Genomic DNA, 55,789 nt, shown 5'->3' with positions numbered 1-55,789 from the left:
GCGCAGTGGCTGGCTGTCGCCACCGACGATCAGGGAGCATACATCGTCGCCTTTGCAGTCTCGATGCTGGTGACGTTCGTCGTCACCTTTGTCTTCTTCATCGCCCAGCTGATGAATGATCCCGCCGCCGCAGTGGCCAAAACCGGCAAATGGACGCTGATCGTGTTTGCGGTGCTGATTGTCCTGCTGGTCGCGTTGACGCTCTATAGCGACAGCAGTGCGGCAGTCGTCAGGAAAGACATGCCATTCATTGCAGGCCTTGGCTTGCCTGGGCTGGTGACCATCATCGTGCAGTGGCTGTTCGTGCGCTGGCGGGTGAGACGCGGTTTGATCAATGCACGGGTGAGCGCATGAAGACGGTGCTTTGCTACGGCGATTCGCTGACCTGGGGACACGACCCCGAGACCTTGGGTCGACATGAATACGAAGACCGGTGGCCGACCACACTGGCGACAGCGCTCGGGCCGGGCGTCCACGTCATTGCCGAAGGACTGGGCGGTCGCACCACGGCCTATGACGACTTCCTGTCGGCCGCGGACCGCAATGGCGCGCGGATATTGCCAACGCTCCTGAGCACGCATTCGCCGCTCGATCTGGTCATCATCATGCTTGGCTCGAACGACATGAAGCCGTCGATTCATGGCAGCGCGGTCATCGCGTCCTATGGCATGCGGCGCCTCGTTGAGATCGTGCGGGGGCACGTCTATCCGTTCGGCAGTGTCGGCCCCAGGATTATTCTGGTTGCGCCGCCGCATATCGTGGAAACCCGCAAGGCGGACTACGCCGAAATGTTGGGAACGGGCGCAATCGAGTCGCCCAAACTCGCCGGCTTCTATCAAACCGCCGCCGAGGAGATGGGCTGCGGCTTTTTTGATGCCGCGAGCGTCGCCAAATGTACACCGCTCGACGGCGTCCACCTCGACGCCGAAAATACGCGCAACATCGGCAAGGCGTTAGCGCCTGTCGTGCGCGGCATGCTGGAATTGTGATTCAAGGAGAAAAACCGTGGCTGAGAACTACGACGTCATCATCATCGGCTCCGGCCCGGGCGGCTATGTCACGGCGGTGCGTTCCGCCCAGCTCGGTTTCAAGACGGCGATCGTCGAGCGCGAGCATCTCGGCGGCATCTGCCTCAACTGGGGCTGCATACCGACCAAGGCGCTGCTGCGCTCGGCCGAGATCATGCACTATTCGGATCATTTGAAGGACTATGGCCTGAAGCTCGACGGCAAGGTCAGCGTCGACACCGCGGCCGTGGTCGACCGTTCGCGAAAAGTTTCGCTGCGGTTGAATGGCGGCGTCGCCTTTCTGATGAAGAAGAACAAGGTCGACGTCATCTGGGGCGAAGCCAAGCTGTCGAAGCCCGGTGAGGTTGTCGTCTCCAAGACGGCCAAGAAGCCGATGGAACCGCAGCCGCCGGTGCCGAAGGGCGTCAAGGGCGAGGGCACCTACACCGCCAAACACATCATTCTGGCGACCGGTGCCCGGCCGCGCGCGCTGCCTGGCATCGAACCGGACGGCAAGCTCATCTGGACCTATTTCGAGGCCATGGTTCCGCCGGAACTGCCGAAGTCGCTGCTGGTGATGGGATCCGGCGCCATCGGCATCGAATTCGCCTCCTTCTACCGCACCATGGGCGCCGACGTGACGGTGGTTGAATTATTGCCGGCGGTGATGCCGGTCGAAGATGCCGAAGTCTCGAAATTCGCGCAAAAGCAGTTCGAGAAGCAAGGCATGAAGATCATCCTCGAAGCCAAGGTGACCAAGGTCGAGAAGGGTGCCAACTCGGTCACCGCGCATATCGAGATGAAGGACGGCAAGGTCGAGAAGATCACGGCCGACCGCATGATCTCGGCTGTCGGCGTGCAGGGCAATATCGAGGGCCTCGGGCTTGAAGCACTCGGCGTAAAGACGGACCGTGGTTGCGTCGTCGTCGACGGCTACGGCAAGACGAACGTACCCGGCATCTACGCCATCGGCGATGTTGCCGGCCCGCCAATGCTGGCCCACAAGGCCGAGCACGAAGGCGTGGTGTGCATCGAAAAGATCGCCAGCTTTCCCGGCGTGCACGCCATCGACAAGCTCAAGATCCCCGGTTGCACCTATTGCAACCCGCAGGTCGCCTCAGTCGGTCTGACGGAAGCCAAGGCCAAGGCCGAGGGCAAGGATATTCGCGTCGGCCGCTTCCAGTTCGCCGCCAACGGCAAGGCGATCGCGCTTGGCGAGGACCAGGGCTTCATCAAGACCATCTTCGACAAGAAGACCGGTCAGTTGCTCGGCGCCCATATGGTCGGTGCCGAGGTGACCGAGCTGATCCAGGGCTTTGTCGTCGCGATGAACCTCGAGACGACCGAAGAAGAGCTGATGCACACCATCTTCCCGCATCCGACGCTGTCGGAGATGATGAAGGAAAGCGTGCTCGACGCCTATGGCCGCGCGTTGAACGCATGATAGATTCGCCGCGAGAGACTCAAACGCGAAAGCCTTGGGAGCTCGACGGCAGCGGTGTTCGTTTCCGGATGCATTTTTACGTGCGCAAGGAGAAGGCATATGCACTTGAACGGCGTGGGCTGGATCGCAGCCATCATCATCGGCGGCCTGGCAGGCTGGTTTGCCGAAATGGTCATGAAGAGCAACACCGGCATTTTCATGAACATTATCATGGGCATCGTTGGCGCGGTGGTGCTGAATGCCATCCTGCAGGCGCTCAATATCGGCGTGTTCGGCGTCGGCTGGACCGCCTATCTGATCACCGGATTTATCGGTGCCTGCCTGCTGATCTGGGTCGGTCGCCTGGTGCGCCGCTAGTCGATATCGTTGCCGGCTATGCGAAAACGGTTGTAGCGGCATGCGCCGCTGCAGCCTTTTTCTTTGGGCCGAAAAGTCCTAGATGACGTAAACGTGACGATCGCCGACGGGCGGTCGCAAGCAAAGCCAGGGTTCAGATGGTCACTGTCCTCGACACAATCGCCAACGCGCCGCGGCTGCGGCACCCGGAAAAGGCGCACAAGCCTGACCAGGAGGTGTTGCGCAAGCCGGACTGGATCCGCGTCAAGGCGCCGGTCTCGAAGGGCTATGCCGAGACACGCGAAATCGTGAAATCGCACAAGCTGGTGACCGTCTGCGAAGAGGCCGGCTGCCCCAACATCGGTGAGTGCTGGGAGAAGAAGCACGCCACCTTCATGATCATGGGCGAGATCTGCACGCGCGCCTGCGCCTTCTGCAATGTCGCCACCGGCATTCCGACCGCGCTCGATGCCGATGAACCCGCACGCGTCGCGCATGCCGTCAAGCAGATGGGGCTCAGCCACGTCGTCATCACCTCGGTTGATCGCGACGATCTCGCCGATGGCGGCGCGCAGCACTTCGCCGAAGTCATCCGTGCGATCCGCGCGGCAACGCCGTTGACAACGATTGAAATCCTGACGCCCGATTTCCTGCGCAAGGACGGCGCGCTGGAGATCGTCGTGGCGGCCAAGCCCGACGTCTTCAACCACAATCTCGAAACCGTGCCGTCGAACTATCTGAAGGTCCGGCCGGGCGCCCGTTACTTTCACTCGATCCGGCTGTTGCAGCGGGTCAAGGAACTCGACCCGTCGATCTTCACCAAGTCCGGCATCATGGTCGGCCTGGGCGAGGAGCGGAACGAAATCCTGCAGTTGATGGACGATCTGCGTTCGGCCAATGTCGACTTCATGACCATCGGCCAATATCTGCAGCCGTCGAAGAAGCACCATCCGGTGATCCGCTTCGTCACCCCCGAAGAATTCAAGTCCTTCGAGACGATCGGCCGGACCAAGGGTTTCCTGCTGGTGGCATCGAGCCCACTGACGCGCTCATCGCACCATGCCGGCGACGATTTCGCGCGGCTGCGCGCGGCGCGGGAAGCGCAACTCCAGAAGTCGCTCTAGCCGATTTTATGCCCAAATTCGAAGCCACCCGCCGCGTTGCCCACACGCCGCAGCAGATGTTTGCGCTGGTCGCTGACGTCGAGGCCTACCCGCAATTCCTGCCGCTTTGTGAAGCGCTGACGGTGCGCTCGCGCAAGGAGCGTGACGGACGCACCGTTCTGCTGGCCGATATGAGCATCGGCTACAAGGCCATCCGCGAGACCTTCACCACGCAGGTGCTGCTGAAGCCCGACGAGAACGCCATCGACGTCAAGTACATCGATGGCCCGTTCAAATATCTGAGCAATGTCTGGCGTTTCGAGCCCGATGGCCCCGGCTGCGCAGTCCGCTTCTTCATCGACTATGAGTTCAAGAGCCGCATTCTGGGCGCGCTGATGGGCACCATGTTCGACCGTGCCTTCCGCATGTTCGCCGAGGCTTTCGAAAAGCGCGCCGACGTCATCTATGGTGTCGCGCCGCGGGTCTAATTCTGGCTGAGCGCTTGCAGGCCCAGCTTCAGCGCGTGTCTCACCGTCTCGTGGCGGATGAATTCGCGGCCCTTGTGGCCGAACAGCTGGCGCTCGGCGACAACCGGCTGACCGGCCAGGGCAAGGCCGAACCAGACGAGACCGACCGGCTTGTCGGCCGAACCTCCGCCTGGACCGGCAATGCCGGTAACGGCAAGAGAAAGGCTTGCGCGTGAATGCGTCAGCGCGCCGGCCGCCATCTCCAGCACCGTTTCGCGCGACACAGCTCCATGCGCGTCGAGCGTTTCGGCGGAAACGCCGAGCATCTCCATCTTGGCTTCGTTGGAATAGGTGATGAAGCCGCGGTCGACCACGACGGAGGAGCCGGCAATGTCGGTGAGCGCGGCGATGATCAGGCCGCCGGTGCAGCTTTCCGCCGTCGCCAGCATGATGCCACGTTGCTGGCAGGCCAGCAGCAGGGCGTTTGCGAGTTCAGCGTTGCTCATTCCGGCACCTCGCCCGGAAACACCACGCTGGCCGTGGCGATCGCCGCAATGCCTTCCTCGCGGCCGACGAAGCCGAGCTTCTCGTTGGTTGTCGCCTTGATCGAGATGCGATCGGCGGAAATGCCCAGCATCTGCGACAGGGCTGATGTCATCGCCTCACGATGTGGGCCAACGCGCGGCGCCTCGCAGATCAGCGTGATATCGGCATTGGCTATGCGTCCGCCGCGCGCGCGCACCACCTTTGCCGCGTGTTCGACGAAGATCCGCGACGCAGCACCCTTCCACTGCGGATCGGACGGCGGAAAATGCGTGCCGATGTCGCCGGCGCCGCAGGTCGCCAGCAGCGCGTCGGTCAAAGCGTGCAGGCCGACATCGGCATCGGAATGGCCCGACAGTTTCTTGTCATGCGGAATGGCGACGCCACACAGGGTGACATGATCGCCAGGCTCGAAGGCGTGGACGTCGTAGCCGTTGCCGGTGCGGATGTCGGGGAAGTGTGTGCGTTCGCTGGAAAGCCGCTGGTGCGCCATGGCGATGTCCCGTGCCCAGGTGAGTTTGACATTGTCCGGCGAGCCGGGAACCAACTTGACCGGAATATGCGCCCATTCGGCGATGGCCGCGTCGTCGGTGAAATCCAGCCTGCCCAGCCGGTAAGCCTTGTCGTGCGCGGCAAGGATCGGCCCGTAGGGAAAACCTTGCGGCGTCTGCGCCGCGTGCAGCCCGCTGCGGGAAACGGTTTCCGCGACCACGCCGGCGGCCGACTCGCGCTTCAGCGTGTCGGCGACGGGCAGGGCGGGCAACGCTCCCTCGTTCTCGCCGATGGCGGCGATGGTGCGGTCGATCAACTCCGCGTCGACGAACGGGCGGACGGCATCGTGGATCAGAACCTGGCCCGGCGCGTGGTCTTTCAGCGCCAGCAGCCCGAGCCGGACGGACTCCTGCCTGGTCGGTCCGCCGATGACCGCGGTGACACGCTGAGCCTGCGTGCCCGCTGCTTGCCGAAACAATTCGTGGTCGTCGGCATGGATGGCGACGACGATCTGGCCGGTTCGCGGATGGGCAAGAAACATCTCCAGCGTATGCGCAATGACAGCGCGCCCGCCGATGTTCTGGTACTGCTTGGGCCCGTTGGCCTGCCCGGCACGAGCGCCGCGGCCGGCGGCGACGATCACCACCGCAACCCCACCCGTCGCGCTCGAGTTTTCACTTCCGTCAGTCATGGCGATTGGCTTAGCGCACGATCCCCAAAAGTGTAATTGGTTTTACGAAAAGATCGTGCGTCAAATATGAATTCCAAAAGTGTCTTGAAGGATGCGCCAGTGCCCTGGTCGCGGCAAAAGCCGAAGGCCGGCATTTTCCCAATTGCGCCTTAATGTGGCGTCATTCCGCGTTGCACATTGCGGCCGATATGGCTAGAGAATGTGCAACGAATGGACGTGCTTGGTTTTTGTGCATGGTTAACTCAGCCAAATTGGCCGCGCCTCTCGACGTCGGCGGCGTGGAAATCCGCAATCGCGTGTTCCTCGCGCCGATGTCGGGTATTACCGACGAGCCTTTCCGCAAGCGCGCCCATGCGCATGGCGCCGGCCTGGTCGTGTCCGAAATGGTGGCAAGCGGCGAACTCGCCAAGGGCAGGGCCGGCTTCGACCTGCGCATACGGCATTCCGGCCTGCCCGTCCATATGGTGCAGCTCGCCGGCCGCGAGGCAGCACATATGGCTGAAGGGGCGCGTATCGCCGCCGGCGAGGGTGCGGACATTATCGATATCAACATGGGCTGCCCGGCCAAGAAGGTCACCGGTGGGTATGCCGGCTCGGCATTGATGCTGGACCTCGACCATGCGCTGTCGCTGATCGAGGCCGTGGTCGGCGCGGTCAAGGTGCCGGTGACGGTCAAGATGCGGCTCGGCTGGGACGAGGGCGCGCACAACGCGCCAATCCTCGCGCGCCGTGCCGAACAGGCGGGCGTCAGCATGGTGACGGTGCATGGCCGCACCCGCTGCCAGTTCTATCAGGGCAAGGCCGACTGGAGCGCGATCGCACGCGTCAAGGACGCCGTCTCCATCCCGGTCGTTGCCAATGGCGATGTCTGCTCCCCGGCCGAGGCAGCCACCATTCTCGATCAATCCGGCGCCGACGCGGTGATGGTCGGCCGCGCGCACTATGGCGCGCCCTGGATCGCTGGTGGCATAGCCGCCGCGGCAGCAGGCGAAACGGCGGCCAACGTACCGTGCAATCCGACGGCACTGGCCGACTATGTCGTCGCCCACTACGAGGACATGCTGGCGCTCTATGGCGTCGGGAGCGGCTTGCGTCAGGCGCGCAAGCATCTGGGCTGGTATCTCGATCGCCATGCCGTTGGCGTTGCCGATGACGACCGAAAAGCCATCCTGACCGCGTTCGAGCCGGCCCGCGTCATTGCCTTGCTGCGAAATGTGTTCTCGCGCGATCCGCGATCCTTGAACCTGCGGAGTGCGGCATGAACGCCAACGTCACCCACGGCACCGATATGGCAGAGGCCGCCCATATCGTGCTCAACACAATCCGCCGTCCGGTGATCATGGTCGACACGGATGGGTTCATCACCTACGCCAATGCCGATGCCGAGGATTTCTTCCGCTCGAGCGCGAATATGCTCGCGCGCAACACCCTGTCCAGGCTGATCCCGTTCGGCAGCCCGCTGCTTACGCTGGTCGATCAGGTGCGCGAGCGCCGGGCTCCGGTCAACGAATATCGCGTCGATGTGTCATCGCCGCGCCTCGGCATCGAGAAGGTTGTCGATCTCTATGTCGCGCCGGTGCCGGAATTCCCGGGCTCCGTGGTGGTCATGTTCCAGGAGCGGTCGATGGCCGACAAGATCGACCGCCAGATGACGCATCGCGGCGCGGCGCGTTCGGTGACCGGGCTGGCGGCGATGCTTGCCCATGAGATCAAGAACCCTCTCTCAGGCATCCGCGGCGCCGCGCAGCTGCTCGAACTGTCCGCCTCCGATGAAGACCGCGCGCTGACCCGGCTGATCACCGACGAGACTGACCGCATCGTCTCGCTGGTCGATCGCATGGAGGTGTTTTCCGACGAGCGGCCCATCGATCGCTATCCCGTCAACATCCATGTCGTGCTTGACCATGTGAAGGCGATCGCCAAGAACGGTTTTGCGAAGAAAATCAGGATATTGGAGGACTATGATCCATCATTGCCTCCTGTCTTCGCCAATCGCGACCAGCTGATCCAAGTGTTCCTCAACCTGGTCAAGAACGCCGCCGAGGCGATCGGCAGCGATCCGCATGGCGAGATCGTGCTGTCGACCGCCTTCAGGCCGGGCATTCGCGTTTCGGTGCCGGGAACGCAGGACCGCGTATCGCTGCCGCTTGAGTTCTGCGTGCGCGACAACGGCTCCGGCGTCTCGGAGGACATCCTGCCGATCCTGTTCGATCCCTTCATCACCACCAAGCCGAACGGCTCGGGGCTGGGGCTGGCGCTCGTCGCCAAAATCGTCGGCGAGCATGGCGGCATCATCGAATGCGACTCGACCCCGCGCGGAACCACCTTCCGCATCCTGATGCCGGCCTGGAAGGAAACGCCGTTCGGCGCTGAAGAAGACGGTGAAGGAGACCGCAAATGACGGTTCGCGGCAATATTCTCGTCGCCGATGACGATGCGGCGATCCGCACGGTGCTCAATCAGGCTCTCTCGCGCGTCGGCCATGAGGTGCGCGTCACTTCCAACGCTTCGACCCTTTGGCGCTGGGTGGCAGCGGGCGAGGGCGACCTCGTTATCACCGACGTGGTGATGCCGGACGAGAACGCCTTCGACATGCTGCCGCGCATCAAGAAAGCCCGGCCGGAACTGCCGGTCATCGTCATGAGCGCCCAGAACACGTTCATGACGGCGATCCGCGCATCCGAGACCGGCGCCTATGAATATCTGCCAAAACCGTTCGACCTGACAGAGCTCCTCAACATCGTCAACCGGGCGCTGTCGGAGCCGCGGCGGCCGAAGATCGATGCGCGGCCGGAAGAGCAGCCCGACGCGATGCCGCTGGTCGGCCGCTCGGCGGCCATGCAGGACATCTACCGCATGCTAGCGCGGATGATGCAGACCGACCTGACGGTCATGATTTCTGGCGAATCGGGCACCGGCAAGGAACTGGTGGCGCGCGCGCTGCATGAATATGGCCGCCGTCGTGGCGGCCCGTTCGTCGCCATCAACATGGCGGCGATCCCGCGCGACCTGATCGAATCGGAACTGTTCGGCCACGAGAAGGGCGCCTTCACCGGCGCCCAGAACCGCTCCACCGGCCGCTTCGAGCAGGCCGAGGGCGGCACGCTGTTCCTCGACGAGATCGGCGACATGCCGATGGAGGCGCAGACGCGCCTGCTGCGTGTCCTGCAGCAGGGCGAATATACGACGGTCGGCGGCCGCACGCCGATCAAGACCGACGTGCGCATCGTCGCCGCCACCAACAAGGATCTGCGCACGCTGATCAACCAGGGACTGTTCCGCGAGGATCTGTTCTATCGCCTCAACGTCGTGCCGCTGAGACTGCCGGCATTGCGCGAGCGTTCCGAGGACGTGCCCGATCTGGTGCGTCACTTCTTCAAGCTCGGCGAGATGGAAGGGCTGCAGACCAAACGCATCTCGTCCGGCGGCATCGAACTGATGAAGCGCTATCCCTGGCCAGGCAATGTGCGCGAGCTGGAAAACCTCGTTCGCCGCCTCGCCGCGCTTTATTCGCAAGACGAGATTTCCGCCGAGATCATCGAGGCGGAGCTCAAGACCGGCGAGCGCCCCGTGGTCCCCGGCGGCGGCAACCTCATTCCAGACGACCTCTCGATTGGCCAGGCGGTCGAGCATTTCCTGCAGCGCTATTTCGCCTCGTTTGCCGGCGAATTGCCGCCCGCCGGGCTCTACCAGCGCATTCTCTCCGAAGTCGAATATCCGCTGGTCCTGGCCTCGATGACGGCAACCCGCGGCAACCAGATCAAGGCTGCGGAACTGCTGGGGCTGAACCGCAACACGCTGCGCAAGAAGATTCGCGAACTGGGCGTCAATGTCTACAAATCATCGCGGCCGGGCTGATCCGGCGTCGACTCTTTTCAGGGACTGAGCGCCTTTTCAGGGGACTGAGCGGCGAAAGATTGCTGCCGCTGTCACACTTGTTGCATAATCGCCACAATGCGTTGCATAGATCGAATGCAATCATTGGCTCCCAGACGGCGACATGGCTCCGCAGGCACCTGTACTCAACCAACCGCTTTTCAGCGAACCCGGCGCCCGCGACGGGCGCCGCCTGCTGGCGCTGCCCGGCGTCGTGGCAGTCGTCGGCGCGCTGGTCATGGCGGCCATTTCGTTCACCATCCTGGTCGGCGCGACGCCGATCGCGCCTGACGCCAGGACGACCTGGGCGCTGATCGCGCTCAACGCCGCCTTCGTGCTTTTCCTCAGCGCGCTGGTCGGGCGCGAGGTGCATCGCATCGTCATGGCGCGCCGGCATGGCAAGGCGGCCTCGCGGCTTCATGTGCGCATCGTCGCCATGTTCGCGCTGGTTGCCGCCATTCCCGCCATCATGGTGGCGATCATCGCCTCGATCACGCTCGATATCGGCCTCGATCGCTGGTTCGAGATCCGCACCAAGACGATCGTCAATTCCTCGCTGTCGATCGCCGATGCCTATGTCCAGGAAAACGCCCGCAATTTGCAGGGCACGACGCTGTCGATGGCCTATGATCTCGATGCGTCGCGCACGCTCTACGGCCTTGATCGCACAGGCTTTCTCGACCTCATGAACAAGGAAGCCGTGGGCCGGTCTCTGGCCCATGCGGCGCTGATCAAGCCCGACGGCTCGTTCGTCATGAGCGCGCAGACCGATGCCGATTTCTCCATGCCGGAACCGCCGGAAGGCTCGGTCAGCAGCGCCACCGACGGCAAACCGGTGCTGATCGAGCCGCGCACCCGCAACATCATGGGCGCCATCGTCAAGCTGCGTGAGATCGAAGGCCTCTACCTCTACACCATCCGCCTTGTCGATCCCGAAGTGATCAAGGCACGGCAGATCGTCAGGTCCAACACGGACGAGTACCGCAACCTCGAAGACAACAGGCGCACCTCGCAAGTTGCCTTCGCGCTGCCCTATCTATCGCTGACCCTGATCATCATCCTGTCGGCGATCTGGACCGGCATTGCCGTCGCCGACCGTCTCGTGCGGCCGATTCGCCAGCTCATCGGTGCCGCCGACGAGGTGGCGACCGGCAATCTCGATGTCGCGGTTCCGGTCAGGCCTTCCGACGGCGATGTCGCCTCGCTTGGCGACACCTTCAACAAGATGCTGCTGGAGCTGAAATCCCAGCGCAACGAGATCCTGTCGGCAAAGGACCTGATCGACGAGCGGCGGCGCTTTTCCGAAGCTGTGCTCGCCGGTGTCACCGCCGGCGTCATCGGCGTCGATCCCTATGGCATCGTCACCATCGTCAACCGTTCGGCCGAATCGATGCTGGCCATCTCCGCCAGTGCCGCGCTAGGACAGAACCTTTCCGCCATTCTGCCGCATGTCGGCCGCGTCTTCGAGATCGGCCGCCAGTCGGGCAAGCCTGTCTACCGCGAACAGGTGACATTCTTCCGCGCCGGCACCGAACGCACCTTCAACGTACAGATCACCATCGAGGCGGGCGACGACGGCTCGGAGGAGAAATCCTACGTCGTGACGGTCGACGACATCACCGATCTGGTTCAGGCCCAGCGTTCTTCGGCCTGGGCCGATGTGGCGCGCCGCATCGCCCACGAAATCAAGAATCCGCTGACGCCGATCCAGCTTTCGGCCGAGCGCATCAAGCGACGCTTCGGCAAGGTCATCACCGAGGACCGCGAGATCTTCGATCAGTGTACCGACACCATCATCCGGCAGGTCGAGGACATCGGCCGCATGGTCGACGAATTCTCCGCCTTCGCGCGGATGCCGAAGCCCGAGATGAAGGCCATCGACTTGCGCGAATCGCTGCGCGAGGCCTCATTCCTGGTCGAAGTCAGCCGCGCCGACATTGCTTTCGAACGCGTGTTCGGCAACGAGCCGCTCAAGGGCACGTTCGACAGCCGCCTGATGGCGCAGGCATTTGGCAATGTGATCAAGAACGCCGCCGAAGCGATCGACGGACTGGAACAGAAGGACGGTTCGCACGGCATAATCCGGATTCAAGCCGGGCGCCAGAATGGCGCGATTCGAATCGACGTCATCGACAATGGCAAAGGCCTGCCGCGGGAGAATCGCCAACGGCTGCTCGAGCCCTATATGACCACACGCGAGAAGGGCACCGGGCTTGGTCTCGCTATCGTCAAGAAGATCGTGGAGGACCATGGTGGCAGGCTGGAACTTCATGATGCCCCTGCGGATTTTCACAATGGGCGTGGTGCGATGATCAGCATCATTCTGCCGCCCGCGGCTGCGGCGCCATTGCGCGGTGAAGCCAAGGCGGAAAACGAAAGAGAAACTGAAAAGGTCGGTAATGGCGTCTGATATTCTCATCGTCGATGACGAGGAAGACATCCGTGAGCTCGTCGCGGGCATCCTGAGCGATGAAGGTCACGAAACCCGTACGGCATTCGATGCCGACAGCGCGCTCGCTGCTATAGCTGATCGCGCGCCGAGGCTGATTTTCCTCGACATCTGGCTGCAGGGCTCCCGCCTGGACGGCCTGGCGCTGCTCGACGAGATCAAGACCATGCATCCCACTCTGCCGGTGGTCATGATCTCCGGCCACGGCAACATCGAAACGGCCGTCTCGGCCATCCGTCGTGGCGCCTATGATTTCATCGAGAAGCCGTTCAAGGCCGACAGGCTGATCCTCATTGCCGAGCGTGCGCTGGAAACTTCGAAATTGCGGCGTGAGGTTTCCGACCTCAAGCAGCGCAGCGGCGAAACCTTCGACCTGATCGGCATGTCGTCGGCGATGAGCCAGCTGCGCCAGACCATCGAGCGCGTCGCGCCGACCAACAGCCGCGTCATGATCATCGGCCCGTCTGGATCCGGCAAGGAACTGGCGGCGCGCGCCATCCACACGCTCTCGGCGCGCAAGGGCGCGCCGTTCGTGACGCTGAGCGCTGCCAACATCACGCCCGAGCGCATGGAAATCGAGCTATTCGGCACCGAATCGAACGGCGTCGAGCGCAAGGTCGGTGCGCTGGAAGAGGCCCATCGCGGCATCCTCTACATCGACGAAGTGGCCGATATGCCGCGCGAGACGCAGAACAAGATCCTGCGCGTGCTGGTCGAACAGCAGTTCGAGCGGGTAGGGGGCACCAAGCGGGTCAAGGTCGACGTCCGCATCATCTCCTCGACCTCGCAAAACCTGGAAGCCATGATTGCCGACGGGCGTTTCCGCGAGGATCTCTATCATCGCCTGGCGGTGGTTCCGGTGATGGTGCCGGGGCTGGCTGAGCGGCGCGAGGATATTCCCTACCTCGTCGACAACTTCATGAAACAGATCGCCCGCCAGGCCGGCATCAAGCCGCGCCGCATCGGCGACGACGCGCTGGCCGTGCTGCAGGCGCACAACTGGCCGGGCAACGTCCGCCAGCTGCGCAACAATGTCGAGCGCCTGATGATCCTGGCGCGCGGCGACGACGTCGATGCGCCGATCACCGCCGACCTGCTGCCGTCCGAAATCGGCGATGTCATGCCGCGTACGCCGAACCAGTCCGACCAGCACATCATGGCGCTGCCGTTGCGCGAGGCGCGTGAACAGTTCGAGAAGGACTATCTGATCGCCCAGATCAACCGGTTTGGCGGCAACATCTCGAAAACCGCCGAGTTCATCGGCATGGAGCGCTCCGCTTTGCACCGCAAGCTGAAGTCGCTGGGCGTCTGACGTACACAAAGTCAGCCTGGCCGTGGCCTATGCAATTGTCGGTTACGGGTGCGGCGGAATCGCATAAGAAAGCCGGGACTTTTCTGAGGGATCACCTATGCCGCGCATTGCCTATGTGAACGGGCGCTACGTCGTCCACGCGGACGCTTCCGTGCATATCGAGGATCGCGGCTATCAATTTGCCGACGGTGTCTATGAGGTCTGCGAGGTGGCGCGAGGCTTCATCGTCGACATGCCGCGCCACTTGGCCCGGCTGAACCGCTCGCTGACCGAATTGTCGATCGCCTGGCCGGTCGCGCGTAACGTGCTGCCGCTCATCCTGCGCGAGGTGGTCAACCGCAACCAGGTCGTCAACGGTCTGGTCTATGTTCAGGTCACGCGTGGTGTCGCCAGCCGCGACTTTGTTTTCCCGTCGGCGGACACCAAGCCCTCCTTGGTGGTCACTGCCAGGAAGGCCGATCCGGCGGCTGGAGCAAAGCGGGCCGAGACCGGCATCGCGGTCATCACCGTGCCCGAGAACCGCTGGGACCGCGTCGACATCAAGTCCGTCGGGCTGCTGCCCAATGTACTGGCCAAGCAGAAAGCCAAGGAGGCCGGCGCCCAGGAGGCGTGGTTCGTCGACACCGACGGCAACGTCAAGGAAGGCGGCTCGTCGAACGCCTGGATCGTCACCAGGGACGGTGTCCTCGTCACCAGGCCGGCCGATCATGGCATCCTGCGCGGCATCACCCGCACGACCATGTTTGAGGTTGCAGCGAAGCTCGGCCTGAAGATCGAAGAGCGCGGTTTTTCCGTCGCCGAGGCCAAGGCGGCGCGCGAGGCGTTCATCAGCTCCGCGACGACAATTGCCATGCCTGTCGTGGCCATTGACGGCGATCCGGTGGCCAACGGGCACCCAGGCTCTGTGACACTTTCGTTGCGGCAGGCCTTTTTTGACATTGCGGAAAAAAGTCCAGCCTGATAACCGCACAGGTGGAATGAACATCAATATATCTCGTTCTGCTTGTCGTTACTGACGACAAGACGGTGTTTGCGCGCTTGACATGTGCCCGACAATTTGGCGCATTGGCCTGCAAACCGAAGGGGATCGGCGAAAGACAAGAACAATGGCGGAACGATCGCAAAACCTTCAGGACCTGTTCCTGAATTCAGTTCGCAAGAGCAAGAACCCGCTCACCATCTTCCTCATCAACGGCGTGAAGCTGACCGGCGTGGTAACTTCGTTCGACAATTTCTGTGTGCTGCTGCGCCGCGACGGTCACTCCCAGCTCGTCTACAAGCACGCCATTTCCACGATCATGCCGAGCCAGCCGGTTCAGATGTTCGATGGCGAGGAAAGCCAGGGCGCCTGATTGGCACGTGAGAAGGACGCGGACGCGACCGTTCGCGGAAAACCAGCGCATCATCCCGGGACGGAAGCCAAGGGTCCGACCCGGGCTGTCGTCATTGTGCCTGTGCTTACCCGCCAGCCGCGCGGCGACGACGATACAAACCGCCCGCGGCTGACGCGATCGGCCGACGCACGCCGCGACGAGGCCGTCGGCCTTGCCCGCGCCATCAACCTTGATCCGATCCATACGGCGGTGGTGACCGTCAACGATCCGCGTCCGGCAACCTTGCTCGGCAGCGGCAAGGTCGAGGAGTTCGCCGAAATCGTCAAAGAGGGCCATGCGGAACTGGTCATCGTTGATCATCCGCTGACGCCGGTGCAGCAGCGCAATCTCGAAAAGGAACTGAACGCCAAGGTGCTCGACCGTACCGGGCTGATCCTCGAGATCTTCGGCGAGCGCGCCCGCACCAAGGAAGGCACGCTGCAGGTCGAACTCGCCCATCTCAATTACCAGAAGGGCCGCCTTGTCCGCAGCTGGACCCACCTCGAGCGCCAGCGCGGCGGGGCCGGCTTCCTCGGCGGCCCCGGCGAAACCCAGATCGAATCCGACCGGCGGCAGTTGCAGGAAAAGATCATCAAGTTGAAGCACGAGCTGGAAACGGTTCGCCGCACCCGCGACCTGCACCGCGCCAAGCGCAAGAAGGTGCCGTTCCCGGTGGTGGCGATCGTCGGCTACACCAATGCCGGCAAATCGACCCTGTTCAACCGGCTGACCGGAGCAGACGTGCTGGCGCAGGACATGCTGTTTGCCACGCTCGACCCGACGCTGCGCCGCGTGCGCCTGCCGCATGGCACGCCGATCATCCTGTCGGACACGGTCGGTTTCATCTCCGACCTGCCGACGCATCTGATCGCCGCTTTTCGCGCGACTTTGGAAGAGGTGGTCGAAGCCGATCTCGTCCTCCATCTGCGCGACATTTCCGATCCCGACACGGCAGCGCAGGCCGAGGATGTCGAGCGCATCCTGGCCGACCTCGGTGTCGACGCCAGTGATACCAAGCGGGTGATCGAAGTCTGGAACAAGATCGATCTGCTGGACGAAGGCAACAGGAGCCGGCTGCTCGCCGACGCCGCCGACGGCAGCAAGGGACCGCCGATCGCCGTATCGGCGGTGACCGGCGAGGGTATCGATGCGCTGAAGGCGATCATCGAGACACGCATGGCGGGCGAGCTCGAAGACCTGACGGTGACGATCGAGCCGGCGCAGTTCGGCCTTGTCGACTGGCTTTATCGCAATGGCGATGTCGTTTCGCGCACCGACAATGACGATGGCAGCGCCACCATATCGCTCAAGGCGACGCAAAGCGCCCGCGAAGAGATCGAAAGCCGATTGCGCAGGAAGAACAACGGCTAACCCAAGGCAATTCCAGCAAAACTGTATAGCGGTTTTCCATCCGGAATTGCCGACGTTATTTCGCGGTTTTTGCTTCCTGCCAGAGCGCTTCCATCTCGGCCAGATCAGCCTTTTCCAGCGTGTTGCCGGACTTCTCCAGGGCCTGCTCGACATAGTGGAAGCGTGAGCGGAATTTTTCATTCGTGCCGCTCAACGCGGCTTCCGAATCGAGCTTGAGATGACGGCCGAGGTTGACGACAGCGAACAGCATGTCGCCGAACTCGTCCTTGATCGAGGCGGTATCGCCCTTGGCCAGCGCCTCGCGCAATTCGCCGATCTCCTCTTCGATCTTGTCGAGGATGGGGGCCGCCTCGCTCCAGTCGAAGCCGACACGCGCAGCCTTCTCCTGAAGTTTGAGCGCCCGCTTCAGCGCAGGTAGGGCGAGCGGAACGCTGTCCAGAAACCCTTTGCCATTGTCTTCGGGGTCGAGGCCGCGCGCGAGGCGGGCGCTTCGCTTCTCCACCTTCTCCTGCGCCTTGATCTTTTCCCACATGCCCTTGGCCATGCCGGCGCTGCGGGCTTTTTCGTCGCCGAAAACATGCGGGTGGCGACGGATCATTTTCGTCGTGATCGCCTGGACCACATCCGGAAAGGCGAATTCACCGGCTTCCTCGGCCATTTGCGCATGATAGACGACCTGCAGCAGGAGATCGCCCAGCTCGTCACGGAGATCATCGAGGTCGCCGCGCGCGATGGCATCCGCCACCTCATAGGCTTCCTCGATCGTATAGGGCGCGATGGTCGAGAAATCCTGCTCGATATCCCACGGACAACCGGTCTTCGGCGCACGCAGCGCTGCCATGATCTCGATCAGGCGCGAAATGTCTTTCGATGGCGTCATGCGGCGGATGCTATCCTGCGGCCCGACGCGCGGCCAATGTTGTCAGCCGGAGAGGGCGCCTTGTCCACAGCTGAGCCGCCTTAGTCGAGTACGGAGACGATCGCCTTGGCGAGGTCGTCCATCCCATCCTCTGGCAGTCCGGCGACGTTGATGCGGCTGTCGCCGACCATGTAGACGCCATGTTCGGCGCGCAGCCGTTCGACCTGCGCTTCCGTGAGGCCAAGCCGCGAGAACATGCCGCGATGGCTGGCGACGAAGTCGAAGCGGTCGGAGTTGGACTGCCGGCGCAGCGCCTCGGCGAACTGGACACGGAGCCTCAGCATGCGCAGGCGCATCTCCTCCAGCTCGGCTTCCCAGTCGGCACGCAAAGTAGCGTCTTCCAGCACGATGCGCACCGCGGCAGCGCCATGATCAGGCGGCATCGAATATATGGCGCGTGCCGCCGACAGCATCTGGCTCATCGCCACATCGGCCTGTGCGCCGTCCTTGGCCAGGACCATCGCCGCACCGACACGGTCGCGGTAGACGGCGAAATTCTTCGAGCAGCTCGAGGCAACAACCATTTCCGGAACTTTCGCCGCCAGCAGCCGCAGGCCAAGCGCATCGGCCTCGAGCCCATCGCCAAAGCCCTGATAGGCGATGTCGACGAAAGGCAGCAGGCCCCGCTCGACGACCAGATCGGTGACGGCCTCCCACTGCGCCGCGTCGAGGTTCGCGCCGGTCGGGTTGTGACAGCAGCCATGCAGCAGCACCACGTCGCCACTGTTGGCCGTCCGCAACGCCGCCAGCATGTCGTCGAAACGAACCGCACCCGAGGCCGCATCGAAATAAGGATATTCGCGGATCTGCAAGCCGGCGGCGCGCATCACCGGCATATGGTTCGGCCAGGTCGGGTCCGACAGCCAGATGGTTGCGTCCGAACGCGTCCGCTTGAGCAGCTCCGCGACCAGGCGCAACGCACCGGAGCCGCCAGGCGCCTGTGCCGCCCGGATGCGCGTCATGTCGGCGCCAGGGCCGAAAGCGAGCTTGGCCATCACCGCGTTGAAGCCGGTATCGCCGGCCAGTCCGAGATAGGTCTTGGTGTCCTGGCTGTTCAGCAGCCGCTTTTCAGCCTCGCGCACGGCGCGCATGACCGGCGTCTTGCCGTCACGATCCTTATAGACGCCGACGCCGAGGTCGACTTTGTTGGTACGTGGATCGGCGCGATAGAGGCCGATCAGGGCCAGGATCTTGTCGGCGGGAGCTGGCTGCAGGTCTTCGAACATCATTATGGTTCCGTTGGCGCGGCGGAGTGATACGCAAATCGGACGTGATGCACCAGCGGTTTTAGGTGTGCGAAACAGAAGGCGGCGCCCAAAGGTGTGGTCTTTCGATCGAAACGATAGCCGCTATTCTAATCGCAGCGTATGCGCCGCTCCGAAAGCGGCTTAGGGATGACTGCTTCATGCTCGTACGGCTGACGATGATCTGCAGCGGTGCCACGGCGGCAACCCGGAAGGGTGCGCTCCCGTTGGATGAGCCGTTGGAGCCGCGATCGCTGACTCTGGCGAAAGCGATGCGCGGAACGCTGTGCCGCGCCGACCGCGTGTGGACAGCGCCGGCACTTCGCGCCCGGCAGACCGCCGAGGCGCTGGCGTTGGACGCATCGGTCGAACCGCTTCTGGCCGACCGGGATCATGGAAGCTGGGCCGGCAAGAGCTTTGAGGAGGTCCAGGCGGAGCAGCCCGAGGGCATAGCCGCCTGGCTTACCGACCCCAATGCGGCGCCGCATGGCGGCGAGTCGCTGGCCGAGGTTGCTCGCCGGGCCTCCGAGTTGATGGACCGGTTAATAGCGGAGCGTGGTCACACAATCGCCATGACCCATGCCAGCGTCATCCGCACCGCGATCGCGCATGTTCTCGGCGCGCCGCTTACCGCCTGCTGGAAGATCGATATCGAGCCGCTGAGCATCACCGATTTTCGCAGCGACGGCCGCAGGTGGGTGTTGCGCGCCTGCGGTGTAACGACACCCAAAGCGGCAAAACCACTTCGCCCCTGAGAGTCAGGCCGGGCGAGGGTACTGGCAAACGCGACCCTTCGGTAAACCCGCCAAAGAAAAAATGGCACGGCTCGGGATTAAAACCCCCACATGCCCCGTAAACAGGACATGAAACGGTCGATGCCACGCTTTGACATCATAGGACAGCTAGGGTCGCTGCGGCGCTATGCCCAGTCGCTGACGCGCGACAGTGCGGACGCTGAGGATCTCGTGCATGACGCGCTGGTGCGCGCCTATGAGCGGCGCGGCACCTTCCGCTCGGGTGGAAATTTGCGGGCCTGGCTGTTGTCGATCGTTCACAACGCGTTTGTCGACCGCATGCGCTCGCGCCGCTCGGAAGCGGCGCGCATCGAACAGGCCGGATACCTCGCCGATGCCAGCACACCGGCGCCGCAAGAGCATTCGGTGCGCCTGGCGCAGGTGCGGGACGCCTTTTTCAACCTGCCGGAGGAACAGCGCTCGGCACTGCATCTGGTCGCCATCGAAGGGCTTTCCTATCAGCAGGCCGCTGATGCCACCGGCGTGCCGCTGGGCACGCTGATGTCGCGCATCGGCAGGGCGCGCGGCGCCTTGCGCCAGATGGAGGACGCCGCCCCGGCACGCGGCAGGAATCATTTGAGAATCGTGGGAGGTGAGCCATGACCGCTCTTGTCGACCCCGTGACCGACACCGACCTCGACGCCTATGTCGACGACCAGCTGGATGTCACGCGCCGCATCGAGGTCGAGGCGTTCCTGTCGACCCGGCCGGAGGCCGCCGCACGCGTAATGTCGGATCTGCGGACGCGCGACGAACTGCGCGTGGCGCTTGCCGGTTCCAAGGGCATGGCGCGGCCGGCGACCGCTGACGCGGCGCGGCGGCTGGAGAGGGGGCTTGTCCGCGGCCGCATCTTCGGCGTGCTGCAGCGCGCCGCGGCCGTTGCCGCCTTCATTGCCGCCGGCTGGCTGGCGAACGGCATCATCGGGCCGATGTCGGTGACCAAGGTCATCGCTTCGCCGCAGCCGCCCGCCTATGTCGAGGAAGCGGTGCGGGCACACAGGACGACGCTGGTGCGCGAAACCATGCCCTCGCAGCCGGAAGCGCCCAACTACAATGCCGGCGAGATCCGGGCCGCGACCGCTATCGTCATGCCATCGCTGCCCAAGGACTGGAAGGTTCGCGACGTGCAGATCTATCCGTCGCGCTTCGGCCCGAGTGTCGAGGTGGCTGTCGACACCAAGGATATGGGCCTGGTGTCGCTGTTTGCGATCCGGCCGGGAACCTTCGACGTGGTCAAGCCGACCATCGCGCCCTCGGGCGATATTTCCTCGGCCTATTTCCAGATCGGCGAGGTCGCCTATGCGGTGGTCGCGAAGAGCGGGGTTCATGACCTCGACCGCGTCGCCGAGGCGCTCGCCAAGACGCTTTACTGACCGATTTACAAAGGAGACTGAAAATGAACACGCCCAATCTGGGATATCGCGTCGGCACCGGCGCCCAGGCCGGAGCGGTCTTCGACGAGGGCCTGCGCCAGCACATGCTGCGCGTCTACAACTATATGGGCCTTGGCCTCGTGGTCACCGGCCTGGTCGCCTTCCTGGTGTCGTCGACGCCGGCGCTCTATGTGCCGATCTTCTCCAGCCCGCTGAAATATGTGGTGATGCTGGCGCCGCTCGCCTTCGTGTTGCTGTTTTCGTTCAAGATGCAGACCATGTCGGCGGCCAGCGCCCAGATGATGTTCTGGGCCTTCTGCGCGGTGATGGGCCTGTCGCTCGCCTCCGTGTTCCTGGTCTTCACCGGAACCAGCATCGCGCGCACCTTCTTCATCGCCGCCACCATGTTCGGCGCCACCAGCCTCTATGGCTACACGACCAAGCGTGACCTGACGCAGTTTTCGTCGTTCCTGATCATGGGCCTGATCGGCGTGGTGATCGCCAGCATCGTCAACATCTTCCTCGGCTCGACGGCGCTGCAGTTCGCCATTTCGGTGATCGGCATCGCCGTCTTCATCGGTCTGACCGCTTGGGACACGCAGACGATCAAGGAACAGTATGCCGAGAATTTCGATGCGGAATCGCGCCAGAAGCTGGCCGTTTTCGGCGCCTTCTCGCTCTATCTGAACTTCATCAACATCTTCCAGCTGCTGCTGAACTTCACCGGCGAGCGGGAGTAACGACTGTCCGCTGTGGGCAAGGGCGGGGTTCTCGCCCTTGATGCGGAGAGGTGGCCGGAGGAGAAATCCTCCGGCGACAATTCGTTCCGGCAAGCCCCTTCACGCCTTGAGTCCCAAGGCGCTTTTGCTAGTCTGCCCACCAGCATCCAACACTGCGAGGACATGTGGCACAGGACAGCCAGACGCTTCATGGCGACGGGATTTCGGCTGTCATAGTCGGGCGGGGCGCCGAACTGGTTTCGCTACGGGAGGCGCAGGGATTTGAGTTCCTTTGGCAAGCCGGGCCAGAGTGGCGGCGCCATTCGCCGGTGCTGTTTCCGATCGTTGGCCGGCTGAAGGGCGACCAACTGCGCCATCGCGGCCGGACCTATCCGATGACGCAGCACGGCTTTGCCCGCGACAAGCCGTTTACCTGGGCGGAGAGGGGGGAGCGCTCCTGCACGCTGGTCCTCACCGACGATGCCGATACCCGTACGCACTACCCCTTCGCCTTTCGCCTTGCCGTCACCTACACTCTGGAGCGCCAGCAGCTTGGTGTGGCCCTGGAGGTTACCAACACCGGCGACGAGCCGTTGCCGGCCTCGGTCGGCGCGCATCCGGCATTCAACTGGCCCTTGCTGCCGGAATTGCCCAAGGAGGCCTACCGGCTGACCTTTGCCGACGATGAGCCGGCGCCGATCCGTCGCCTCAAGGACGGCCTCCTGCTCGCAGAGACGCGGCCGACGCCAATCGCGGGCAGAACGCTTGCATTGTCCGAGCAACTGTTCGATGACGACGCCGTCATCCTGGATCGGCCCGCGAGCACCAGCTTGCGCTACGCCGCCGACCATGGTCCGGCGATCGAAATGTCATGGCAGGGTGCGGAGGAGCTGGGCATCTGGTCCAAACCCGGCGGCGCGCCCTTTCTGTGCCTCGAGCCCTGGCACGGTATTGCAAGCCCGGCCGATTTCGACGGCGAATTCAGCGACAAGCCAGGCGTGATGCTGATCGAACCAGGAGCGAAGCGTTCGCTGAGCTACCGGATCAGCCTGGAGCAGGGTCCGCGGTGACCAGCGGACGACCAGCCGGAAAACCAACGTCGTGGGACTTCAAATGAAACTTGGCTTCATCGGCACAGGCGCGCTCACAGCCGCCATCGTTACCGGGCTCAAATCGCTTGAGGACGATCCGGTATCGGTCGTGTTGTCGCCGCGCAACGAAGAGATCGCCGCGAACCTCGCATCCCGCTATCCGAATGTGCGCGTTGCCGCCGACAATCAGGCGGTCCTCGATGAATGCGACACCGTCATGCTGGCGGTCCGGCCGCAAATCGCCCACCAGGTGCTGCCTGAATTGCGATTTCGGCGCGACCACCACCTCATCAGCCTGATCGCCACGCTGTCGCGTGAAGAAATCATCGGCCTGACCGCACCCGCAAGCCGCGTGACCAAAGCGCTGCCCATGCCGATGATTGCCCAGCGGCTGGGGGCGACGATCATCTACCCGCCCGATCCAGGTGTGACCGCATTGCTGGGCGGGCTGGGGAAGGTGATCGAGGTCGAGAGTTCCAGCGAGTTCGACGCGTTGAGCGTCGTGACCGCGACCTATGCCACTTACTTCAAATACCTCGATACGATCCACCGATGGCTGAAAGCGCATGGTGTGCCGGATACCAAGGGGCGCGACTATATCGCGGCGCTCTTCACAGCACTTGGGCACGCTCCGGAAACAGCGCCCGTTGCGGACTTCACGCATCTGGCGCAGGATTATGCGACCCGTGGCGGCATCAATGAGCAGGTTCTGAACGAGCTCACGGCCCACAACGTCTTCAATGCGCTGGCGGAAAGCCTGGACGGCGTGCATCGGCGCATTTCGGCGGCCGGCGCGACATAGCCAGGTTTTAGACCTGCCGGACGCGATGGGCGCCAGAGCAAGATTTCAAATCTGTCGGGCGATGGTGCCGATCACATTGACGAGAAGGCGCGCGGCGGTCAGGGCCGACAGGCCGTCAATGTCGGCGGGCGGATAGAGTTCGACAAGGTCGAATCCCGCGATCCTGGCCCGCTTGCCGAGGCCGGCGATCAGGTCGATCGCCTGGGTGTAGGTGAGGCCGCCCGGCGTACGTGCCGCCACCCCTGGCATGATGCCGGGATCGAGGCTGTCGCAGTCGAAAGTGACGACGACCCGTGCGCCTTCCGGAATATGCCTGAGCGCAGCGTCGACGCCTTGCGTATGAACCTCGCGCGCGGTCACGAAGCGGCTGCCATAGTGCTGCGCCGCTTCGATTTCGGCGAGGCGCGCGCTGCCGATGCTGCGCAGCCCAACCTGCACCATGCCGGCGACATGCGGCATCTCGCTCGCCCGCCGCATCGGGCTCGAATAGCCGTAGCGTTCGCCATGCACCTCGTCGCGCCAGTCGATATGGGCATCGATCTGCAGGATCCAGATCGGTCCGTGATCGGCAAAGCCGGCAAGGAACGGAATGACGACGGAATCGTCACCGCCAAGCAGGATCGGTATGGCCGGCAGGGACAGAACCTCGCGCGTCTTCGCCTCGATCCGGGCCCGGTTGCCAGCGTTGTCGTGTATGGTGGTCAATATCTCACCGGCGTCGACGCAGCAGACCGGCTTGCCATCGAACAACGGGCCGCCGAGATCGAAGTCCCAGTGCTCGACGAGCGAGGCATCATCCTGGCTGGCTGCGCGGATGGCGTCGGCGGCCAAGGCATAGCCGCTGCTGTCCTTGCCGGGATAGGTGCTGCCGTGGCCGGCTCCGAAGATCACCGCGCGAGGCGTGCGGCCATCGGTAAGGCGATCGGGAAGGCCGAGGAAGGATGCGGGCATGTCTTGATGTCCTGATGATTTGGACAAGGAGGTTATCGTGCCACAGGGCAGCCGCAAAGCAGGTCGCCATCTCGGTGCTGCTTTGAGCCAAAACGTGCACATCCGAAAGTCGCATAAGATAGATTATGGAACTGACGCATTGACCAGCAGCTGGAAATTACTGCTGCTTTTCATAGGCTTGAGACGCTCGATGTCTGTTGCCTCATGTGGATTGCCAACGCTACGCTGCGTGGATGACAGCAGCAAAGCGTGAGATCGAATCGGCGATCGAGGTGTTCGTACATGGCTACAGCACCGACAAAAGCCGCACCTTTCCTTACGAGGTCAGCCGCGTCGGGCCATTGTGGGCGATGCGCGATGCGCCGCGCAAGAATGCTCGCGACTACCGTGGCGAGGAATGGGTCGTCCATGACGTCGCTGCCCAGGACGCCGATGCGATCGTGCGGCAGCATGCGCGGCCGGGTTTCGCCATTTCCGTCGTGATCGCAAACGACGAGCCGGATGGGCCGACGCGAACCGCATACAAGGCTCTCGGCTACCGGCTGCTGCGGACGGAAGGTTTTTTCGCCCAGCCATTGCGTCAGATTCCAAGCCCGCCGGCGCCCGTCCCGATTGAGCGCGTCCAGACAGTCGAACGGGCGGCGCAATTGGCAACGATCATCCGCAGGCGGCCGATCTCGGCCGATCTGCTCGGCGACGGCGCGCCGTTCCGCCAATATGTGGCGGTCGATGGCGACGAGATTGTCGGGCGTGTGCGCAGCATAGACGCTGTCGGCGCCACGTGGTGCGCGGCCATGTATGTCGAGCCATCGCACCGGCGTCGCGGTATCGGCCACGCGCTGATGTCCAAAATGCTGCAGGACGACCAGGCTCGTGGAGCGCGATGCTCTATGCTGTTGGCGACGCATGCCGGAGCGCTGCTTTATCCCAGCATGGGCTATGAGCGGATTGGAACGCTGCTGATATTCGGGCCAAAGAAGCGAACGGCACCATGAACCGGCGTGTTTATCGCGCTGATTCAAAAGGAATTTCGATCCCCATGCCATCATAGGCCGGGACCACCGTGTCAGGCGTCTCGGCCATCACGGTCGCGTAGTCGAGCGGCACGTGCATATGGGTCAGCACGGCGCTCTTCGGCGCCAGCTTCTCGATCCAGTCGAGCGCCTGGCCGAGCGACAAATGGCTGGGATGGGTGTTGTACTGCAGTGCATCGATGACCAGCATCTGCAGGCCGCGCAGCCGCTCGACCGTGGCGTCGGGAAAGCCACTGATATCGGGACAATAGGCCAGCCCGCCGATGCGGAAACCGAGCGAGATGATGTCGCCATGGAACTGCGGCAGCGGCTCGAGGGTGAGGGCACCCCCCTCGCCTTCGATCACCACCGGCTTTGCGTGGTCGATGATATGCGGCCGCACGATTGGCGGATAAGAGCTGCCCGGCGGCGTCTCGAAGCAATAGCCGAACGCCTGCCGCAAACGCAGCATCGTCGGCTGGTCGGCATGAATGTCGATCAGGTGGCGCTGCTCCTGCACATAGCCACGCAGATCGTCGATGCCGTGGATATGGTCGGCATGCGGGTGCGTGTAGACGACCGCATCAATGCGCTTGACCGAAGCCAGCAGCATCTGCTCGCGGAAATCCGGCCCGGTGTCGATGACCACGGTGGTGCGGCGGCCATCGGCGGCAATCCGTTCGACCAGCGCTGCCGTGCGCATACGCCGGTTCCTCGGATTGGTCGGGTCGCAATTGCCCCAGTGGCCGGTGATGCGCGGCGTACCTGGCGACGAGCCGCAGCCGAGAATGGTGAGGCGCAGCCGGTCAGTCATCGTTCAGGCGCTCTGCTCGGCAGGCCGTGGCATCTTGCCGAACAGCCGGAAGAAATTGTTCGTCGTCATATCAGCGACTTCAGCCTCGCTGACGCCAATCGCTTCCGCCAGCACTCGTGCCGTGTGCGCGACATAGGCCGGCTCGTTGCGCTTGCCGCGAAACGGTATCGGCGCCAGATAGGGTGCGTCGGTTTCGACGAGCAGCCGGTCATGCGGCACATCGGCGGCCATGGCGCGCAATTCGGCCGAATTCTTGAAGGTCAAGATGCCCGAGAACGACACATAGCCCCCGAGCGAGACACCGATTTCGGCCAGCCGGCGTCCCGATGAAAAACAGTGCAGGATGAAGGGGAAGGCGCCCTTCCCTGTTTCGTCCTCGAGAATGGCTGCCATGTCGTCATCGGCGTCGCGCGAATGGATGACGAGAGGCAGGCCGGTCTCGCGAGCGGCTGCGATGTGGTTGCGAAAACCCTGCGCCTGCGCATCGCGCGGCGCCTTGTCGTAGAAATAATCGAGCCCCGCCTCGCCGATCGCTACCACCTTCGGATGAGCCGATAGACGGACAAGCTCTGCGGTGGTGACGTCGAGTTCTTCGGCGGCATTGTGCGGATGGGTGCCGACCGAGCAATACACCTCGTCGAAAGTTTCAGCGATTTCAAGTATTTGCTGAAGGCGCTTCACACGGGTCGAGATCGTCACCATGCGGCCGATTCCGGCCGCTTTGGCGCGGGCGACAATAGCCGCCCGCTCCTCGGCGAAATCTGGAAAGTCCAGATGGCAGTGGCTGTCGACAAGCATCAGGCGTTCGCGCTCGGCTGTTCGACATAACGCGGAAATACGCCCTCCGGCACGGGCAATGCCGTGCCGGGCACAAGCGCATAGTCCGCGTGGACATGCTCGAAGTTACGCTTGTCAGCTGGCACCGCCAGCAGGTCGAGCAGCTTCGTGGCCGACCCCGGAACAAAGGGCTGGCACAGCACGGTGACGCGCCGAACCACCTCGGCGGTCGTCCACAGCACCGTTTCCATGCGCTCCGGATTGGTCTTCTTCAGCGCCCAAGGCTCCTGCCCGGCGAAGTAGCGATCGGCTTCCGCCACCACGGCGAAGATTGCCGCCAGCGCCAGATGGATGCCTTGCTCGGCCATAGCCTTGCGCGCGGTGGCCAGAGCCGCCGCCGCCTGATCCAGGATCGCGCTGTCGGCATCGGTCAGGTCGCCGCGCTTCGGCACTACGCCGCCGCAGTTCTTGGCGATCATCGACAGCGAGCGCTGCGCCAGATTGCCGAGGCCGTTGGCGAGGTCGGCGTTGGTGCGGTTGACGATCGCTTCATGGCTGTAGCTGCCGTCCTGGCCGAACGGCACTTCGCGGAGGAAGAAGTAGCGCACCTGGTCGAGACCGTAATGCTCGACCATGGTGAACGGGTCGATGACGTTGCCGACCGATTTCGACATCTTCTCGCCGCGGTTAAACAGGAAGCCGTGGCCGAAGACGCGCTTCGGCAGCGGGATGCCGGCCGACATCAGAAAAGCCGGCCAGTACACCGCATGGAAGCGCACAATGTCCTTGCCGATGATATGCGCATCGGCCGGCCAGAAGCGCCATTTCTCATCCTTTTCATCGGGATAGCCGACGCCGGTAATGTAGTTTGTCAGGGCGTCGACCCAGACATACATGACGTGCTTGTCGTCGCCCGGCACCGGTACGCCCCAGTCGAAGGTGGTGCGCGAGATCGACAGATCCTTCAATCCCGATTTGACGAAACTCATCACCTCATTGCGGCGCTCAGCCGGGCCGATGAAGTCAGGCTGGCTTTCATAAAGCGCGATGAGCTTGTCCTGGTAAGCCGAGAGGCGGAAGAAATAACTCTCTTCCTCGACCCATTCGACCGGCGTTCCCTGCGGCCCGTAGCGGATATTGTCGGGACGGACCTCCGTCTCCTCCTCGCCATAATAGGCTTCGTCGCGCACCGAGTACCAGCCGGCATAGCCACCCTTGTAGATGTCGCCATTGGCGTCCATCGCCTTCCAGATCGCCTGCGAGGCCGCGTAATGCCGCTCTCCGGTGGTGCGGATGAAATCGTCGTTGGAGGCGTTGAGCGCGGTTGCCATGCGCTTGAAATCGGCCGAATTGCGATCGGCCAGTTCGCGTGCCGAAATGCCTTCGCGCTTCGCCGTCTGCAGCATCTTGATGCCGTGCTCATCAGTGCCGGTGAGGAAGAAGACCTGCTTGCCGTCGAGCCGCTGGAAGCGCGCAAGCGCGTCGGTGGCGATCAGCTCATAGGCGTGGCCGATATGCGGTTTGCCGTTCGGATAGGAAATCGCGGTCGTGATGTAGAATGTGTCGCGTGACATGAATGAACCATCATGAATGTCTGAATGAAAGCCGTGGCGGTGGATATCGCATCGGAATGGCGATTGCCATCCCGGTGGGGACCGTCACATTCGCATCGCAGACTTCATGCGGTCGATCATGGTCAAGGCGTGCTGCTTCTTGTCTAGTTTGCAGGTCTCGGTCTCAAATATAGCGTCCAGCACCTCATGCCAAGTCCCGACCGTTGCAAAGGCAGGTCGCGATCCGTAGTTTCGCGGCGGTGCAAAGAGGCAGACCGGCATGGCCACGACCACGCAATATGATCCGCGACAGACTCTCGATCTGCGCTTGCGTCAGGCCGGCGCCAGTAAAACCGTTTACGCCCTCGTCACGCCAGAGATCGAAACCGTGAAGGCAGAGCTGCTCGGCAACAGCGGCGGAAACGGCCCCGATCCGGTCCGCGCCGCCTATCTCGATCAGTTTCGCCATGCCTGGACCGGGAAGCAGAACGCACTGCACCGTCGGTTCTTCGACACATGGCTCGGTTGGGCGAAGCCGATGGCGCCGCTGGACGCGGCTGACTTTCCATTCAGCTACCCGACATCCGGTGCCAGCGAGCCGCTTTTTCATCTGATCGCCGACTACGGCAACCGCGCACGCGTCGAAAGGTTTTCCCCTCGACTTGTGATCTTTCGCGGCGAGTATGAGGGCTACAAAGCCTATGCCGAGGCCTGCGGTATTCCGGTGATGGAGTATGAGCGCCACGCCTGGCGCGATGTCGCCGACACCATCAATCCCTTGGATCTGCTGTGTCTCAGCCAGCCCTCGGCCATCGACGGCATGGTGTGGCCGGACGCCAACGCCTTTCTGCGTCGGCTGAGCCAGCGCGCGAACCCGGCCCAGCTCGTCCTCGATTTGACCTATGTCGGGGCGACTGGCGAACCTCCGGCGGAGACGATCCTCGCCGCCGCGCCCTGCGTGAGCGCCGTGGTGATCAGCCTGTCCAAGCCGTTCGGCGCATATTACGACCGTATTGGCGGGGTGTTCTGCCGATCGGAGAATCTCGGCCTGTTTGGCAATCAATGGTTCAAGAACCTGACATCGCTGCAATTGGGAATACGGCTGATGGAGCGGTTCGACGTCTTCGCCATGGCGCGCCGCTACGCCGGTATTCAAGGCAGTGTTGCTGAACATGCAGGCCAGGCGCTCGGCCTTGCCTTGACGCCCGCTGACGTCTTCATTCTTGCCCGGGCCGCGGCGGGCGCCGAGAACGATCTCGAACTGACCTCCTATCTGACGCGCCCCCCTGGGGCGGTTGATGTCAGGCCACGCCTGTGCCTGACGCCAGGCATGGCGGAGCGGATCGGCATGGCCGGTCCGAATTCCGAGACGTTATCATGAAGAATTTGATCCCGCTTGTTACGAGCGATGACATCCATGCCCACTGCCTGGCGCACTGGAAAACGGAAGCATTCCGATCCTCGCATCGCCAAGGCGGCTATGTCCACGGCATCGTCGATCAGTATGCCCGCATGCCGCGCTTCAGCTGCGAGACCACCAACGACCGCCTGGAGCGCGCGCATTTCTGCACATGGTGGGGACTGACCATGCGCCGGGATGACTACGCGTCCCCGGGCATCGAGGATCTCTACGTCCTGCATGAAATCTGGCACGCCGCGCATATGCCCTTTATCCCAGGCATCGGTTTCGAGGCTTTCCACGGCAAGATGGAGCGCAACGAACTCGAAGCCAGCGTGGCGTCCGAACTGCTGGTCTATTTCAAGATCGATGGGCTGAGAGAAAGTGCATTTCCTCATCCCATTTATGCGGACCGATTCCTGAACGATCCGGCGATGCGGCTTCTATGGCGTGAGAATGAAGTCGTTGCCACCAACACATTGCTCGAAGCGCGCCGCAACGTCATGTATTCCAAGCCCGAAGGAGACATGGACCTGAGCGAGCGATGGATTCGCAAATTCACCATGCAGAACCGGCAGTGGTCGATCGTCTGGGCCGACCGCTACCTCGACATCGAGGATCATATGCACCGGTTCCAGCAGATGGCTCTCGGCGGCGACAGGAAGGCAGCCGCCGACTTCCACGCCGACTGGATCGAGGCCGAAGCCGCTACGGACACGGTGGACCACGTGCCTTTCCGCGACCAGGCGCTGCTGTTCGCCACCATCTATTGGGCCAATCGCGCGAAATACGATGCCGCGCTCGCGGTGCAGCGAAAGAGCCAGTCCGACAATACGACAATTGCCTGAAAGCAGGCCGCCTACGTCGAGAGCGTCGCCGAACGACTGTTCACATCGCGGACTTCAGGCGATCGATCATGGTCAAGGCATGCTGTTTCTTGTCGAGGTTGTAGGTGTCTGTCTCGGAAATCGCGTCCAGCGCCTCGTGCCAGCTGTCCGACAGCGTTTTGGCGCGTGCAAGGTTGCCGTCGAGCGCAGCCCGGCTTGCCGCATCCGACAACAAGTCGAGCGCCCGGCGGTTGAAAATATCGAACTGGATCGCCTGGTCTTTGCCGGCGACGGCTTCCGCGAGCCGATAGGCTCCGCCGACGTCGCTTTTTCCCTTCGCCACCAGCCCATCGAGCGTCTCGGCGATCTCAAGCCCGCCATATTGCGTCAAAAGGATCGCGTTGCGGGCGCTGCCCCCTGCCCGTTCGACGAGTGCCGCCCGCGCGGCCGGATCGTCCGGCGGCGGCGGTTCGGCGGTCTGCAGCACCGCCAGCAAATCGTCGGCGTCGAGCGGCGTCAGGCGTATCACCTGGCAGCGCGAGCGGATCGTCGGCAGCAGGCTGCCCGGCGCATGGACGATGAGAATGAACAGCGTTCGCGCCGGCGGCTCCTCAAGGTTCTTCAGCAAGGCATTGGCGGCATTGGCATTCATGTCGTCGGCGGGATCGACGATGACGACCCGGTAGCTGCCGTCATGCGAGGTCATCGACAGGAACCGGTTGACCCTGCGGATCTCGTCGACGGTGACGACCGTCTTGAAACTCTTGGTCTTGTCGTTCATCGGCCGCGTCAGATGCAGCACGCCCGGATGCGCCCCGGTCGCGATCTGGCGAGACAGCGACGAGGCCGGATCGGGCACGGCAAGACTTTCCGGCGCCTGCGCGAAGGCCGGGTGCTTCAGCAGGTGATGCGCCAGATGGAAGGCCAGCGTCGCCTTGCCGATGCCGACAGGTCCGGCAAAGATCAGCGCATGCGGCAGCTTTCCCGATCGATAGGCGGCGGCAAGCATCTCGGCCGCCTGCCGGTGCCCGACCAGACGGGGCGTTTCGGACGGTTCGGGCACGCCGTCCAGCGTATCGTGCTGTTCCGGCGCGATGCGTTCGAAGATCATACCGGTGCGGCCTGCCTGTTGCGCGCGGGCGCCCTCGCCTCCAGAGCCACGAACACGGCCGCGGTGACGACGTGCTCCACCGTATCGGGATCGGCGGACGCGTCGATGACGATGCAACGTTCCGGCTCGGCCGCGGCGATCGCCAGGAAGGCTTCGCGCCGGGCCTGATGGATGGCAAGTGTTTCCTTCTCGAAGCGATCCGCGTCGGCATCGCTGCCACGCCGCAGCGTCGCGCGCTTGAGGCCTTCGGCTGGATCGATATCGAAGATCAGCGTCATGTCGGGCATCATGCCGTTGATGGCGACCTGTTCCAGCGCATCCATGAACGCCGGGTCGATTCCGCCGGTGACGCCCTGGTAGACGCGCGAGGAATCCAGGAAACGGTCGCAAAGCACGATGGAGCCGCGCTCGACCGCCGGCCGGATGACCTGCTCGACATGGTCGGAACGGGCGGCGGCGAAGAGCAGCGCTTCCATCTTCGGCCCGAATGGCTCGGCCGCACCCGAAAGCAGCACATGCCTGACCGCTTCGGCGCCCGGCGAGCCGCCCGGTTCGCGTGTCAGCAGGACATCATACTTCTTGGCGCGCATCTTCCTCGCCAGCCGCTCGATCTGCGTCGACTTGCCTGCGCCTTCGCCGCCTTCGAAGGTGATGAAAAATCCGCGCGCCAATCGAAAGGGCCTTTGTCCAGGTTGGAGTGGATTGTTGCGCTCTAGATAGTCCGCGTTCGGGAAAACGTCCATGCCGTCGGTGCTATCGCAGCCAGCCGATCGCCAGTTCCTTGACCGCATCGAGCGCGCGCTGCGGCAACGTGCCGACGCCGATCGACTCGGCGGCGAAAAGCGGCGTCTCCTGGCTCAGAGTGTCGCCGATCCAGACACGCAGCGCGCCTACCGGCTGGCCCTCCTCCACGGGTGCCGCAACCGGGCCGGTGTAGACGATTTTGGCCGTCAGCTTGTCGCGGTTGGTGATCGGCAGGAAGATGTCGATCGGCCCTTTTGCCTTCAATGTCACGCCGGATTTCGCGCCGCCAAAGACCTGGGCCTCGCCGACCACCTCGTCCTTGGCGAAGATCTCGGTTTTCTGGAAGGAGCGAACACCCCAGTCGAGAAGCTTGCGCGCCTCCTCGGCGCGTTCCTTGTCGTTGGCCAGCCCGCTCATGGCCGCGATCACCCGCGTGCCGTCATGGCTGACCGAAGCGACGATGCCGAAGCCGGCCGCCTCGCTCGCGCCGACAGCCAGGCCATCGACGCCGATGTCCATGGCCAGCAGCGGATTGCGGTTCCTCTGCGAAATCTTGTTCCAGGTGAAATCCTTCAGGCCGTAGTAGCGATAGAAATCCGGATAATCGCGCCACAGATGCAGCGCCAGCTGCGCCAGTTCGCGCACCGTCGTCTGCTGGCCGTCGGCCGGCAGGCCGGTCGAATTGACGAAGGTCGATGTTTTCAGGCCGATCTGGCGGGCCCGTTCTGTCATTTGCGCGGCAAAATTGTCCTCTGATCCGGCCATGCCCTCGGCGATGATGATGCAGCCATCATTGGCCGCCTGCACGGTCACGCCCTGGATCAGGTCCTCGAGCCGGATCGCCGATTTGAGCTTGGCAAACATCGTCGAGGTTCCCGACGGCGCGCCGCCCTTGCGCCAGGCGTTTTCGCTGACCACGAACGTGTCGTCGAGTTTGAGACGCCCGGATTTGATGGCGTTGAAAACCACTTCCATGGTCATCAGCTTGGCCATCGAGGCCGGCGGGATCGGCTTGTCGGCGTCTTTCGAAAACAGCACCGTACCGGTGTCGGCATCGATCATGAACGCCTGCGTGGCCTTGGTCTCGAAAAGCTGCGCTTGGGCTGGAACGAGGCAAAGCAGCAGCAAAGCCAGCCCCAGGAAGCCGGCAAATGGCGGAAAGGCGCGCAACTGCATGAAATCTCGACCCGTTTGCCGGTTTTGGCACAGCCAAGCTATCAGGGTTTTTTCCGCCGGATCAACCGCACGGGCAAAATAGATCAGTTGCGCACAGCCAGAGCGTCCGGCGCGCCGTGCGACCATGCGGCCTGCAGCAGATCATCCACGCCGCCATGGCCGTTGGGATAGAGATTGACCGCATACCAGTCATTGCCATCGAGATCGGAACGCTGGATCTCGGTTCTGCCGAAGGGTTGAAGTGCGGCGGCCACGCGCTTGGCTTCGGCGGCATCGTCGAATGTGCCCGCGGCGACATAGTCGGCGCTAGACGGCGAGGCCTGCGGACTGGACTTCTTCCACGACCGCAGGATGTCGGCCGGCGACATGCCGCTATCGTCGAGTGCGGCAAAGACATCGGCGCGCTTTACGCGTTCATCCGCATAGGACAGCGACGCCACCGCGAACGGCGACTGCGGCGGCAGGCCAATCTCGGGACGCTCCGGCACGATCGGTCCGAAATCGGGCAGCACCAGGTCGCCGAAAGCCGGCGCCTGCGCCGATAAGGATGGCTGCGCGGCGAACGCACCGCCGGAATTCGTCAACTGACCGGGGAACGGTACGGCGGCGGCGCCCACCGGCACGCTTGGCGACGGTCCGTTCATCGCCACCATGACACCGGTTGGCAAGCCATCCGAAGGATCGGGAATCCTGTTGCCTGGATGGTAGGATGCCATCAGATACTGGTCGTCGTCGCCATCGAGCGGCGCGCGACCGACGTATTCGACCTTGACCTTCGCGGTGCCGACCTTGGCGTAGTCGAGCATCTGCGCCGCGCGCTCCGAGACGTCGATGATGCGGTTCTCATGATACGGCCCCCGGTCGTTGACGCGCACGATGACCGAACTGCCGGTTTCGAGATTGGTGACGCGGGCATAACTTGGCAGCGGCATGGTCGGATGCGCGGCCGTCAGCTGCGCCGTGTCATACACTTCGCCATTGGCGGTCAGCCGGCCATGGAAAGCGTCGCCATACCACGAAGCCAGGCCGACCTTGGCGTAGTGCCGATCTTCCTTGGGATAGTACCACTTGCCGCGCACCTGGTAGGGTTTGCCGAGCTGGTCGCGACCGCCGCCACGCCGCATGAATTGGACGCGCGGGCTTGCCTTCACGCCATATTCGGTTTCGGCGAAATATTCCTTGGAGCGAGGCTTGGGATTGACCATCCCCTTCGGCTCAGGCTGCGACGCGCAAGCGGCCAGCAAGGCGGCCGACGCCGCAAGCAGCGTAAGCGTGGAAGCGCGACGAAGACGCTGATGCGTCGTAGCCTGCATTTTTCCTGAAATCCCCTACAGTCTCAATCAAGACGCCGTGGTTTGAACAGCAGAGGAGCCAAAGCACTCACTCGACAACACCAACGGCGCCCTGAACCCCGATCCTTTGTGCGCAGGAATTGTTTATCACGATATTAACCGATTGTGGCCGGAACCGGGCAAGATTGTGACGCAGCCCCGCGGGGCGCGGTGCGCCCCTCAGGCATGTTTTGCTTCCTCCGTTTCAGCCCACCAGCTTTCGCAGCGTCTAGTATATTAGCAATCGCTTGAATTTTACCCAAATCGAGATCATTCTTGTCGATGGGTGCGGTCCGCTGTTCGTTAAGCGTTGAAGGGGTAAAGCGTCATGGAATTCGCTAGCTGCTATGACCAGAGCGCGAGCATTTTTGCGTCAACGATGTTCCTGAACATCACGGCGTTTTTTATAATTATGGCCGCATTTGCCGTTGCACGGCTGGTAACAATATCCGCCGAAGGTTCCGTCAACCGGGTTCAGACCGCGTAAAGCCTCGGGCACATGGCCGGGATGATCGCGATCAAGGACTGGACTTGCGGCATGAGCGACGAACTCGGCCGTGTCGTCCTGACCATCAACCCGACACAGGGTGAGCCGATCGTCGTTCTGATGACAATTTTCCAGGCGGCAAAAATAGCCCAGGAACTGCGAACGCCGAAATTCATCCCCTTTTCCGCTGTGTGACGCGCTTGAGCGTTCGCCGCCTCATCGTTGAGGGGTGCCACCTCGCAGGATCGCTCCATCTCCCCCACGGCTTCAGTAAATCGAGTCCGGCGCTTGCCCGGTCAACAGGAAGGCGCCGCAGCGGTGGTTGACGCGGCCCTCAATGCCGCTTTACAGGAATGACCAGCGAAGCGGTCGGGAACGCCTTCGGTGCCAATCCGGCGCCAATGGCGAAAACCCGTCGGAAGCGCACTATCCAAGTGATTGAAAAATCACCACGGAGGGATGGCCGAGCGGTTTAAGGCACCGGTCTTGAAAACCGGCGTGGGCGCAAGTTCACCGTGGGTTCGAATCCCACTCCCTCCGCCATACCGGCTCCAGCGTACAAAAAACACGGCCACCGTAAGGCAACTGGCCTATGCAGTTCCCGCGGCATCTGTCGACCCAACACTTCCGTCCAGTGAGCGCCGGCCATCGTTCCTCTCCACCCGACAGCGGCCAACCTTCGACGCCAGACCAAAGTCTTGTCCGTTGCAAGCAATGGTCCGACGTAACCGCTTTGGTTCCCTGCTTGTCCATTGGATGTTCATTATTTTAGCTGATATGAATATGTGATTGTGTTGGAGGGAGCGCCGCGATGTTCATTGACTACTACGAAGTTCTGGAGGTCAGCCCAAACGCCAACTCCGAAACGCTGGAACGGGTGTTTCGTTATTTTGCCATGCGTTACCATCCCGATAATCAGGACACCGGCGACGAAACCCGCTTCAGCGAAATCGTAGAGGCCCACAATACGCTCAAAGACCCGGTCAAGCGCGCGCAGTACGACATCCAGTATCAGGACCATGCGGTTTTGCGTCGGGAACTGACCGAGGAAGCCGGCAACACCAAAGGCATGGAGCGTGACGTCGTCATCCAGGCCAGGCTGCTCGCGCTTCTTTATGTAAAACGCAGGCAAGACGTCAACAACCCTGGCATTGGCGATGTGGAACTTGAGAGACTGTCAGGCTGCCCGCGAGAACATCTCGAGTTTCATCTCTGGTATCTCAAGGCAAAAGGTTGGATAGCAAGGATCGAGAACGGGACGATCGCGATCACCGTCGAGGGCGTCGATCGTGCCAATTCCGAACATCGTCGCGACCCGACCACCAAACTCCTGGACCACGCAGCTTCTTGAACCGCGTGCTCGCCTGCGGCCGGCCGCCGTGGTGGCTGGGCGGTGACGGGCTCGCGCAACGCGATGCCTATTCGGACGGCTGGGTACGCTCCGCAATGGCAAATGCCTGCAGGTTCTTGGCCTTGCCGATGTCCTGATCCGCATTCGCGATGATCGAAAAGAACGCCGCTCTCGCTATGTCCTTCTTCGAGGCCTTGGGGTGCGCTTTCTGGGCTGCCTTGACAAGCTGCTTGGGAGACATGTCGGGCGTGACGATCCTCATGAGGGTGTCGCCGATCGCACTCATTTCACTTGCGTCCATGACGGGGTGTCCTGTGCTGACCGTGGAGCCACAATAGCAAGGACGGTTCGTGACTGCCAAGATGGCATCTGAAATAGAAAACCCCACCGGCAGGGAACCGGAGGGGTTGGTCTTGGGAGGACACACGGCACGCGCTGCGTTCGTCGACCGCGCATAGCCGAGATATCGCCCGGTTGCGACACCGATGTGACAGACCGGTGAGCGTCTCGATCACATCCTCGGCCATGAGCATGACTGGGGGACAGGCATCAAGCCTTTGGAAAGGAGAAATGTGGTTCTGTCCGGAAGCCGAAGCGCGAGCGGGTGCTGGCCAACGGCAAAGGGCAACAGAGGCGGGCGAATGGATATCTTTGGCATCAAGGGGCTGTTGATCTCCGCGTTGATCTTCATTCCGTTCGAACATCTGTTCCACGAACGGCCCCAGAAGGCCCTGCGCAAGGGCCTGGGTGTCGATCTGATCTATGTGCTGTTCAACGGCCTCATCATAAAAGTGGCCATCGTTTTGATCGCGGCCAACACCCTCGACGCGGCTTCAATCCTGGTCCCGCAATCAATGGCGCACGCCGTCGGCGGCCAGCCCGTCTGGCTGCAGGTCGCGGAAATCATCCTGATCACCGATATCGGCGTCTACTGGACGCACCGGGCCTTCCACGAAATCCCCGCGCTTTGGAAATTCCACGCCGTTCACCACGGCATCGAGGAGCTGGACTGGCTCGGCGCCTTCCACTCCCACCCGGTCGACGCCATCCTCACAAAGGCGATATCGTTGACGCCGATCTTTTTCCTCGGCTTCTCCGAAGCCTCGATCGCCGTCTTTTCCTCACTCTATTTTGGACACACGCTGCTTGTTCATTCAAACCTGCGGATTCCGTTTGGCCCCTTGAAATGGCTGATCGCCAGCCCGCAGTTCCATCGTTGGCACCATGCCAACCAGCGCGAAGCCTATGACAAGAACTTCGCCGGGCAGCTGCCTGTCCTCGACATTGTGTTCGGCACCTACAATGCCACCGGCAACAAGGTGCCGGAAAAATACGGCGTCGATGATCCGATCCCCGCCAGCTACTTCGGCCAGGTCAGCTATCCGCTCCTGCCCCGCGAGAAGCCGTCAACCCGTGCGGTGCCGAGCACCGAAGCCTGACGGCTGACATCAATGGCGCACGGCCTTTTGCCGATCGAAATCGGTGGTGTCGCCTGATGGCAGCAGACTTTCCGTCGCGAGTTGGTTTTGGCGGACATCAGCAATAATTGTAGGTCCTGCGCATTCGCCTCGAGGCTTTCCCGGCATGGACTATCGCGACGACGACCTCAGGAAATTCGAAGCGCATGGCGCCACGCCCCTGCCGGTCGCAAGGGACGAAGGCCAGGTTGAGCATGAAGGCGCAAAAATCTGGTACGCCGCGTTTGGCGAAGGCCCGCCCGTGATCCTGTTGCATGGCGGTCTCGGTCATAGCGGCAATTGGGGATTTCAGGTTCCCGCGCTGGTCAAGGGCGAGTACCAGGTCGTGGCGATCGACAGCCGTGGCCACGGTTGCAGCACCCGCGACGAACGGCCCTACAAATACGAACTGATGGCTTCCGATGTCCTGGCCGTAATGGACGCCCTGCATTTGAAAAAGGCGGCCGTGGTGGGTTGGAGCGATGGCGCCTGCGTTGCCCTGATCCTTGGCATGAAAGCCGCCGAACGCGTCACGGGTGTGTTCTTCTTCGGCTGCAACATGGATCCGAGCGGCACCAAGGAATTCGAGCCAAGTCCGGTTATCGAGCGGTGTTTTGGCCGGCACGCCAAGGACTATGCCGAACTGTTGGCGACACCGGACCAGTTCGATGCATTCGTCAAAGCCGTCGGCGTGATGATGAAGACCGAACCCAATTATTCAGCCGCCGATCTGGCGCGGACGCGCGTGCCCGTGGCGATCGTTCAAAGTGAAGATGACGAGTTCATCAAAGACGAGCATGCGACCTATCTGGCCCGCAGCATACCGGCATCGGAATTGATCACCCTGCCCGGCGTCAGCCATTTCGCGCCGCTGCAACGGCCTGAGCAGTTCAACAGCGTGCTGTTGGCTTTCCTCGGAAAAATTCATTCCTGAGCAATTCCAGGAAAAGTGTGAAACGGTTTTCCGTCCGGAATTGCGTCAAAACAAAAGGTAGAGCGGTTCGGCGTTTCCAAGAAACGATGAACCGCTCAAGGGATTCGGTGTGCCGCTCTCCTTGAAGCCCGAAGGCTTTTTCTCGTCGAATCGGCTAAGCCTTGCGGCATGAACGAGACCTCACTCTATGTGCCGGTGAAGCGGTTCCTCGAAAGTCTCGACTTCGTCGTGAAGGGGGAGATTGGCGGCTGCGACATCGTCGCGCTGCGCGACGGCGAGCCGCCGGTCGTCGTCATCTGCGAATTGAAGCTGCAGTTCAATCTGGAACTCGTGCTGCAAGCCGTCGACCGTGCGGCTGCTTGCGACGAAGTGTGGCTGGCGGCGCGCATGTCGGCGCGCGGCAAGGGGCGCGAAAGCGATGCCCGGTTCCGCAATCTCTGCCGTCGGCTTGGCTTCGGCGTGCTTGGCGTGACCGCCAGTGACAAGGTCGAAGTGCTTGTCAGTCCTGCGGCGCCGGAGCCGCGCAAGAATGCGCGGAAGCGCTCTCGCCTTGTCGACGAACATCAGCGGCGCCGCGGCGACCCTGTCGCGGGGGGAGGATCGCGCAATCCGATCATGACCGCCTACCGCCAAAGCGCCCTCACCTGCGCCGCCGCGATGGTTGACGGACCCAGACGGCCGCGCGATCTGAAGGTCTTGACGCCGATCGCGCCGAAAATCCTGCAGCATAATGTCTATGGCTGGTTCGCGCGCGTCGATCGCGGCCTTTACGATCTCACCGATGCCGGCCGCGCCTCGCTGGTCCGTTGGCCGCAAACCCCGCACGATGATGTCCGACACGAGATTTTGATTGCGTCGACCCCCTAAATGCGGTGGCTTGCCGAGCATGAAGCGGCCCTCTTGGTTGATTTTTCAGACAAAACATGCTGCTTGTCCCGCCCATGAAGACACTCTGCATGATGGCCATTGCGTCCCTGACGCTGGCTTTTCCGGCCAGCGCAATGGACAATGCTTTGCGCAACGGCCTGATGAAACTTGATCCACAAACACGCCTAGAGCAGCGTTGCGATGCCGAAGTCCTGGACCGGATCACCCACGATGACCGCAAGTTCAAGGCCGACCGTGTCGTCGCCTACGCCTTCGCCACGCCCGAGATGACTGCCGATGCGATCAGGAGCCCTGGGGCGGCGTTCCGCAGCAAGGGACAATGGTATCGGCTGAAATTCAAATGCCAGACCGGTCCGGACCACATGGAAGTCCTGCAGCTGCGCTACCGGATCGGCGACGAAATTCCGGAAGCCGACTGGGCGAAGTACAATCTCTACGATTAGTTTTTCGCGGGTCCGCAACGGCTTCGGCTCACGAGCCGGCGGCGGCTGAAAATCCCGTGTAATGACCCTGCCACGAAAGTGGTTTTCCAGTGTTGTCTGTCGCAGCGTCTTGACGCCAGCGGACCATGCCTTTAGGCCCGTCTGGACAACCGACGACGAACACTCGGCGAAGGGCCTCCAGGTCGATGGAAATATTTACCGCCGCGGGCATATCGGCTCTTTTTCAGGTCATCGCCATCGATCTTGCGCTCGCGGGTGACAATGCCATCGTCATCGGCCTCGCTGCGGCCGGCTTGCCGGCCGCCCAGCGGAAGCGCGCCATTCTCGTCGGGATCGCGGCGGCCACCGTGCTGCGCATTTTCTTCGCCTTGATCACGCAATGGCTACTCACCATCGGACCGATGCTGCTTATCGGCGGCGGCCTGCTGCTGCTTTGGGTCTGCTGGAAGATGTGGCGCGAATTGCGTGTCAGTCATGAACAGGAGCGCGACGCGACCGAATCTCTGTCGAATGGTGATTTCAACAAGGACGGTGTCATCGGTGGCAAGGGGCCGAGCAAAACCTTCTCGCAGGCTGCCTGGCAGATCGTCATCGCCGACGTTTCGATGTCGCTCGACAACGTTCTTGCCGTCGCGGGAGCGGCGATGAACCATCCGACGGTTCTGATTGTCGGACTGGCCCTGTCGATTGCCCTGATGGGCTTTGCCGCCTCGTTCGTCGCGCGCCTCCTGCACAAATATCGCTGGATCGCCTATCTCGGCCTGGCGATCATTCTCTACGTTGCGGTGAAAATGCTGCTGGACGGTGCGGTACAGCAGTACCCCGAGCACTTCGCTTTCCTGGCGCCCTGGTTCGGGTCGGGCGGGCATTGATCCATCCCGATGGCGCGGACCAGCCTGTTGGCCGGTTTGCTTGATTGCTGAAGCCATGCTATTGCGCCGCGCGTATTGGCTCCTGCCACGCGCCACAGACCGACATTTACAGCGACTTGAGGCCGGACCAGCGTTTCGGCCCGTGCCCCCATTGGAAACTTGCCTATGTCCGCCCCTCGCGTCAGTTTCGTCAGCCTTGGATGCCCGAAGGCGCTCGTGGATTCCGAGCGCATCATCACGCGCCTGCGCGCCGAAGGCTATGAGATCGCCCGCAAGCATGACGGCGCCGATCTCGTCGTCGTCAACACCTGCGGCTTCCTGGATTCCGCCCGCGACGAGTCGCTCAATGCCATCGGCTCCGCACTTTCGGAAAACGGCAGGGTCATCGTAACCGGCTGCCTCGGCGCCGAGCCGGACGTGATCCGCGAAAAACACCCCAACGTGCTGGCGATCACCGGGCCGCAGGCCTATGAGAGCGTGATGGCGGCGGTGCATGAGGCAGCCCCTCCGAGCCACGATCCCTACATCGATCTCCTGCCGCCGCAGGGCGTCAAGCTGACGCCGCGCCACTATGCCTATCTCAAGATCTCGGAAGGCTGCAACAACCGCTGCACCTTCTGCATCATCCCCGCGCTGCGTGGCGATCTCGTTTCGCGCCCGGCGGCCGATGTGCTGCGCGAAGCCGAGAAACTGGCCAAGGCCGGCGTCAAGGAGTTGCTCGTCATCTCGCAGGACACCAGCGCCTACGGCATCGACATCAAGTACCAGACGTCGATGTTCGGCGACCGTGAAGTGCGCGCGAAATTCCTCGATCTCTCGGAGGAACTGGGCAAGCTCGGCATCTGGGTACGCATGCACTATGTCTACCCCTACCCGCATGTCGCCGACGTCATCCCGCTGATGGCCGACGGCAAGATCCTTCCCTATCTGGACATCCCGTTCCAGCATGCGTCGCCGCACGTGCTGAAGAACATGCGCCGGCCGGCGCATGGCGAAAAGACGTTGGAACGTATCCGTGGCTGGCGCGATGTGTGCCCGGATCTCGCTATCCGCTCGACCTTCATCGTCGGCTTTCCCGGCGAGACGGACGAGGATTTCGAAATGCTGCTCGACTGGCTGGACGAGGCCAAGATCGACCGTGCCGGCTGCTTCAAATACGAGCCAGTCCGTGGCGCCCGCTCCAACGACCTCGGCCTCGAACAGGTGCCGCAGGAAATCAAAGAGGCTCGCTGGCACCGCTTCATGCAGCGCCAGCAGAAGATTTCGGCGACGCAGCTGGCCAAGAAGGTCGGCAAGCGCCTGCCGGTGCTGATCGATGAGGCGAATGGCACCTCGGCAAAGGGCCGCACCAAATACGATGCGCCGGAGATTGACGGCTCGGTCCACATCCAGTCGCGCCGTCCGCTGCGCCAAGGCGACATCGTCACCGTCAAGATCGACCGTGCCGACGCCTATGACCTCTACGGTTCGGCTGTCTGAGCCTTCACTCAGCCTCTCCAGACAAATGAAAAGGGCGCCTCGCGGCGCCCTTTTCTATTCGGGTGCGTCGCTTACTGCGGCAGCTTGTCGTCGACGCCCTTGACGTAAAAGTTCATGCCGAGCAGCGTGCCGTCATCGGCGACTTCGCCGTCCTTCAGCCATGCCGAGCCGTCCTGCTTGGCGATCGGTCCGGTGAAGGGGTTCCAGCCGCCTGCGATCTTCTTCTCGGTCGCCTCGGCCATCGCCTTCACGTCGTCGGGCATGTTGGTGTAGGGCGCGAGCTTGACCGCGCCGTCCTTGATGCCAAGCCAGACATTGTCAGGCTTCCAAGTGCCGTCGATGGCTGCCTGCACCCGGCTGATGTAGTACGGGCCCCATTCGTCGGTCAGCGAGGTCAGCTGCGCGTTCGGCGCGAACTTGATCATGTCGGACGACTGACCGAAGCCGTGCAGCTTGCGCTCCTCGGCCACCTGCAAGGCGGCGGTCGAATCGGTGTGCTGGACGATGATGTCGGCGCCCTGGTCGAACAGCGCCTTGGCGGCGTCGGCTTCCTTGCCCGGATCGAACCACGAATTGACCCAGACGATCTTGGCCTTGAAGTTCGGGTTGATCGACTGCGCGCCGAGCATGAACGAGTTGATGCCCATCACCACTTCCGGGATCGGAAAGGAGACGATGTAGCCGGCAACGCCCGACTTCGATTCCTTGGCGGCGATCTGGCCGAGAACGTAGCGGCCTTCATAGAAGCGGGCATTGTAGATGCCGAGATTGTCGCCGGTCTTGTAGCCGGTGGCGTGCTCGAACATCACTTTCGGGAATTTCTTGGCGACCTTCACCTCGGCGTCCATGAAGCCGAACGACGTGCCGAAGATCAGCTTGCAGCCTTCGCGCGCCAGGCGCTCGAAAGCACGGTCGGCGTCGGGACCTTCGGAGACGTTCTCCAGATAGGCGGTCTCGACCTTGTCACCGAGCGCCTTCTCGACCTCGAGCCGGCCCTGGTCGTGCTGGTAGGAATAGCCGAAATCGCCGATCGGGCCGGTGTAGACCCAACATGCCTTCAACTTGTCGGCAGCCTCTGCGGACGCGGCCAGCGACAAAGCCGCTGTTGTCGTCATCAGGGCAATAAGCAGTTTTTTCATTGTGTTACCTCTCTGTGTTAAGCCTTGGAGCTTCCCGTCTTTTTGTTGTTGTCAACGATCCGGAACGAATGGCTGCCCCAGGGATGCCGGCGTGTTCATCATCGTCAGACGCTTGTTGCGCGAGATTAGAACGAGAACCACGACAGTTGCCAGATAGGGCAGAGAAGAAAGCATCTGCGAGGGCACCGGAATGCCAAAAGCCTGTGCATGAAGCTGGCCGATCCAGACCGCGCCGAAGATGTAGGCGCCGGCCAGCACCCGCCACGGCCGCCACGACGCGAAGACCACCAGTGCCAGTGCGATCCAGCCGCGGCCCGCGGACATGTTCTCGACCCATTGCGGCGTGTAGACCAGCGACAGATGGCCGCCGGCCAGACCGGCACAAGCGCCGCCGAAGATGACTGAGAGATAACGGTAGCGGATGACCTTGATGCCGAGCGCATGCGCCGACGTGTGACTGTCGCCGATCGAGCGCAGTGTCAGTCCGGTACGCGTCTTGAACAGGAACCACATGACGGCGGCAGTCAGCGCGATCGAGATGTAGAAGATCGGATCCTGGCCGAACAACAGCTTGCCCACGACCGGGATTGAACTGAGGCCGGGAATGTCGAGATTGGGCAGCCTGACGCCGGGCTGGCCGACAAAGCTCGTGCCGATCATGCCGGAGAGGCCGAGCCCGAGCAGCGTCAGCGACAGGCCGGTCGCCACTTGGTTGGTGGCCAGTGACAGCGTCATGACGGCAAACAGCAGCGAGAACAGCGCGCCCATGACGATTGCCGCCAAAAGGCCGATCCAGGGCGAGCCGGTCAGGTAGCCGGCGCCGAAGCCGCCGACCGCGCCCATGATCATCATGCCCTCGACGCCGAGATTGAGCACACCGGAGCGCTCGACCACCAGTTCGCCGATCGCCGCGATCAACAGCGGCGTCGCGGCCGTTGCGATGGTCAGCAGGATGTTGACGGTGATGTCCATCAGCGGGCTTCCTTCAACTTCGGCGCCGCTTCGAGCTTCGCCGCGGCTTCTTGTTTCGTCAGCGCCAGGCCGATCAGGCGGATGCGGTAGTGGATGAGCGTGTCGCAGCCGAGCACGAAGAACAAAAGCATGCCCTGGAACACCCGCGCCACCTTGTCGGAAATGCCGAGTGCGCTTTGCACCGCCTCGCCGCCGAGATAGGTCAGCGCCAGCACCAGGCCCGCGGCGATAATGCCGAGCGGATTGAGGCGGCCGAGGAACGCCACGATGATGGCGGTGAAGCCGTAGCCGGGCGAGATCACCGGCTGCAACTGCCCGATGGCGCCGGAGACTTCCGAGATGCCGGCAAGGCCGGCCAGTGCGCCAGACAGCAGGAAGGCGAAGAACACCATGCGGTTGAGGCCGAAGCCTGCGAAGCGCCCTGCCCGCGGGCTCGAGCCCAGTACGCGGACCTCGAAGCCCTTGAGCATGCGGCTCATCAGGATCCAGACCAGGACCGCGGCAACCAGCGCAAAGACGAAACCCCAATTGGCGCGTCCGGCGTCCGGCATCAGTTCCGGCAGCACGGCCGAGTCGCCGAACTGGATCGTCTGCGGAAAACCATGCCCCTGCGGATCGCGCCATGGGCCGCGCACCAGCCAGTCGAGGAAAAGCTGGGCGACATAGACCAGCATCAGGCTGGTCAGGATCTCGTTGGTGTTGAACCGGGTTTTCAGAAACGCCGGGATTGCCGCATAGGCCGCACCGCCGACCATGCCGAGCAGAAGCATCAGCGGCAGCACCAGCGGGCCTTCGAATTGCGGAAACAGCACCGGAATGGCGGAGCCGAAGATGGCGCCGAAGACGAACTGGCCCTCGGCGCCGATGTTCCAGATGTTGGCCTTGTAGCAGACCGACAGGCCGACCGCGATCAGGATCAGCGGTGCCGCCTTGATCGCCAGCTCATGCAACTGCCAGACCTGGCTGATCGGCTCGATGAAGTAGATCCGGAACGCGGTCAGCGGATTGACGCCGAGCAGCGCGAACAGAACCGCGCCGGCAACGATGGTCAGCGCGAAGGCGATGAACGGCGACAGGGCCGAAAACAGCACGGAACGCTGCGGGCGTTTGACGAGTTCGAGGCGCATCATGCCGTCTCCAGCGTATGTTCGGCGTGGCCGGGCTCGGCGCCGCCCATCAGCAGACCGACCTTCTCGAAGGTTGCCTCGGCGATCGGCATCGGCTTGGAAAGCTCGCCATTGTGCATGACCGCGATCGCGTCCGAGATTTCGAACAGCTCGTCGAGATCCTGGCTGATCACCAGCACCGCCGATCCGCTGCGCGACAGTTCGATCAGCGCCTGCCTTATATGAGCGGCGGCACCGGCATCGACGCCCCAGGTCGGCTGGTTCACCACCATGACGCTTGGGCGGCGGTCAAGTTCGCGGCCGACGATGAATTTCTGCAGATTGCCGCCCGAAAGCGCTGCCGCTTCCGGATCCGGCGCGCTCTTGCGCACGTCCATCGCCTCGATGATGCGTTGCGAGGCGGCATAGATTGCGGCGGCCCTGACCATCCCACCGCTGCTGACGAAAACCTTGCCGTCGGTGGCATGGCGCGACAGCAGAAGGTTTTCCGAGAGCTTCATGCGCGGCGCGGCTCCATGGCCGAGGCGCTCCTCCGGCACGAAAGCGGCACCCAGCAGGCGCCGTCCGGTGATGGTGAGGCCACCGGCATCCTTGCCACGGATGCGCACCGAGGCGGCATCCTGCTGCAACACCTCGCCGGAGACGGATTCGAAGAACTCGCCCTGGCCGTTGCCGGCGACACCGGCAATGCCGATCACCTCGCCTGCGCGGACATTGAGGTTGATGGCCTTGAGCGGAATGGAGAACGGCGTCGCCGGCTTGCGGCTGAGGCCGCGGATCTCGAGCAGCGGCTGTGCGGTTTCGATCCCTTCGACCGGCGCACGCACCACGGCCTGCACCTCGTTGCCGACCATCATGCGCGCCAGCGACGAGGCGGTTTCCTCGCGCGGGTTGCAGTGACCGACCACCTTGCCATGCCGCAACACGGTGGCGCGGTCGCAGATGCGTTTGACCTCTTCGAGCCGGTGCGAAATGTAGAGGATCGATTTGCCTTCCGCGCGCAGCCGCTGCAGCGTCTCAAACAGCTTGTCGGCTTCCTGCGGCGTCAGCACCGAGGTCGGCTCGTCAAGGATGATGAGCTGCGGCGTCTGCAGCAGGCAGCGGATGATCTCGATGCGCTGGCGCTCGCCGACCGACAGATCGCCGACCAGCGAGTCCGGATCGAGCGGCAGGCCGTAGCTGTAGGAAAGCGCCCTCGCCTTGGCGGCGATGCTGCTGATCGGCGCGCCGTCATCCAGGGAGAGCGCGATGTTTTCGGCCGCGGTCAGCGCTTCGAACAGCGAAAAGTGCTGGAACACCATGCCGATGCCGAGCTTCTTCGCAGCCCCCGGGCTGGCGATCCGCACCGCCTGGCCGTTCCAGAAAATCTCGCCGGAATTGGGCTCCAGCGAGCCGAACAGCATCTTGACCAGCGTCGACTTGCCGGCGCCATTCTCGCCGAGCAGCGCGTGGATTTCACCTTTGGCGATGTTGAGGTCGATATGATCGCACGCCGTCAGCGTGCCGAATATCTTGGTCAGGCCACGAACCTCCAGCAGGTTCGCCCCGTCATGATCTGCACTCACAGTGCCTCCCATCTGGTTAGCCAGATATGTTCTGTGTTCCCGCAAGCATGGTAGGCGCCGCCGGCTCTCAACGGAAAGCGGCACGCGTCTTGAAAGAGCTTCAAGAATTTCAGCGGAAATTCAAGGGATAGCAAGCCTGGCGGGACTAAGGGATGAGAATGGTCGTCCCTGTTGTCCTGCGGCCTTCGAGGTCGGCATGCGCCTTGCCCGCATCCTTCAGCGCATAGCGCTGGTTGATCTTGATCTTGACGGCACCGCTGAGCACCACCTCGAACAGCGCAGCCGCGGAGGCATCGAGGTCCTCGCGCTTTGCGTTGTAGACGAACAGCGTCGGCCTGGTCGCGAACAAGGAACCCTTCTGGGCCAGCAGCGACATCGAGAATGGTGGGATCGGTCCAGAGGACTGGCCGAAGCTGACGAACATGCCGAGCGGCTTCAGGCAGTCGAGCGAGGCCGGAAAGGTGTCGTTGCCCACCGAATCGTAGACGACGTCGCATTTTTTGCCGCCGGTGATGGCGGCAACGCCGGCGACGAAATCCTGCTCCTTGTAATTGATGACATGGTCGAAGCCGTGCGCCTTGGCGAGCTCGATCTTGTCGGTCGAACTTGCCGTGCCGATGACCGTTGCGCCGAGATGTTTTGCCCATTGGCCCAGAATCAGCCCGACGCCGCCGGCCGCGGCATGGAAAAGGATCGTGTCGCCGGCCTTTACCTTGAAGGTGCGGCGCAAGAGATATTCGGCGGTCATGCCTTTCAACATCATTGCGGCGGCCTGTTCGTCGCTGATGCCGTCGGGAATCTTCACCACGCGGTCGGCGGCGATGACGCGTTGCTCGGCATAGGCGCCGACATTCGTCGAATAGGCCATCCGGTCGCCCGGCTTCAGCCAGTCGACGCCCTCACCGACCTCTTGCACCACGCCGGCGGCTTCGCTGCCGGGAATGAGCGGAAAACCGCCGGGCGGCGGATAGAGCCCTGAGCGATGATAGACATCGATGAAGTTGAGGCCGATCGCCGTATGCTTGACCAGGATCTGCCCAGAACCCGGCTTGCCCGGATCGGTGTCCTCATAGGTCAGAACTTCCGGGCCGCCATGGGCGTGGATGCGGATCGCTTTGGACATGGATTGGCTTCCTGTGGGAGTGGCTGATCAGGCCTTCTTGGCACCGAGATTTGGAAAGAACTGCATGATGCCACCGATAGAGGCGAGGTAGAGCCCGCTGATGGTGATCCCGATCTTGATGAAAGTGCTGACCTGTTCGCCCAGCACGCCGATCTGATCATAGAAGGCGGCAAGCGCCGCCTGCGCAAGCGCAAGCGCGCCGAAGGCGCACCACAAAAGCGTCATCGTGAGATTGATGCGCCGCAGGCGCACCACCCGCACCGGATGAATGAAATTGATCGGGACGAACGTCAGAATGCCGGCCACCACCACCACCGCGAACGAGACCCATTGTCCCGGTTCGATGACGAACAGCGTGAACACCACCATGTTCCAGACAACCGGGAATCCCTTGAAGAAATTCTCCTTCGTCTTCATGCCGGTGTCGGCATAATAGATCGCGCTGGAGACGACGATGATCGCCGCCGACAGGAATGACAGGCCCTCGCCCATGAAGCCGCGCTGGTAGAGCGCGAAGGCCGGGATCAGCACATAGGTCACATAGTCAATGATGTTGTCGAGGAGTTCTCCCGACCAGGTCGGCAGGATTTCCTTGACCTCGAGCTTCCTGGCGATCGGCCCGTCGATGCCGTCGACGAACAGCGCCAGTCCAAGCCACCAGAACATTGACGTCCAGCGTTCCTCACTCGCAGCCACTAGCGACAGGAAGGCAAGGAATGAGCCTGACGCCGTCAGCAGATGGACGGAGAACGCCCTCGCCTGCGGCCAGGTGACTTTCTTCTTCGGTCGCGGAATCCGATCGGTGATCTTCTTGGCGGCTTTCCTTGCTGCCATGTTTCTGGCCGCCATGTTCCTGGCCGTTGTGTTCTTGCTCACGGGCCCCGCCAATCCAGCTTGCAGATTTCGGCCGAGCGGCCGGCAAAATTCCAGTTTCGGCCAAAAGCCCGCATCTTGCTCTTGTCGGACCTCGCCACGATGATCTCCGGCGCGATCCAGTATTCCGAATTCGTGATCACCGTATCCTTCTCGCGATCCTTGCCCGCGATCGGCGTAACCGCCCCGTCGATGATCTTCGATATCTGGAAGATACGCGTCTTGTCCCGCGTCTCATAGGTGATCGGCACCTGTTCGACACCCAGGAATTTTCCGACCAGGATCGACAGCAGCGACGTGGTGCCGCCCGCCTTGCCGGTGAAGATCTTCGTCAATGCCTTGACCGCGTAGACCGAGGCGCGTTTGTCGATGAAGAGACCCGCGGTCCAGTTGCCGCGGCTCATATAACCGGGGATTTCCATGATCAGCCCAACGTTGAGGCCGGAAAGGTCGACCTCGCCGAAATGACCGGCGTCGATGCGGAAACCCGCCCAGGTCTGGCAATAGCCCTCGGTCGGAGGGTGACTGCCGAGCGACAGCACGCAAGGGCAAAAAACCGTGCAATTGCAGGAGAGTACAAGCTCTCCTTTCATTGCCCAGCCCTGGTCTGTCATCGAATTTCCCCCACTCACAGCGAGACTACTAGCAGCGCGGCTGACCAGACAAGCAGTATCGCACCGGCCAGCCGGGTTGGAAGACTGCCCGTCGTCTGTTTTTCAATCAGGGTGAACAGGCCGATCAGCGCCATCCAGAAGATGTTCATCACGCCGACCGCAAACATTACCAGCATCAGCGCCCAGCAGCAGCCGAGGCACCATATGCCTTGCACGACGCCGAGCCGGAACACGCGGATCGGTTTGGCGCTCCAGTTCGAAAACAGGATCGAGAACGGGTTGCGGCATTTCTTCAGGCAAGCCTCCTTGAGGCCGCTGAATTGGTAGAGGCCGGCAATCAGCAATGCGAGCGCGCCGGCAATGCCAAGCACCGGATCGTAGATTTCGCCGGACGCGGCGAAAGTGTGCACGCCCAACGTCAGCGCTGAAAACAGCATCGAGGCGGCGAGCCAGACGCCGAGATAGCCGGCAACCAGCACCAGCGGGTGGACGACCGGCTCGCCCTTGATCCGGGCCGTATCGGCGATCTCGCAATAGGTGCGGATCATCGGTGCCGCGGACGGCAGCATCGCGGCGATCGCCATCAGGAACCACATCAGGACAAGCGCCAGGGCGCGCAAACCGATGCCTGCGTCCAGCGGCGCCGGCGACAGGCAGAGCGCGAAGAACCGTTCCAGGAAATCGGGCAGCGGCATCTGTGGCAGGCCGCGCAAGAAAGTGTCGCCGGGTGCGCTGCCCCGGGCTTCGGCACCGCGAATCGCCATCGCGGCGAGCGACAACCAGGCGAGCGCTATGCCGGCGCCGACAACGACATTGACCGTCAAGCGCGGGTTGCGCGCAATATCAGCCGTGGCGCGGCCGGCGCGGTCGAGATGGCTGAAATCGTCCTGGTGGCCGGTCATGCCCCCGAATGGGCCGAATCGCCACGTTGATCAAGCCGCATGATCTGACCTATATGCTCCTTGACTGGCAGGTCTGGTGGCCCGCCTCGCATCGCAAGCCGAGAGCCGATCCTTGGAGCATCAGGAAACAGCGCCGATACTGATTGCCGGCACCGGACCGGCAGGGCTGATCGCGGCGCTAGCTTTCGCCGATGCCGGCTTCCCGGTGACGCTTGTCGGGCCTGAGGCATCGGCCCCCGATGGCCGCACCACGGCGCTGATGAACCCTGCCCTGAAAGTGCTTGAGCGGCTTGATGTCCTCGAAGACATCAAGTCCAAGGCCGCCCCCTTGAAAGTCATGCGCATCGTCGATGCGACCAGCCGGCTGATCCGCAGCCCCGTCGTCACCTTCCGCGCCAGCGAGATCGACGAGGACCAGTTCGGGCTGAATCTGCCCAACAGCGTCTTTGGCCCGGCGCTTGCCGGCAAGGTGGCCGCGCATTCCGGGATCGAATGGCTGAGGTCAATGGTCAAGACCTGGCGTCTCGATGCCGACAAGGCTTATGCCACCCTCGCCGACGGCAGCGAGGTTGGTGCGTCGCTGGCGGTCGCTGCCGATGGGCGCCTATCGCCTGCACGCGAGGCGGCGGGCATTTCGACCGCTGCGCGCTCCTATCCTCAGGCGGCACTCGTGCTCAATTTCGGCCATAGACGCGAGCATGCCTTCACCTCGACCGAATTCCACACCGAGACCGGACCGTTCACACAGGTTCCGTTATCAGGCAATCGCTCAAGCCTTGTCTGGGTGGTCAAGCCCGAGACCGCCAAGGAACTTGCCGCACTGGATGATGCGGCGCTCTCGCTGCGGGTCGAGCAGCAGATGCAGTCGATGCTGGGCCGGGTGACGGTAGAGCCGGGTCGCCAGATCTATCCGCTTTCGACCGTGACGCCCTTGCGCTTTGCACATCGGCGGGTGGCGCTTGTCGGCGAAGCCGCGCATGTATTTCCGCCAATCGGCGCGCAAGGCCTCAACCTTGGCATCAGGGATATTGACGATCTAATTGGAATTGCTGATGAAAATCGTGGCGATCCCGGCGCGGTCAAGGCGCTTGCCGCCTACGATTTCAAGCGCCGCCCCGATATTCTGGCACGCAGCAGCGCAGTCAATCTGCTCAACATGTCGCTGCTCTCCGATATGCTGCCGGCGCAGATGGCACGCGGCGCCGGTCTCGGCGTGCTCGGTGGCTTTGCACCGCTCCGCGCCTTCTTCATGCGCGAAGGGCTTCGTCCCGGCAGTGGTTTTGCAGCACTTGCCCGCGGCCTGCGAAAACCGATGCGGCAGCAGTAGCGATCTTGCCGACTTTATCGCGACATCGCGACGTCAAATCAAAAACCTTTGCGCCGTATTCTGCGTAGTTTGAGGACGCTCAAGCGCTTCGGGATTGAATTGACTCGGAGTCTGCGCCAAATAAAGTCAAGGAATTCAGTGGTGAGTACGATGAAAACGGCCAAATTCGCGATCGGACAGGTGGTTCGCCACCGGCTGTTTCCGTTTCGGGGCATCATTTTCGACGTCGACCCGCAATTCGCCAATACCGACGAATGGTACGAAGCCATCCCTGCCGACGTGCGGCCGCGCAAGGATCAGCCCTTCTACCATCTGCTCGCCGAGAATTCGGAAACCGAATACATCGCCTATGTGTCGGAGCAGAATCTGCTCGAGGATCAGTCGGGTGAGCCAGTCCGCCACCCGCAGATCAAGGAGATGTTCGACAAGAAGCCGGACGGACGCTACGAGCCGAAACGGCAGTCCAGGCACTGACGTCCCGGCATTCCAGGCCATAGCCAGGAACGAAAAAAGCGGGGCATGACCCCGCTTTTTCTTTGACTCTAGAATGCCCGAGCCGGTGATCAGTTGGCGGTCTTGGCCTTGTCCTGCTCGTCCTTGAGCTTCTTGGCGAAGTCCTGGTTGTTCTTGGCGACGAAGTCCTGGAGCTTCTTCTGCCGGTCCTCGATGTCCGACTGCTGCAGCGGCGCGCCGTCATAAGCGCCGCTGAAGCCCTGAAGGGCGATCTTGATCGGGTTGGCCTGGTTCTGGAAATTGATCGAGGTCAGCGTGATCCCCTGGCCTTTCTTGAACGCGGCGACGAGCTGGTCGGTCAGCGGCACTTCGGCCACGCAACGATCTGGGAAGCAGATCACATAGTCGAGCTTCACGGTCTTGCCGGTATCGATCTGCAGGCCGATGCCGGGAGGTACGAGGCGGCCGGTCGGGACCGTCACCTGGAACACCTTGCGGTTCACCTTGCCCTTGAGTTCGATCAGGCTCACGCCGGTGACGAGCTGGCCGTTGCCGGCAGTGACGATGTTCTGGACGTTGCAGATGTCGACGTCTTCCTGCTTGGTGCAGGCCTTGAACCAGCCCTGTGGGATCTGCGGCTGCTGCTGTGCGGAAGCGGCGGGAAGTCCTGCGCCCAGAAAGCCGACCACGCCCGCGGCCATGACCGAAAGGCGGTACGCATTGCTGTTCAGGCTCGTCATGTCGTGCACTTCCTCTCAAATGATCCCGGAACCGGCTTCTCTGCGCCGTGTGGTCCAGCTACCTGTTGCCGAAATGAGGCAACAGAATGACTTCGGTCGGCGTGTTACACTGCAAGCGGTGCCGAATCCAGCCCGCCTCCTGTAATTCTTGATGACACCATTGGCCGGCACGCAGCTGCCTCATGCTAGGATGCGCATCGAATCATCAAGCCGACCTGTTAAGGAGACGGTCATGGGCCGCGTTCTTGTTTGGCTGATCACCGCGACATCGCTTTTCACCCTTTCGCCGCGGCCGGCCATGTCGGAACCGAAGCATGCTATTGCCATGCAGGGCGAGCCGGCACTGCCGCCCGACTACACCCACTTCGACTACGTCAATCCTGACGCGCCGAAGGGCGGCAACATTACCTATTGCGTCGTCGGCAGCTTCGACAACCTCAACCCGTTCATCCTGAAAAGCCTGCGCACCACGGCGCGCGGCATGATGGATCTGAACTACGGCAACCTCGTTTTCGAGCCGTTGATGCAGCGCAACTACGACGAGGCCTTCAGTCTCTATGGCTTGCTCGCCGACAGCGTGGACATGGATCCCGAGCGCAAGTCGATCGAATTCCATCTCAACCCCAACGCAAAATGGTCAGACGGCGAACCGGTGACGCCGGAGGATGTGCTGTTCACCTACGATGTCTTTACCGACAAGGGCCGCCCACCCTACAACGCACGGATGAGCCTGATCGCCAAACTTGAAAAGACCGGTGATCACAGCGTGCGCTTCACCTTCAACGAGAAGGCCAATCGTGAAACGCCCCTGATCATTGCGCTGACGCCGATCCTGCCGAAACATGCTTTCAACAAGGAGACTTTCGACAAGACGACGCTGAAGCCGCTGATTGGCAGTGGACCCTACACCATTGCCCAGGTGGCGCCCGGCCAGCGCATCGTGTTCAAGCGCAACCCAAATTATTGGGGCAAGGATGTCCCGGCCAAGCGCGGCTTCGACAATTACGACCAGATCACCATCGAATATTTCCTCAACGCCAACGCCAAGCTCGAGGCCTTCAAGAAAGGCCTCTGCGCCATCGACGACGACAGCGATCCGGTCAAGCGTGAGCGCGATCTGGATTTCCCGGCCTTCCACAGGGGTGACGTGGTGGCCGAAACTTTCGACACCGGCATTCCGCCTGTCGTGACCGGCTTCCTGTTCAACACGAGGCTGCCGAAGTTCGCCAATCCGGTGGTTCGGCGCGCGCTCGGCATGCTTTACGACTTCGAATGGGCCAACAAGAACCTGTTCGGCGGCAAGTACACGCGCACGATGAGTTATTGGCAGAACTCCGAGCTTTCCGCGCTCGGCCATCCGGCCGACGACAGGGAAAAGGCGTTGCTCGCCCCCTACCCCGGCCGTGTGCCGCCTGACGTCATGGACGGCACCTGGAAACCGCCGGTGACCGACGGTTCGGGCCAGGACCGCAAGGTGTTGAAGACAGCTTTCGATCTCCTGAAAAGCATCGGTTACCATGTCCAGGACGGTACGATGCTCGATCCCGACGGCAAACCTTTCGGATTCGAGATCCTGACTGCTTCGCAGGATGAGGAGCGTCTGGTCGGCATCTACCAGCGCACTTTGGGGAAGATCGGCATCAACGTCAGCATCCGCAGCCTCGACGGTGACCAGATCCAGTCACGTAAGCAGCGCTTCGATTTCGAGGCCTTGATCGGATCGAGCGGCTTCAACAATTCGCTGTCGCCAGGCTTCGAGCAGCTCGGACGCTGGAGCTCCGAGGCGGCCAAGGCCGAAGGCTCGTTCAATCTCGCCGGCGTTGCCGATCCGGCGGTCGATGCGGCGATCGAAGCGATGCTGCGCGCCCGATCGAAGGAGGATTATGTCGCCGCCGTTCGCGTTCTCGACCGGCTGCTGATCTCCGGCTACTACATGGTGCC

At 62.4% G+C, this 55,789-nt stretch carries 56 protein-coding genes and 1 tRNA gene (2 of these 57 running past the window's edge); 35 read left to right on the top strand and 22 right to left on the bottom strand.

All coding sequences use genetic code 11. The features are described 5' to 3' along the window. From AC1D05_RS27485 to AC1D05_RS27460, 6 genes are all read left to right on the top strand, one after another. Nucleotides 1-354 carry the 3' portion of a hypothetical protein gene (locus AC1D05_RS27485; protein WP_477444851.1) on the top strand. Its footprint begins 63 nt before the window's first position, so the window shows 354 of its 417 coding nt (coding positions 64-417); the start codon falls outside the window, past its left edge; it ends in the stop codon at nucleotides 352-354. Then, complete coding sequence (locus AC1D05_RS27480; protein WP_477444849.1) at nucleotides 351-989, top strand: SGNH/GDSL hydrolase family protein; 639 nt, start codon at nucleotides 351-353, stop codon at nucleotides 987-989. Before AC1D05_RS27485 ends, AC1D05_RS27480 begins: the two co-directional genes overlap by 4 nt. A 16-nt stretch (nucleotides 990-1,005) precedes the next feature. Then, a complete protein-coding gene (gene lpdA, locus AC1D05_RS27475; protein WP_477444847.1) occupies nucleotides 1,006-2,451 on the top strand; it encodes a dihydrolipoyl dehydrogenase in 1,446 nt (481 codons plus the stop codon). A 99-nt stretch (nucleotides 2,452-2,550) separates the two neighbouring features. Beyond that, nucleotides 2,551-2,808 (top strand): GlsB/YeaQ/YmgE family stress response membrane protein, encoded by a 258-nt coding sequence (locus tag AC1D05_RS27470; protein WP_027054263.1) that lies wholly within the window; start codon nucleotides 2,551-2,553, stop codon nucleotides 2,806-2,808. 137 nt (nucleotides 2,809-2,945) lie between these two features. Beyond that, nucleotides 2,946-3,911, top strand: a complete 966-nt coding sequence (gene lipA, locus AC1D05_RS27465) for a lipoyl synthase (protein ID WP_477444845.1) — start codon at nucleotides 2,946-2,948, stop codon at nucleotides 3,909-3,911. Between the two features lie 8 nt (nucleotides 3,912-3,919). Next, nucleotides 3,920-4,378 (top strand): type II toxin-antitoxin system RatA family toxin, encoded by a 459-nt coding sequence (locus AC1D05_RS27460; protein ID WP_477444843.1) that lies wholly within the window; start codon nucleotides 3,920-3,922, stop codon nucleotides 4,376-4,378. Here AC1D05_RS27460 and AC1D05_RS27455 read toward each other — a convergent pair. Beyond that, a complete protein-coding gene (locus AC1D05_RS27455; protein ID WP_477444841.1) occupies nucleotides 4,375-4,863 on the bottom strand; it encodes a CinA family protein in 489 nt (162 codons plus the stop codon). The genes AC1D05_RS27460 and AC1D05_RS27455 overlap by 4 nt on opposite strands. Continuing rightward, nucleotides 4,860-6,083: a bifunctional 2-C-methyl-D-erythritol 4-phosphate cytidylyltransferase/2-C-methyl-D-erythritol 2,4-cyclodiphosphate synthase gene (locus tag AC1D05_RS27450; protein ID WP_477444839.1), complete on the bottom strand. Its 1,224-nt coding sequence runs from the start codon at nucleotides 6,081-6,083 to the stop codon at nucleotides 4,860-4,862. Before AC1D05_RS27450 ends, AC1D05_RS27455 begins: the two co-directional genes overlap by 4 nt. A gap of 233 nt (nucleotides 6,084-6,316) precedes the next feature. Between AC1D05_RS27450 and dusB the strand changes: the two genes are divergently transcribed. From dusB to hflX, 8 genes are all read left to right on the top strand, one after another. Next, nucleotides 6,317-7,345, top strand: coding sequence for a tRNA dihydrouridine synthase DusB (gene dusB, locus AC1D05_RS27445; protein WP_477444837.1), 1,029 nt, complete (start codon nucleotides 6,317-6,319; stop codon nucleotides 7,343-7,345). Further along, the gene (locus AC1D05_RS27440; RefSeq protein WP_477444835.1) at nucleotides 7,342-8,484 is read left to right on the top strand and encodes a two-component system sensor histidine kinase NtrB; all 1,143 of its coding nucleotides are present in this window, start codon (nucleotides 7,342-7,344) and stop codon (nucleotides 8,482-8,484) included. The genes dusB and AC1D05_RS27440 overlap by 4 nt, the downstream gene beginning before the upstream one ends. Continuing rightward, complete coding sequence (ntrC, locus tag AC1D05_RS27435) at nucleotides 8,481-9,941, top strand: nitrogen regulation protein NR(I) (protein ID WP_027045043.1); 1,461 nt, start codon at nucleotides 8,481-8,483, stop codon at nucleotides 9,939-9,941. The genes AC1D05_RS27440 and ntrC overlap by 4 nt, the downstream gene beginning before the upstream one ends. A gap of 142 nt (nucleotides 9,942-10,083) precedes the next feature. Next, nucleotides 10,084-12,369: a sensor histidine kinase NtrY-like gene (locus tag AC1D05_RS27430; protein ID WP_477444833.1), complete on the top strand. Its 2,286-nt coding sequence runs from the start codon at nucleotides 10,084-10,086 to the stop codon at nucleotides 12,367-12,369. Continuing rightward, a complete protein-coding gene (gene ntrX / locus AC1D05_RS27425) occupies nucleotides 12,359-13,720 on the top strand; it encodes a nitrogen assimilation response regulator NtrX (RefSeq protein WP_010909346.1) in 1,362 nt (453 codons plus the stop codon). The genes AC1D05_RS27430 and ntrX overlap by 11 nt, the downstream gene beginning before the upstream one ends. 97 nt (nucleotides 13,721-13,817) lie before the next feature. Next, nucleotides 13,818-14,681, top strand: a complete 864-nt coding sequence (locus AC1D05_RS27420; RefSeq protein ID WP_477444831.1) for a D-amino-acid transaminase — start codon at nucleotides 13,818-13,820, stop codon at nucleotides 14,679-14,681. A 145-nt stretch (nucleotides 14,682-14,826) separates the two neighbouring features. After that, a complete protein-coding gene (gene hfq, locus AC1D05_RS27415) occupies nucleotides 14,827-15,072 on the top strand; it encodes an RNA chaperone Hfq (RefSeq protein WP_006202172.1) in 246 nt (81 codons plus the stop codon). After that, nucleotides 15,073-16,464, top strand: coding sequence for a GTPase HflX (gene hflX / locus AC1D05_RS27410; protein WP_477444829.1), 1,392 nt, complete (start codon nucleotides 15,073-15,075; stop codon nucleotides 16,462-16,464). Between the two features lie 55 nt (nucleotides 16,465-16,519). Here hflX and mazG read toward each other — a convergent pair whose 3' ends face one another. Both mazG and AC1D05_RS27400 read right to left on the bottom strand, forming a co-directional pair. Further along, the gene (gene mazG / locus AC1D05_RS27405; RefSeq protein ID WP_477444827.1) at nucleotides 16,520-17,344 is read right to left on the bottom strand and encodes a nucleoside triphosphate pyrophosphohydrolase; all 825 of its coding nucleotides are present in this window, start codon (nucleotides 17,342-17,344) and stop codon (nucleotides 16,520-16,522) included. A gap of 80 nt (nucleotides 17,345-17,424) precedes the next feature. Further along, nucleotides 17,425-18,609, bottom strand: a complete 1,185-nt coding sequence (locus tag AC1D05_RS27400; RefSeq protein ID WP_477444966.1) for an amino acid aminotransferase — start codon at nucleotides 18,607-18,609, stop codon at nucleotides 17,425-17,427. A 179-nt stretch (nucleotides 18,610-18,788) separates the two neighbouring features. Here AC1D05_RS27400 and AC1D05_RS27395 point away from each other — a divergent pair, with 179 nt between their 5' ends. The 6 genes from AC1D05_RS27395 (at nucleotide 18,789) to AC1D05_RS27370 (ending at nucleotide 23,406) form a co-directional block, all read left to right on the top strand. After that, on the top strand, nucleotides 18,789-19,382 hold the full coding sequence (locus tag AC1D05_RS27395) for a histidine phosphatase family protein (RefSeq protein WP_477444825.1): 594 nt from the start codon (nucleotides 18,789-18,791) through the stop codon (nucleotides 19,380-19,382). Between the two features lie 108 nt (nucleotides 19,383-19,490). Then, nucleotides 19,491-20,024, top strand: a complete 534-nt coding sequence (locus AC1D05_RS27390) for a sigma-70 family RNA polymerase sigma factor (RefSeq protein WP_477444964.1) — start codon at nucleotides 19,491-19,493, stop codon at nucleotides 20,022-20,024. Beyond that, nucleotides 20,021-20,794: an anti-sigma factor family protein gene (locus AC1D05_RS27385; protein WP_477444823.1), complete on the top strand. Its 774-nt coding sequence runs from the start codon at nucleotides 20,021-20,023 to the stop codon at nucleotides 20,792-20,794. The genes AC1D05_RS27390 and AC1D05_RS27385 overlap by 4 nt, the downstream gene beginning before the upstream one ends. 23 nt (nucleotides 20,795-20,817) lie before the next feature. Continuing rightward, nucleotides 20,818-21,534, top strand: a complete 717-nt coding sequence (locus tag AC1D05_RS27380) for a Bax inhibitor-1/YccA family protein (protein WP_477444821.1) — start codon at nucleotides 20,818-20,820, stop codon at nucleotides 21,532-21,534. A gap of 164 nt (nucleotides 21,535-21,698) precedes the next feature. Next, complete coding sequence (locus AC1D05_RS27375; RefSeq protein ID WP_477444819.1) at nucleotides 21,699-22,583, top strand: aldose 1-epimerase family protein; 885 nt, start codon at nucleotides 21,699-21,701, stop codon at nucleotides 22,581-22,583. Between the two features lie 43 nt (nucleotides 22,584-22,626). Then, nucleotides 22,627-23,406 carry a pyrroline-5-carboxylate reductase gene (locus AC1D05_RS27370; protein WP_477444817.1) on the top strand — a complete coding sequence of 260 codons (780 nt, stop codon included), beginning with the start codon at nucleotides 22,627-22,629 and terminating at the stop codon, nucleotides 23,404-23,406. A 45-nt stretch (nucleotides 23,407-23,451) separates the two neighbouring features. Here the strand turns inward: AC1D05_RS27370 and AC1D05_RS27365 are convergent, their stop codons facing one another. Next, complete coding sequence (locus AC1D05_RS27365; protein ID WP_477444815.1) at nucleotides 23,452-24,357, bottom strand: agmatinase; 906 nt, start codon at nucleotides 24,355-24,357, stop codon at nucleotides 23,452-23,454. Nucleotides 24,358-24,590: 233 nt separating this feature from the next. Here AC1D05_RS27365 and AC1D05_RS27360 point away from each other — a divergent pair, with 233 nt between their 5' ends. Then, on the top strand, nucleotides 24,591-25,352 hold the full coding sequence (locus AC1D05_RS27360; RefSeq protein ID WP_477444814.1) for a GNAT family N-acetyltransferase: 762 nt from the start codon (nucleotides 24,591-24,593) through the stop codon (nucleotides 25,350-25,352). A gap of 10 nt (nucleotides 25,353-25,362) precedes the next feature. Here the strand turns inward: AC1D05_RS27360 and AC1D05_RS27355 are convergent, their stop codons facing one another. Genes AC1D05_RS27355 through metG form a run of 3 tightly spaced genes read right to left on the bottom strand, consistent with a single transcriptional unit; the run spans nucleotide 25,363 to nucleotide 28,535 of the window. Beyond that, the gene (locus AC1D05_RS27355) at nucleotides 25,363-26,184 is read right to left on the bottom strand and encodes an MBL fold metallo-hydrolase (RefSeq protein ID WP_477444813.1); all 822 of its coding nucleotides are present in this window, start codon (nucleotides 26,182-26,184) and stop codon (nucleotides 25,363-25,365) included. Between the two features lie 3 nt (nucleotides 26,185-26,187). Continuing rightward, nucleotides 26,188-26,982 carry a TatD family hydrolase gene (locus AC1D05_RS27350; RefSeq protein WP_477444812.1) on the bottom strand — a complete coding sequence of 265 codons (795 nt, stop codon included), beginning with the start codon at nucleotides 26,980-26,982 and terminating at the stop codon, nucleotides 26,188-26,190. Next, nucleotides 26,982-28,535, bottom strand: a complete 1,554-nt coding sequence (metG, locus tag AC1D05_RS27345; RefSeq protein ID WP_477444811.1) for a methionine--tRNA ligase — start codon at nucleotides 28,533-28,535, stop codon at nucleotides 26,982-26,984. Before metG ends, AC1D05_RS27350 begins: the two co-directional genes overlap by 1 nt. A 259-nt stretch (nucleotides 28,536-28,794) precedes the next feature. On the opposite strand from metG, the gene AC1D05_RS27340 reads away from it, so the two are divergent. After that, a complete protein-coding gene (locus tag AC1D05_RS27340) occupies nucleotides 28,795-29,895 on the top strand; it encodes an aminotransferase class I/II-fold pyridoxal phosphate-dependent enzyme (protein ID WP_477444810.1) in 1,101 nt (366 codons plus the stop codon). Next, complete coding sequence (locus AC1D05_RS27335; RefSeq protein WP_477444809.1) at nucleotides 29,892-30,761, top strand: hypothetical protein; 870 nt, start codon at nucleotides 29,892-29,894, stop codon at nucleotides 30,759-30,761. The genes AC1D05_RS27340 and AC1D05_RS27335 overlap by 4 nt, the downstream gene beginning before the upstream one ends. A gap of 40 nt (nucleotides 30,762-30,801) precedes the next feature. On the opposite strand, the gene AC1D05_RS27330 is transcribed toward AC1D05_RS27335, so the two are convergent. From AC1D05_RS27330 to AC1D05_RS27315, 4 genes are all read right to left on the bottom strand, one after another. Beyond that, a complete protein-coding gene (locus tag AC1D05_RS27330; RefSeq protein ID WP_477444808.1) occupies nucleotides 30,802-31,851 on the bottom strand; it encodes a DNA polymerase III subunit delta' in 1,050 nt (349 codons plus the stop codon). Further along, complete coding sequence (gene tmk / locus AC1D05_RS27325) at nucleotides 31,848-32,522, bottom strand: dTMP kinase (RefSeq protein ID WP_477444807.1); 675 nt, start codon at nucleotides 32,520-32,522, stop codon at nucleotides 31,848-31,850. Before tmk ends, AC1D05_RS27330 begins: the two co-directional genes overlap by 4 nt. 82 nt (nucleotides 32,523-32,604) lie before the next feature. Beyond that, nucleotides 32,605-33,771 (bottom strand): D-alanyl-D-alanine carboxypeptidase family protein, encoded by a 1,167-nt coding sequence (locus tag AC1D05_RS27320; RefSeq protein WP_477444806.1) that lies wholly within the window; start codon nucleotides 33,769-33,771, stop codon nucleotides 32,605-32,607. A gap of 83 nt (nucleotides 33,772-33,854) precedes the next feature. Further along, nucleotides 33,855-35,084, bottom strand: a complete 1,230-nt coding sequence (locus tag AC1D05_RS27315; RefSeq protein ID WP_477444805.1) for a septal ring lytic transglycosylase RlpA family protein — start codon at nucleotides 35,082-35,084, stop codon at nucleotides 33,855-33,857. Nucleotides 35,085-35,640: 556 nt separating this feature from the next. On the opposite strand from AC1D05_RS27315, the gene AC1D05_RS27310 reads away from it, so the two are divergent. The 3 genes from AC1D05_RS27310 (at nucleotide 35,641) to AC1D05_RS27300 (ending at nucleotide 36,940) form a co-directional block, all read left to right on the top strand. After that, nucleotides 35,641-35,784 carry a hypothetical protein gene (locus AC1D05_RS27310; protein WP_477444804.1) on the top strand — a complete coding sequence of 48 codons (144 nt, stop codon included), beginning with the start codon at nucleotides 35,641-35,643 and terminating at the stop codon, nucleotides 35,782-35,784. Nucleotides 35,785-36,042: 258 nt separating this feature from the next. Then, nucleotides 36,043-36,132 (top strand) — tRNA-Ser (locus AC1D05_RS27305). 268 nt (nucleotides 36,133-36,400) lie between these two features. Continuing rightward, nucleotides 36,401-36,940 (top strand): J domain-containing protein, encoded by a 540-nt coding sequence (locus AC1D05_RS27300; protein ID WP_477444803.1) that lies wholly within the window; start codon nucleotides 36,401-36,403, stop codon nucleotides 36,938-36,940. A gap of 67 nt (nucleotides 36,941-37,007) precedes the next feature. On the opposite strand, the gene AC1D05_RS27295 is transcribed toward AC1D05_RS27300, so the two are convergent. Next, on the bottom strand, nucleotides 37,008-37,241 hold the full coding sequence (locus AC1D05_RS27295) for a hypothetical protein (protein ID WP_475450813.1): 234 nt from the start codon (nucleotides 37,239-37,241) through the stop codon (nucleotides 37,008-37,010). Between the two features lie 340 nt (nucleotides 37,242-37,581). Here AC1D05_RS27295 and AC1D05_RS27290 point away from each other — a divergent pair, with 340 nt between their 5' ends. From AC1D05_RS27290 to rimO, 6 genes are all read left to right on the top strand, one after another. Beyond that, nucleotides 37,582-38,379 carry a sterol desaturase family protein gene (locus tag AC1D05_RS27290; protein WP_477444802.1) on the top strand — a complete coding sequence of 266 codons (798 nt, stop codon included), beginning with the start codon at nucleotides 37,582-37,584 and terminating at the stop codon, nucleotides 38,377-38,379. Nucleotides 38,380-38,524: 145 nt separating this feature from the next. After that, complete coding sequence (locus AC1D05_RS27285; protein WP_477444801.1) at nucleotides 38,525-39,331, top strand: alpha/beta fold hydrolase; 807 nt, start codon at nucleotides 38,525-38,527, stop codon at nucleotides 39,329-39,331. 168 nt (nucleotides 39,332-39,499) lie between these two features. After that, nucleotides 39,500-40,198, top strand: a complete 699-nt coding sequence (locus AC1D05_RS27280; protein ID WP_477444800.1) for a DUF2161 domain-containing phosphodiesterase — start codon at nucleotides 39,500-39,502, stop codon at nucleotides 40,196-40,198. Between the two features lie 56 nt (nucleotides 40,199-40,254). Next, nucleotides 40,255-40,662, top strand: coding sequence for a DUF930 domain-containing protein (locus AC1D05_RS27275; protein ID WP_477444799.1), 408 nt, complete (start codon nucleotides 40,255-40,257; stop codon nucleotides 40,660-40,662). 185 nt (nucleotides 40,663-40,847) lie between these two features. Then, nucleotides 40,848-41,534 carry a TerC family protein gene (locus AC1D05_RS27270; protein ID WP_477444798.1) on the top strand — a complete coding sequence of 229 codons (687 nt, stop codon included), beginning with the start codon at nucleotides 40,848-40,850 and terminating at the stop codon, nucleotides 41,532-41,534. A 165-nt stretch (nucleotides 41,535-41,699) separates the two neighbouring features. Continuing rightward, on the top strand, nucleotides 41,700-43,013 hold the full coding sequence (gene rimO / locus AC1D05_RS27265; RefSeq protein WP_477444797.1) for a 30S ribosomal protein S12 methylthiotransferase RimO: 1,314 nt from the start codon (nucleotides 41,700-41,702) through the stop codon (nucleotides 43,011-43,013). Nucleotides 43,014-43,084: 71 nt separating this feature from the next. On the opposite strand, the gene AC1D05_RS27260 is transcribed toward rimO, so the two are convergent. The 8 genes from AC1D05_RS27260 to AC1D05_RS27225 all read right to left on the bottom strand — a co-directional run bounded on the left by AC1D05_RS27260 (nucleotide 43,085) and on the right by AC1D05_RS27225 (nucleotide 51,328). Continuing rightward, nucleotides 43,085-44,152, bottom strand: coding sequence for a BMP family ABC transporter substrate-binding protein (locus tag AC1D05_RS27260; protein WP_069092151.1), 1,068 nt, complete (start codon nucleotides 44,150-44,152; stop codon nucleotides 43,085-43,087). A gap of 51 nt (nucleotides 44,153-44,203) precedes the next feature. Continuing rightward, nucleotides 44,204-45,124: an ABC transporter permease gene (locus AC1D05_RS27255; protein ID WP_475450808.1), complete on the bottom strand. Its 921-nt coding sequence runs from the start codon at nucleotides 45,122-45,124 to the stop codon at nucleotides 44,204-44,206. After that, a complete protein-coding gene (locus AC1D05_RS27250) occupies nucleotides 45,124-46,254 on the bottom strand; it encodes an ABC transporter permease (RefSeq protein WP_477444796.1) in 1,131 nt (376 codons plus the stop codon). Before AC1D05_RS27250 ends, AC1D05_RS27255 begins: the two co-directional genes overlap by 1 nt. Continuing rightward, the gene (locus AC1D05_RS27245) at nucleotides 46,251-47,828 is read right to left on the bottom strand and encodes an ABC transporter ATP-binding protein (protein ID WP_477444795.1); all 1,578 of its coding nucleotides are present in this window, start codon (nucleotides 47,826-47,828) and stop codon (nucleotides 46,251-46,253) included. The genes AC1D05_RS27250 and AC1D05_RS27245 overlap by 4 nt, the downstream gene beginning before the upstream one ends. A gap of 133 nt (nucleotides 47,829-47,961) precedes the next feature. Next, entirely contained in the window at nucleotides 47,962-48,939 is a 978-nt protein-coding gene (locus AC1D05_RS27240; RefSeq protein WP_477444794.1) for a quinone oxidoreductase family protein, read from the bottom strand. 27 nt (nucleotides 48,940-48,966) lie between these two features. Beyond that, nucleotides 48,967-49,773, bottom strand: a complete 807-nt coding sequence (gene pcsA, locus AC1D05_RS27235; RefSeq protein ID WP_477444962.1) for a phosphatidylcholine synthase — start codon at nucleotides 49,771-49,773, stop codon at nucleotides 48,967-48,969. Between the two features lie 38 nt (nucleotides 49,774-49,811). After that, on the bottom strand, nucleotides 49,812-50,426 hold the full coding sequence (locus tag AC1D05_RS27230) for a DUF1326 domain-containing protein (protein ID WP_477444793.1): 615 nt from the start codon (nucleotides 50,424-50,426) through the stop codon (nucleotides 49,812-49,814). 14 nt (nucleotides 50,427-50,440) lie between these two features. After that, complete coding sequence (locus tag AC1D05_RS27225; protein ID WP_477444792.1) at nucleotides 50,441-51,328, bottom strand: DUF2182 domain-containing protein; 888 nt, start codon at nucleotides 51,326-51,328, stop codon at nucleotides 50,441-50,443. A gap of 112 nt (nucleotides 51,329-51,440) precedes the next feature. Here AC1D05_RS27225 and AC1D05_RS27220 point away from each other — a divergent pair, with 112 nt between their 5' ends. Next, a complete protein-coding gene (locus AC1D05_RS27220) occupies nucleotides 51,441-52,655 on the top strand; it encodes a UbiH/UbiF family hydroxylase (protein ID WP_477444791.1) in 1,215 nt (404 codons plus the stop codon). A 150-nt stretch (nucleotides 52,656-52,805) separates the two neighbouring features. Further along, entirely contained in the window at nucleotides 52,806-53,129 is a 324-nt protein-coding gene (hspQ, locus tag AC1D05_RS27215; protein WP_027027770.1) for a heat shock protein HspQ, read from the top strand. An 89-nt stretch (nucleotides 53,130-53,218) separates the two neighbouring features. Here the strand turns inward: hspQ and AC1D05_RS27210 are convergent, their stop codons facing one another. Then, nucleotides 53,219-53,848: an invasion associated locus B family protein gene (locus tag AC1D05_RS27210; protein ID WP_477444790.1), complete on the bottom strand. Its 630-nt coding sequence runs from the start codon at nucleotides 53,846-53,848 to the stop codon at nucleotides 53,219-53,221. A 232-nt stretch (nucleotides 53,849-54,080) separates the two neighbouring features. Here AC1D05_RS27210 and AC1D05_RS27205 point away from each other — a divergent pair, with 232 nt between their 5' ends. After that, nucleotides 54,081-55,789, top strand: partial view of an extracellular solute-binding protein gene (locus AC1D05_RS27205; protein WP_477444789.1) — the 5' portion only. The gene runs 112 nt beyond the window's last position; 1,709 of the gene's 1,821 nt are visible here — the first part of the coding sequence; the start codon lies at nucleotides 54,081-54,083; its stop codon lies beyond the right edge, outside the window.

The sequence above is a fragment of the Mesorhizobium sp. P2_E9 genome (assembly GCF_056403815.1).
Note: the sequence above shows the minus strand (reverse complement) of the source record. Positions and strands in the feature narration are given on the sequence as shown.

Bases quoted from the DNA above. Each gene is read 5' to 3' on its own strand.
- AC1D05_RS27480 (WP_477444849.1), top strand. From the start codon at position 351: ATGAAGACGGTGCTTTGCTACGGCGATTCGCTGACCTGGGGACACGAC.
- AC1D05_RS27470 (WP_027054263.1), top strand. From the start codon at position 2,551: ATGCACTTGAACGGCGTGGGCTGGATCGCAGCCATCATCATCGGCGGC.
- lipA (WP_477444845.1), top strand. From the start codon at position 2,946: ATGGTCACTGTCCTCGACACAATCGCCAACGCGCCGCGGCTGCGGCAC.
- AC1D05_RS27460 (WP_477444843.1), top strand. From the start codon at position 3,920: ATGCCCAAATTCGAAGCCACCCGCCGCGTTGCCCACACGCCGCAGCAG.
- AC1D05_RS27455 (WP_477444841.1), bottom strand. From the start codon at position 4,863: ATGAGCAACGCTGAACTCGCAAACGCCCTGCTGCTGGCCTGCCAGCAA.
- AC1D05_RS27450 (WP_477444839.1), bottom strand. From the start codon at position 6,083: ATGACTGACGGAAGTGAAAACTCGAGCGCGACGGGTGGGGTTGCGGTG.
- dusB (WP_477444837.1), top strand. From the start codon at position 6,317: ATGGTTAACTCAGCCAAATTGGCCGCGCCTCTCGACGTCGGCGGCGTG.
- AC1D05_RS27440 (WP_477444835.1), top strand. From the start codon at position 7,342: ATGAACGCCAACGTCACCCACGGCACCGATATGGCAGAGGCCGCCCAT.
- ntrC (WP_027045043.1), top strand. From the start codon at position 8,481: ATGACGGTTCGCGGCAATATTCTCGTCGCCGATGACGATGCGGCGATC.
- AC1D05_RS27430 (WP_477444833.1), top strand. From the start codon at position 10,084: ATGGCTCCGCAGGCACCTGTACTCAACCAACCGCTTTTCAGCGAACCC.
- ntrX (WP_010909346.1), top strand. From the start codon at position 12,359: ATGGCGTCTGATATTCTCATCGTCGATGACGAGGAAGACATCCGTGAG.
- AC1D05_RS27420 (WP_477444831.1), top strand. From the start codon at position 13,818: ATGCCGCGCATTGCCTATGTGAACGGGCGCTACGTCGTCCACGCGGAC.
- hfq (WP_006202172.1), top strand. From the start codon at position 14,827: ATGGCGGAACGATCGCAAAACCTTCAGGACCTGTTCCTGAATTCAGTT.
- mazG (WP_477444827.1), bottom strand. From the start codon at position 17,344: ATGACGCCATCGAAAGACATTTCGCGCCTGATCGAGATCATGGCAGCG.
- AC1D05_RS27400 (WP_477444966.1), bottom strand. From the start codon at position 18,609: ATGTTCGAAGACCTGCAGCCAGCTCCCGCCGACAAGATCCTGGCCCTG.
- AC1D05_RS27395 (WP_477444825.1), top strand. From the start codon at position 18,789: ATGCTCGTACGGCTGACGATGATCTGCAGCGGTGCCACGGCGGCAACC.
- AC1D05_RS27390 (WP_477444964.1), top strand. From the start codon at position 19,491: ATGAAACGGTCGATGCCACGCTTTGACATCATAGGACAGCTAGGGTCG.
- AC1D05_RS27385 (WP_477444823.1), top strand. From the start codon at position 20,021: ATGACCGCTCTTGTCGACCCCGTGACCGACACCGACCTCGACGCCTAT.
- AC1D05_RS27380 (WP_477444821.1), top strand. From the start codon at position 20,818: ATGAACACGCCCAATCTGGGATATCGCGTCGGCACCGGCGCCCAGGCC.
- AC1D05_RS27370 (WP_477444817.1), top strand. From the start codon at position 22,627: ATGAAACTTGGCTTCATCGGCACAGGCGCGCTCACAGCCGCCATCGTT.
- AC1D05_RS27365 (WP_477444815.1), bottom strand. From the start codon at position 24,357: ATGCCCGCATCCTTCCTCGGCCTTCCCGATCGCCTTACCGATGGCCGC.
- AC1D05_RS27360 (WP_477444814.1), top strand. From the start codon at position 24,591: ATGACAGCAGCAAAGCGTGAGATCGAATCGGCGATCGAGGTGTTCGTA.
- AC1D05_RS27355 (WP_477444813.1), bottom strand. From the start codon at position 26,184: ATGACTGACCGGCTGCGCCTCACCATTCTCGGCTGCGGCTCGTCGCCA.
- AC1D05_RS27350 (WP_477444812.1), bottom strand. From the start codon at position 26,982: ATGCTTGTCGACAGCCACTGCCATCTGGACTTTCCAGATTTCGCCGAG.
- metG (WP_477444811.1), bottom strand. From the start codon at position 28,535: ATGTCACGCGACACATTCTACATCACGACCGCGATTTCCTATCCGAAC.
- AC1D05_RS27340 (WP_477444810.1), top strand. From the start codon at position 28,795: ATGGCCACGACCACGCAATATGATCCGCGACAGACTCTCGATCTGCGC.
- AC1D05_RS27335 (WP_477444809.1), top strand. From the start codon at position 29,892: ATGAAGAATTTGATCCCGCTTGTTACGAGCGATGACATCCATGCCCAC.
- AC1D05_RS27330 (WP_477444808.1), bottom strand. From the start codon at position 31,851: ATGATCTTCGAACGCATCGCGCCGGAACAGCACGATACGCTGGACGGC.
- AC1D05_RS27320 (WP_477444806.1), bottom strand. From the start codon at position 33,771: ATGCAGTTGCGCGCCTTTCCGCCATTTGCCGGCTTCCTGGGGCTGGCT.
- AC1D05_RS27315 (WP_477444805.1), bottom strand. From the start codon at position 35,084: ATGCAGGCTACGACGCATCAGCGTCTTCGTCGCGCTTCCACGCTTACG.
- AC1D05_RS27310 (WP_477444804.1), top strand. From the start codon at position 35,641: ATGAGCGACGAACTCGGCCGTGTCGTCCTGACCATCAACCCGACACAG.
- AC1D05_RS27300 (WP_477444803.1), top strand. From the start codon at position 36,401: ATGTTCATTGACTACTACGAAGTTCTGGAGGTCAGCCCAAACGCCAAC.
- AC1D05_RS27295 (WP_475450813.1), bottom strand. From the start codon at position 37,241: ATGGACGCAAGTGAAATGAGTGCGATCGGCGACACCCTCATGAGGATC.
- AC1D05_RS27290 (WP_477444802.1), top strand. From the start codon at position 37,582: ATGGATATCTTTGGCATCAAGGGGCTGTTGATCTCCGCGTTGATCTTC.
- AC1D05_RS27285 (WP_477444801.1), top strand. From the start codon at position 38,525: ATGGACTATCGCGACGACGACCTCAGGAAATTCGAAGCGCATGGCGCC.
- AC1D05_RS27280 (WP_477444800.1), top strand. From the start codon at position 39,500: ATGAACGAGACCTCACTCTATGTGCCGGTGAAGCGGTTCCTCGAAAGT.
- AC1D05_RS27275 (WP_477444799.1), top strand. From the start codon at position 40,255: ATGCTGCTTGTCCCGCCCATGAAGACACTCTGCATGATGGCCATTGCG.
- AC1D05_RS27270 (WP_477444798.1), top strand. From the start codon at position 40,848: ATGGAAATATTTACCGCCGCGGGCATATCGGCTCTTTTTCAGGTCATC.
- rimO (WP_477444797.1), top strand. From the start codon at position 41,700: ATGTCCGCCCCTCGCGTCAGTTTCGTCAGCCTTGGATGCCCGAAGGCG.
- AC1D05_RS27260 (WP_069092151.1), bottom strand. From the start codon at position 44,152: ATGAAAAAACTGCTTATTGCCCTGATGACGACAACAGCGGCTTTGTCG.
- AC1D05_RS27255 (WP_475450808.1), bottom strand. From the start codon at position 45,124: ATGGACATCACCGTCAACATCCTGCTGACCATCGCAACGGCCGCGACG.
- AC1D05_RS27250 (WP_477444796.1), bottom strand. From the start codon at position 46,254: ATGATGCGCCTCGAACTCGTCAAACGCCCGCAGCGTTCCGTGCTGTTT.
- AC1D05_RS27245 (WP_477444795.1), bottom strand. From the start codon at position 47,828: ATGGGAGGCACTGTGAGTGCAGATCATGACGGGGCGAACCTGCTGGAG.
- AC1D05_RS27240 (WP_477444794.1), bottom strand. From the start codon at position 48,939: ATGTCCAAAGCGATCCGCATCCACGCCCATGGCGGCCCGGAAGTTCTG.
- pcsA (WP_477444962.1), bottom strand. From the start codon at position 49,773: ATGGCAGCAAGGAAAGCCGCCAAGAAGATCACCGATCGGATTCCGCGA.
- AC1D05_RS27230 (WP_477444793.1), bottom strand. From the start codon at position 50,426: ATGACAGACCAGGGCTGGGCAATGAAAGGAGAGCTTGTACTCTCCTGC.
- AC1D05_RS27225 (WP_477444792.1), bottom strand. From the start codon at position 51,328: ATGACCGGCCACCAGGACGATTTCAGCCATCTCGACCGCGCCGGCCGC.
- hspQ (WP_027027770.1), top strand. From the start codon at position 52,806: ATGAAAACGGCCAAATTCGCGATCGGACAGGTGGTTCGCCACCGGCTG.
- AC1D05_RS27210 (WP_477444790.1), bottom strand. From the start codon at position 53,848: ATGACGAGCCTGAACAGCAATGCGTACCGCCTTTCGGTCATGGCCGCG.